General features: G+C 67.3%; 54 protein-coding genes and 1 other RNA gene (1 of these 55 running past the window's edge). 31 read left to right on the plus strand and 24 right to left on the minus strand.

Annotation, left to right across the window (positions count from 1 at the left end; translation table 11 throughout):
* The 11 genes from infB to ACODTA_RS26785 all read left to right on the plus strand — a co-directional run.
* Nucleotides 1-2,354, plus strand: a 2,354-nt coding sequence (gene infB / locus ACODTA_RS26735) for a translation initiation factor IF-2 (RefSeq protein ID WP_489070222.1), incomplete at its 5' end; no start/stop codon positions are given.
* 68 nt (nt 2,355-2,422) lie between these two features.
* Entirely contained in the window at nt 2,423-2,815 is a 393-nt protein-coding gene (gene rbfA / locus ACODTA_RS26740; RefSeq protein ID WP_489070224.1) for a 30S ribosome-binding factor RbfA, read from the plus strand.
* Between the two features lie 227 nt (nt 2,816-3,042).
* A complete protein-coding gene (locus tag ACODTA_RS26745) occupies nt 3,043-3,933 on the plus strand; it encodes an alpha/beta hydrolase (RefSeq protein ID WP_489070226.1) in 891 nt (296 codons plus the stop codon).
* A 4-nt stretch (nt 3,934-3,937) separates the two neighbouring features.
* Nucleotides 3,938-4,513 (plus strand): thymidine kinase, encoded by a 576-nt coding sequence (locus ACODTA_RS26750; protein ID WP_489070228.1) that lies wholly within the window; start codon nt 3,938-3,940, stop codon nt 4,511-4,513.
* On the plus strand, nt 4,510-5,061 hold the full coding sequence (locus tag ACODTA_RS26755; RefSeq protein ID WP_489070230.1) for a GNAT family N-acetyltransferase: 552 nt from the start codon (nt 4,510-4,512) through the stop codon (nt 5,059-5,061). The genes ACODTA_RS26750 and ACODTA_RS26755 overlap by 4 nt, the downstream gene beginning before the upstream one ends.
* A gap of 48 nt (nt 5,062-5,109) precedes the next feature.
* Entirely contained in the window at nt 5,110-5,496 is a 387-nt protein-coding gene (locus ACODTA_RS26760) for a DUF6491 family protein (protein ID WP_489070232.1), read from the plus strand.
* A gap of 1 nt (nt 5,497) precedes the next feature.
* Entirely contained in the window at nt 5,498-5,857 is a 360-nt protein-coding gene (locus tag ACODTA_RS26765; protein WP_489070234.1) for a DUF6491 family protein, read from the plus strand.
* A 31-nt stretch (nt 5,858-5,888) separates the two neighbouring features.
* Entirely contained in the window at nt 5,889-6,785 is an 897-nt protein-coding gene (gene truB / locus ACODTA_RS26770; protein ID WP_489070236.1) for a tRNA pseudouridine(55) synthase TruB, read from the plus strand.
* Between the two features lie 24 nt (nt 6,786-6,809).
* Nucleotides 6,810-7,079, plus strand: coding sequence for a 30S ribosomal protein S15 (rpsO, locus tag ACODTA_RS26775; RefSeq protein WP_222989128.1), 270 nt, complete (start codon nt 6,810-6,812; stop codon nt 7,077-7,079).
* A gap of 168 nt (nt 7,080-7,247) precedes the next feature.
* Nucleotides 7,248-9,587: a polyribonucleotide nucleotidyltransferase gene (pnp, locus tag ACODTA_RS26780; RefSeq protein ID WP_489070238.1), complete on the plus strand. Its 2,340-nt coding sequence runs from the start codon at nt 7,248-7,250 to the stop codon at nt 9,585-9,587.
* Between the two features lie 135 nt (nt 9,588-9,722).
* Nucleotides 9,723-10,727, plus strand: coding sequence for a sensor histidine kinase (locus ACODTA_RS26785; protein WP_489070240.1), 1,005 nt, complete (start codon nt 9,723-9,725; stop codon nt 10,725-10,727).
* A 76-nt stretch (nt 10,728-10,803) separates the two neighbouring features.
* On the opposite strand, the gene ACODTA_RS26790 is transcribed toward ACODTA_RS26785, so the two are convergent.
* The 3 genes from ACODTA_RS26790 to mscL all read right to left on the minus strand — a co-directional run bounded on the left by ACODTA_RS26790 (nt 10,804) and on the right by mscL (nt 12,044).
* Nucleotides 10,804-11,073, minus strand: coding sequence for a hypothetical protein (locus tag ACODTA_RS26790; protein WP_489070242.1), 270 nt, complete (start codon nt 11,071-11,073; stop codon nt 10,804-10,806).
* A 154-nt stretch (nt 11,074-11,227) separates the two neighbouring features.
* Nucleotides 11,228-11,568: a transfer-messenger RNA gene (gene ssrA / locus ACODTA_RS26795) on the minus strand.
* A gap of 53 nt (nt 11,569-11,621) precedes the next feature.
* Nucleotides 11,622-12,044: a large conductance mechanosensitive channel protein MscL gene (mscL, locus tag ACODTA_RS26800; protein ID WP_489070244.1), complete on the minus strand. Its 423-nt coding sequence runs from the start codon at nt 12,042-12,044 to the stop codon at nt 11,622-11,624.
* A gap of 115 nt (nt 12,045-12,159) precedes the next feature.
* Between mscL and ACODTA_RS26805 the strand changes: the two genes are divergently transcribed.
* From ACODTA_RS26805 to ACODTA_RS26820, 4 genes are read left to right on the plus strand one after another with little or no spacing between them, the layout of a single operon-like run.
* Nucleotides 12,160-12,759 (plus strand): LemA family protein, encoded by a 600-nt coding sequence (locus ACODTA_RS26805; protein WP_489070246.1) that lies wholly within the window; start codon nt 12,160-12,162, stop codon nt 12,757-12,759.
* Between the two features lie 10 nt (nt 12,760-12,769).
* Nucleotides 12,770-13,639: a TPM domain-containing protein gene (locus ACODTA_RS26810; protein WP_489070248.1), complete on the plus strand. Its 870-nt coding sequence runs from the start codon at nt 12,770-12,772 to the stop codon at nt 13,637-13,639.
* Nucleotides 13,639-14,322 (plus strand): TPM domain-containing protein, encoded by a 684-nt coding sequence (locus ACODTA_RS26815; protein WP_489070250.1) that lies wholly within the window; start codon nt 13,639-13,641, stop codon nt 14,320-14,322. The genes ACODTA_RS26810 and ACODTA_RS26815 overlap by 1 nt, the downstream gene beginning before the upstream one ends.
* Complete coding sequence (locus ACODTA_RS26820) at nt 14,319-14,852, plus strand: NUDIX hydrolase (RefSeq protein ID WP_489070252.1); 534 nt, start codon at nt 14,319-14,321, stop codon at nt 14,850-14,852. Before ACODTA_RS26815 ends, ACODTA_RS26820 begins: the two co-directional genes overlap by 4 nt.
* Before the next feature lie 206 nt (nt 14,853-15,058).
* On the opposite strand, the gene ACODTA_RS26825 is transcribed toward ACODTA_RS26820, so the two are convergent.
* From ACODTA_RS26825 to ACODTA_RS26840, 4 genes are read right to left on the minus strand one after another with little or no spacing between them, the layout of a single operon-like run.
* A complete protein-coding gene (locus tag ACODTA_RS26825; RefSeq protein ID WP_489070254.1) occupies nt 15,059-15,337 on the minus strand; it encodes an ETC complex I subunit in 279 nt (92 codons plus the stop codon).
* 52 nt (nt 15,338-15,389) lie between these two features.
* Nucleotides 15,390-17,840, minus strand: coding sequence for an ATP-dependent helicase HrpB (hrpB, locus tag ACODTA_RS26830; protein WP_489070256.1), 2,451 nt, complete (start codon nt 17,838-17,840; stop codon nt 15,390-15,392).
* A gap of 8 nt (nt 17,841-17,848) precedes the next feature.
* Nucleotides 17,849-18,241, minus strand: a complete 393-nt coding sequence (locus ACODTA_RS26835) for a DUF1801 domain-containing protein (RefSeq protein WP_489070258.1) — start codon at nt 18,239-18,241, stop codon at nt 17,849-17,851.
* 13 nt (nt 18,242-18,254) lie between these two features.
* Nucleotides 18,255-19,271, minus strand: a complete 1,017-nt coding sequence (locus ACODTA_RS26840) for a polyprenyl synthetase family protein (RefSeq protein ID WP_489070260.1) — start codon at nt 19,269-19,271, stop codon at nt 18,255-18,257.
* A gap of 96 nt (nt 19,272-19,367) precedes the next feature.
* Here ACODTA_RS26840 and ACODTA_RS26845 point away from each other — a divergent pair, with 96 nt between their 5' ends.
* Genes ACODTA_RS26845 through ACODTA_RS26855 form a run of 3 tightly spaced genes read left to right on the plus strand, consistent with a single transcriptional unit; the run spans nt 19,368 to nt 21,372 of the window.
* Nucleotides 19,368-19,649, plus strand: coding sequence for a chorismate mutase (locus tag ACODTA_RS26845; RefSeq protein WP_489070262.1), 282 nt, complete (start codon nt 19,368-19,370; stop codon nt 19,647-19,649).
* A gap of 7 nt (nt 19,650-19,656) precedes the next feature.
* The gene (locus ACODTA_RS26850) at nt 19,657-20,538 is read left to right on the plus strand and encodes an ABC transporter ATP-binding protein (RefSeq protein ID WP_489070264.1); all 882 of its coding nucleotides are present in this window, start codon (nt 19,657-19,659) and stop codon (nt 20,536-20,538) included.
* A 30-nt stretch (nt 20,539-20,568) separates the two neighbouring features.
* On the plus strand, nt 20,569-21,372 hold the full coding sequence (locus ACODTA_RS26855) for a hypothetical protein (protein ID WP_489070266.1): 804 nt from the start codon (nt 20,569-20,571) through the stop codon (nt 21,370-21,372).
* Here the strand turns inward: ACODTA_RS26855 and ACODTA_RS26860 are convergent, their stop codons facing one another.
* The 3 genes from ACODTA_RS26860 to ACODTA_RS26870 all read right to left on the minus strand — a co-directional run bounded on the left by ACODTA_RS26860 (nt 21,373) and on the right by ACODTA_RS26870 (nt 23,851).
* Nucleotides 21,373-22,749 carry a sensor histidine kinase gene (locus ACODTA_RS26860; protein ID WP_489070268.1) on the minus strand — a complete coding sequence of 459 codons (1,377 nt, stop codon included), beginning with the start codon at nt 22,747-22,749 and terminating at the stop codon, nt 21,373-21,375.
* Nucleotides 22,750-22,793: 44 nt separating this feature from the next.
* Nucleotides 22,794-23,459: a response regulator transcription factor gene (locus tag ACODTA_RS26865; RefSeq protein WP_222989114.1), complete on the minus strand. Its 666-nt coding sequence runs from the start codon at nt 23,457-23,459 to the stop codon at nt 22,794-22,796.
* A gap of 74 nt (nt 23,460-23,533) precedes the next feature.
* Entirely contained in the window at nt 23,534-23,851 is a 318-nt protein-coding gene (locus ACODTA_RS26870; RefSeq protein WP_489070270.1) for a hypothetical protein, read from the minus strand.
* A gap of 109 nt (nt 23,852-23,960) precedes the next feature.
* On the opposite strand from ACODTA_RS26870, the gene ACODTA_RS26875 reads away from it, so the two are divergent.
* The 3 genes from ACODTA_RS26875 to ACODTA_RS26885 all read left to right on the plus strand — a co-directional run bounded on the left by ACODTA_RS26875 (nt 23,961) and on the right by ACODTA_RS26885 (nt 30,234).
* Entirely contained in the window at nt 23,961-25,745 is a 1,785-nt protein-coding gene (locus ACODTA_RS26875) for an ABC-F family ATP-binding cassette domain-containing protein (protein WP_489070272.1), read from the plus strand.
* A 279-nt stretch (nt 25,746-26,024) separates the two neighbouring features.
* Nucleotides 26,025-28,385, plus strand: a complete 2,361-nt coding sequence (locus tag ACODTA_RS26880; RefSeq protein WP_489070274.1) for a transketolase — start codon at nt 26,025-26,027, stop codon at nt 28,383-28,385.
* Nucleotides 28,386-28,458: 73 nt separating this feature from the next.
* Entirely contained in the window at nt 28,459-30,234 is a 1,776-nt protein-coding gene (locus ACODTA_RS26885; protein ID WP_489070276.1) for an SLC13 family permease, read from the plus strand.
* 15 nt (nt 30,235-30,249) lie between these two features.
* On the opposite strand, the gene ACODTA_RS26890 is transcribed toward ACODTA_RS26885, so the two are convergent.
* Nucleotides 30,250-32,118, minus strand: a complete 1,869-nt coding sequence (locus ACODTA_RS26890) for an amidase (RefSeq protein WP_489070278.1) — start codon at nt 32,116-32,118, stop codon at nt 30,250-30,252.
* Nucleotides 32,119-32,265: 147 nt separating this feature from the next.
* Here ACODTA_RS26890 and ACODTA_RS26895 point away from each other — a divergent pair, with 147 nt between their 5' ends.
* Nucleotides 32,266-32,658, plus strand: coding sequence for a cupin domain-containing protein (locus ACODTA_RS26895; RefSeq protein WP_489070280.1), 393 nt, complete (start codon nt 32,266-32,268; stop codon nt 32,656-32,658).
* A 56-nt stretch (nt 32,659-32,714) separates the two neighbouring features.
* Here the strand turns inward: ACODTA_RS26895 and ACODTA_RS26900 are convergent, their stop codons facing one another.
* Together ACODTA_RS26900 and ACODTA_RS26905 are read right to left on the minus strand one after the other, a co-directional pair.
* Nucleotides 32,715-33,137 carry a VOC family protein gene (locus tag ACODTA_RS26900; RefSeq protein WP_489070282.1) on the minus strand — a complete coding sequence of 141 codons (423 nt, stop codon included), beginning with the start codon at nt 33,135-33,137 and terminating at the stop codon, nt 32,715-32,717.
* Between the two features lie 231 nt (nt 33,138-33,368).
* Nucleotides 33,369-34,070, minus strand: coding sequence for an arylesterase (locus tag ACODTA_RS26905; RefSeq protein ID WP_489070284.1), 702 nt, complete (start codon nt 34,068-34,070; stop codon nt 33,369-33,371).
* A gap of 17 nt (nt 34,071-34,087) precedes the next feature.
* Between ACODTA_RS26905 and ACODTA_RS26910 the strand changes: the two genes are divergently transcribed.
* Together ACODTA_RS26910 and ACODTA_RS26915 are read left to right on the plus strand one after the other, a co-directional pair.
* On the plus strand, nt 34,088-34,780 hold the full coding sequence (locus ACODTA_RS26910) for an ABC transporter ATP-binding protein (protein WP_489070286.1): 693 nt from the start codon (nt 34,088-34,090) through the stop codon (nt 34,778-34,780).
* Nucleotides 34,777-37,296, plus strand: a complete 2,520-nt coding sequence (locus ACODTA_RS26915) for an ABC transporter permease (protein WP_489070288.1) — start codon at nt 34,777-34,779, stop codon at nt 37,294-37,296. The genes ACODTA_RS26910 and ACODTA_RS26915 overlap by 4 nt, the downstream gene beginning before the upstream one ends.
* A 124-nt stretch (nt 37,297-37,420) precedes the next feature.
* Here the strand turns inward: ACODTA_RS26915 and ACODTA_RS26920 are convergent, their stop codons facing one another.
* The 5 genes from ACODTA_RS26920 to ACODTA_RS26940 are packed head-to-tail and all read right to left on the minus strand — an operon-like array spanning nt 37,421 to nt 41,224.
* Nucleotides 37,421-37,846: an aconitase X swivel domain-containing protein gene (locus ACODTA_RS26920; RefSeq protein ID WP_489070290.1), complete on the minus strand. Its 426-nt coding sequence runs from the start codon at nt 37,844-37,846 to the stop codon at nt 37,421-37,423.
* Nucleotides 37,840-39,078 carry an aconitase X gene (locus ACODTA_RS26925; RefSeq protein WP_489070292.1) on the minus strand — a complete coding sequence of 413 codons (1,239 nt, stop codon included), beginning with the start codon at nt 39,076-39,078 and terminating at the stop codon, nt 37,840-37,842. Before ACODTA_RS26925 ends, ACODTA_RS26920 begins: the two co-directional genes overlap by 7 nt.
* Nucleotides 39,078-39,977, minus strand: a complete 900-nt coding sequence (locus ACODTA_RS26930) for a beta-keto acid cleavage family enzyme (protein WP_489070294.1) — start codon at nt 39,975-39,977, stop codon at nt 39,078-39,080. Before ACODTA_RS26930 ends, ACODTA_RS26925 begins: the two co-directional genes overlap by 1 nt.
* A 2-nt stretch (nt 39,978-39,979) precedes the next feature.
* Nucleotides 39,980-40,738, minus strand: a complete 759-nt coding sequence (locus ACODTA_RS26935) for an SDR family oxidoreductase (RefSeq protein WP_489070296.1) — start codon at nt 40,736-40,738, stop codon at nt 39,980-39,982.
* A 3-nt stretch (nt 40,739-40,741) separates the two neighbouring features.
* Nucleotides 40,742-41,224, minus strand: coding sequence for an acyl-CoA thioesterase (locus ACODTA_RS26940; protein ID WP_489070298.1), 483 nt, complete (start codon nt 41,222-41,224; stop codon nt 40,742-40,744).
* 134 nt (nt 41,225-41,358) lie between these two features.
* Between ACODTA_RS26940 and ACODTA_RS26945 the strand changes: the two genes are divergently transcribed.
* The 3 genes from ACODTA_RS26945 (at nt 41,359) to ACODTA_RS26955 (ending at nt 46,971) form a co-directional block, all read left to right on the plus strand.
* Nucleotides 41,359-43,488 carry a TonB-dependent receptor gene (locus ACODTA_RS26945; RefSeq protein WP_489070300.1) on the plus strand — a complete coding sequence of 710 codons (2,130 nt, stop codon included), beginning with the start codon at nt 41,359-41,361 and terminating at the stop codon, nt 43,486-43,488.
* Between the two features lie 190 nt (nt 43,489-43,678).
* On the plus strand, nt 43,679-45,673 hold the full coding sequence (locus ACODTA_RS26950) for a prolyl oligopeptidase family serine peptidase (protein WP_489070302.1): 1,995 nt from the start codon (nt 43,679-43,681) through the stop codon (nt 45,671-45,673).
* Nucleotides 45,670-46,971: a spinster family MFS transporter gene (locus ACODTA_RS26955; RefSeq protein WP_489070304.1), complete on the plus strand. Its 1,302-nt coding sequence runs from the start codon at nt 45,670-45,672 to the stop codon at nt 46,969-46,971. The genes ACODTA_RS26950 and ACODTA_RS26955 overlap by 4 nt, the downstream gene beginning before the upstream one ends.
* 218 nt (nt 46,972-47,189) lie before the next feature.
* On the opposite strand, the gene ACODTA_RS26960 is transcribed toward ACODTA_RS26955, so the two are convergent.
* Both ACODTA_RS26960 and argE read right to left on the minus strand, forming a co-directional pair.
* A complete protein-coding gene (locus ACODTA_RS26960; protein WP_489070306.1) occupies nt 47,190-47,954 on the minus strand; it encodes a GntR family transcriptional regulator in 765 nt (254 codons plus the stop codon).
* A gap of 16 nt (nt 47,955-47,970) precedes the next feature.
* A complete protein-coding gene (argE, locus tag ACODTA_RS26965) occupies nt 47,971-49,176 on the minus strand; it encodes an acetylornithine deacetylase (RefSeq protein ID WP_489070308.1) in 1,206 nt (401 codons plus the stop codon).
* A 155-nt stretch (nt 49,177-49,331) separates the two neighbouring features.
* Between argE and ACODTA_RS26970 the strand changes: the two genes are divergently transcribed.
* Genes ACODTA_RS26970 through ACODTA_RS26985 form a run of 4 tightly spaced genes read left to right on the plus strand, consistent with a single transcriptional unit; the run spans nt 49,332 to nt 54,352 of the window.
* A complete protein-coding gene (locus ACODTA_RS26970) occupies nt 49,332-50,681 on the plus strand; it encodes a peptide MFS transporter (protein WP_489070310.1) in 1,350 nt (449 codons plus the stop codon).
* Nucleotides 50,678-53,068, plus strand: coding sequence for a penicillin acylase family protein (locus ACODTA_RS26975; protein ID WP_489070312.1), 2,391 nt, complete (start codon nt 50,678-50,680; stop codon nt 53,066-53,068). Before ACODTA_RS26970 ends, ACODTA_RS26975 begins: the two co-directional genes overlap by 4 nt.
* A complete protein-coding gene (locus ACODTA_RS26980) occupies nt 53,065-53,628 on the plus strand; it encodes a GNAT family N-acetyltransferase (protein WP_489070314.1) in 564 nt (187 codons plus the stop codon). The genes ACODTA_RS26975 and ACODTA_RS26980 overlap by 4 nt, the downstream gene beginning before the upstream one ends.
* A 40-nt stretch (nt 53,629-53,668) precedes the next feature.
* Nucleotides 53,669-54,352 carry a Fe2+-dependent dioxygenase gene (locus ACODTA_RS26985; protein ID WP_489070319.1) on the plus strand — a complete coding sequence of 228 codons (684 nt, stop codon included), beginning with the start codon at nt 53,669-53,671 and terminating at the stop codon, nt 54,350-54,352.
* Nucleotides 54,353-54,423: 71 nt separating this feature from the next.
* Here the strand turns inward: ACODTA_RS26985 and ACODTA_RS26990 are convergent, their stop codons facing one another.
* From ACODTA_RS26990 to ACODTA_RS27005, 4 genes are all read right to left on the minus strand, one after another.
* A complete protein-coding gene (locus ACODTA_RS26990) occupies nt 54,424-54,606 on the minus strand; it encodes a hypothetical protein (protein WP_489070321.1) in 183 nt (60 codons plus the stop codon).
* Nucleotides 54,607-54,714: 108 nt separating this feature from the next.
* Complete coding sequence (locus ACODTA_RS26995) at nt 54,715-55,128, minus strand: hypothetical protein (RefSeq protein ID WP_489070323.1); 414 nt, start codon at nt 55,126-55,128, stop codon at nt 54,715-54,717.
* 194 nt (nt 55,129-55,322) lie between these two features.
* The gene (locus tag ACODTA_RS27000) at nt 55,323-55,973 is read right to left on the minus strand and encodes an FABP family protein (protein ID WP_489070333.1); all 651 of its coding nucleotides are present in this window, start codon (nt 55,971-55,973) and stop codon (nt 55,323-55,325) included.
* Between the two features lie 106 nt (nt 55,974-56,079).
* Nucleotides 56,080-56,174: the final stretch of a Vgb family protein gene (locus tag ACODTA_RS27005; RefSeq protein ID WP_489070325.1), read on the minus strand. It continues 538 nt past the right edge of the window; only the last 95 of its 633 coding nucleotides appear in the window; its start codon lies off the right edge, out of view — the gene reads right to left on this strand; the stop codon is at nt 56,080-56,082.

The following is a 56,174-nucleotide window of genomic DNA, read 5'->3' on the forward strand; positions in this document are numbered from 1 at the left end:
GCCCGCCGCCGCCCCCGCCGGTCGCGCCGCGCCAGCAGGACAGCCTGCTCTCGCGACAGGAATTGCAGGCCAAGCTGCTGCGCGAGGCCGAGGAAGCGCGCATGTCCGCGCTGGAGGACGCACGCCGCCGCGAAGAACAGCAGAAGCAGGCCGCGATCGAGGAAGAGAAGCGTCGCGCCGAGCAGAATCGCAAGGCCGAGGAAGAGGCGGCCAACGCTCCGCCGCCGGCACCCGAACCCGAGCCGGTCGCGACACCCGCCCCCGTGACCGCCGCAGCGGCTGCACCGGCGGCGGCGGCGACCGAGGCCCCGGCCGCGGCCCCCGCCGCGCCGGCGACCGCCGCGAAGCCGGAGGACAATCGCCCGGCCCCGCGCAAGTTCACGCCTGTGCCGAGCCCCAAGCGCCCCGAACCGCCGGCGCGTCCGGCGGCGCGTCCGCGCGGCGGCGACGATCGTCGCCAGTCGGGCAAGCTGACCGTCACCAAGGCGCTGGACGATAGCGAGGGCGCACGTGCCCGCAGCCTCGCGGCGCTCAAGCGCGCTCGCGAGAAGGAACGCCGCGCGCACTATACCGGCGGTGGCCAGCCGCAGGCGAAACAGGTCCGCGACGTCGTGGTGCCGGAAGGGATCACCGTCCAGGAACTGGCGAACCGCATGGCTGAAAAGGGCGCCGATCTGGTGAAGGCGCTGTTCAAGATGGGCGTGCCGGTCACCGTCACCCAGACGATCGACCAGGACACCGCGGAACTGCTCGTCACCGAATTCGGTCACAACATCAAGCGCGTGTCCGATTCCGACATCGAGATCGACACCGCGGCCGATATCGACGCGCAGGAGACGCTGAAGCCGCGTCCGCCCGTCGTGACGATCATGGGCCATGTCGATCACGGCAAGACCTCGCTGCTCGACGCGCTGCGCGGCACCGATGTCGTCACGGGCGAAGCCGGTGGCATCACCCAGCATATCGGCGCCTATCAGGTGCAGCTGAAGTCGGGCGACAAGATCACCTTCCTCGACACGCCGGGCCACGAGGCCTTTACCGACATGCGCGCGCGCGGCGCCAACGTGACCGACATCGTCGTGCTCGTGGTCGCGGCCGATGACGGGCTGATGCCGCAGACGATCGAGGCGATCAACCACACCAAGGCGGCCGGCGTGCCGATGATCGTGGCGATCAACAAGATCGACAAGGAAAACGCCAATCCCCAGCGCGTGCGCGAGCGCCTGCTTGAGCATGAGATCGTGGTCGAGGACATGGGCGGCGACGTCCAGGACGTCGAGGTTTCAGCGCTCAAGAAGCTCAACCTGGACGGGCTGATCGACAAGATCCTGCTCCAGGCCGAACTGCTCGAATTGAAGGCCAATCCCGATCGCGCCGCCGAAGGCACGGTGATCGAGGCCAAGCTGGACAAGGGCCGTGGCCCCGTCGCCACCGTTCTGGTCGGCCGCGGCACGCTACGCGTCGGCGACGTCTTCGTCGTCGGCCAGCAGAGCGGCAAGGTGCGCGCGATGGTCAACGACAAGGGCCAGCAGATCAAGGAAGCCGGCCCCTCCATGCCCGTCGAAGTGCTTGGCCTGTCGGGCACGCCGGGCGCCGGTGATCCGCTCTCGGTGGTCGAGAACGAAGCGCGGGCGCGCGAAGTCGCCGCCTATCGCGAACAGCTCGCCACGCAGAAGCGCACCGCGACCGCGCCTGCCTCGCTCGACACGATGTTCTCGTCGTTGCAGGCCAACAAGGCGCTGGAGTATCCGGTGGTCGTGAAGGCCGACGTGCAGGGTTCGACCGAAGCGATCGTCGCCGCGCTCCACAAGATCTCGACCGACGAGATCAAGGTGCGCGTGCTCCATTCGGGCGTCGGCGCCATCACCGAATCGGACGTGACGCTGGCCAGAGCATCAAACGCGCCGATCATCGGCTTCAATGTTCGCCCCAACGCCAAGGCCCGTGAAATCGGCGCACGTGACAAGATCCGTTTCAAATATTTCGACGTGATCTACCACCTGACCGACGACATCCGTTCGGAAATGGCGGGCGAGCTCGGTCCGGAAGCGATCGAGACCGTGGTCGGCCGCGCCGAGATCCGCGAAGTCTTCTCGGCGGGCAAGCACGGCAAGGCGGCCGGTCTGCTCGTCACCGAAGGCGCGATCCGCAAGGCGCTCAAGGCCCGCATCACGCGCGACGACGTCATCATCTACAATGGCGAGATCGCGTCGCTGCGGCGCTTCAAGGACGATGTGGCCGAAGTCCGCGCCGGCCTGGAGTGCGGCGTCACCTTCACGCAGAACTTCACCGACATCCGTTCGGGCGATTATCTCGAAACCTTCGAGGTCGAGATGCGCGATCGGACGCTGTGACGCGAACCTGCGAACATGGGCCGTCGCTTCGGAGATAATCCGGGCGGCGGCCGATTGGTGAACTGAAGATGCGAAACGAAACGCCCGAAACCCGCTCCGTCCGCGTCCTGCGCGTGGGCGAACAGGTGCGCCATGTGCTGAGCGAGATCCTGACGCGCGGCGAGGTGCATGACGATGTGCTCGCCAGCCATCCGGTTTCGGTGACCGAGGTGCGCATGTCGCCCGACCTGCGCCACGCGACGGTGTTCGTGAAGCCGCTGCTGGGCCGCGACGAGGAAGCCGTGATCAAGGCGCTGCGTACCAACACCGCTTATTTCCAGCGAGAGGTCGCCCGTCGCGTGAAGATGAAATATGCCGCCAGGCTGAAGTTCCTGGCGGACGAAAGCTTCGACGAAGGCACGCATATCGATCGGCTGCTGCGCGATCCGAAAGTGGCGCGCGACCTGGAAGCCGACGACTGACCGGATTGGGCCATGACGGCCCTCCCCGTCCATTTTCGAGAAGAGCCGGCTTCCACCTCTTCGCGCGGCGCAAATATCTTCGCTGTCGCGCCGCTGATACGAAGAGCCGGCTTCCACCTCTTCGCGCGGCGCAAATATCTTCATTGTCGCACCGCTGATACGAAGAGCCGGCTTCCACCTCTTCGCGCGGCGCTCTATGAAACCGCGCTTTGGCGGGAGTTTCGAATATGCGGTGCCTGATCTTCGCGCTTGCGGCGCTGTTGCCGGCGGTTCCGGTGCTGGCGAAGGACGAGATCCATCGCGCGGTGATCGCCGATCCGGTGGCCGATGCCGCCGCACCCGCCGGCATGTCGGCCTTCGTGATCCCGTCGGGCGACGGCGCGATGAACGCGGTGATGTACACCGCGTCGGGCAAGGCGCCCCACCCCACGCTGCTGCTGCTGCACGGCTTTCCGGGCAATGAGCAGAATCTGGATCTGGCGCAGGCCGCGCGCCGCGCCGGCTGGAACGTGCTGACCCTGCATTATCGCGGATCCTGGGGCAGCCCCGGTCATTTCTCCTTCGCCCGCTCCGCCGAGGACGCGCATGTCGCGCTCGCCTTTCTCCGCTCGGCGGAGGCGGTCGCCAAATACCGGATCGATCCCAAGCTGATCGCGGTCGCCGGACACAGCATGGGCGGCTTCATGGCCGCCGACGCCGCCGCCGACGATGCCGCCGTGCAGGGCCTGTTCCTGATCGATCCCTGGGACATCGCGGAAACCGCGACGGCGATCGCCTCGCCCCAGGGGCTGGCGGGGTGGAATCGCGGCGCGGCGGGCAATCTGCCCCCGCTTTCCGGCACCAGCGCCGACGCGCTGGCGAAGGAGATGACGGACAATCGCGAGCGCTTCGATCTGGCGCAAAGGCTGATCGCCTATGGCGACCGTCCGCTGACGATCGTCGGCGCCGAACGCGGCGGCGCCGCCACGGCGCGCCGGGTGGGCGGAGACGCCCAGTCGGTCGCGCGCCGCACCCAGATCCAGGTCTGGCCGACCGATCACAGCTTTTCCGACCACCGCGTGGCACTGGCCGACCTGCTCGTCCGCTGGCTGATCCAGATCGCGCCGCCGATCGGCTGATCCGATGGCCAAGCTCTATTTCTACTATGCGTCGATGAACGCGGGCAAATCGACGACCTTGCTGCAGGCGAGCTTCAATTATCGCGAGCGCGGCATGGAGACGATGCTGTTCACCGCCTCGGTCGACGATCGCTATGCGCGCGGCATGATCACGTCGCGCATCGGCCTGGCGGCGCAGGCCGAGCTGTTCGATCGCGCGACCGATCTGCGCGCCGCCGTCGAAGCCGAGCATGGCCGGCGGACGCTTTCCTGCGTGCTCGTCGACGAAGCGCAGTTCCTGACGCGTGACCAGGTGTTCCAGCTTGCTGGCGTGTGCGACGAGATGAATATCCCGGTGCTCGCCTACGGCCTGCGCACCGATTTCAAGGCCAATCTGTTCGAGGGCGCCGCGCATCTGCTGGCGATCGCCGACACGCTGGTCGAGCTGAAGGCGGTCTGCGAATGCGGCCGCAAGGCGACGATGAACCTGCGCGTCGACGCGACCGGCCATGCGGTGCGCGAAGGCGCGCAGACCGAGATCGGCGGAAACGACCGTTATGTCGCGCTGTGCCGCCGCCATTTCATGGAGAAGACCCGATGACCGCCGATGCCGCCGCCCTGTCGACCGTCCTCGCCGATGGCGATCTGGTGCTCGAACCGCTGGCCGAACGCCACCGCGCGGCGCTCAAGGCCGCCTGCGCGGAGGATCTGGCGATCTGGCCGATCTACGGCCTGTCCTATGATCCCGATCATTTCGACGCCAATTTCGAGATATTGGCGGCCGGCGGCGCCAAGCTGGGTTTCGCGATCATGCATGGCGGCGTGCTGGTGGGGATGAGTGCCTATCTGGCGATCGAGGGCCCGCGCGCCGTGGTCGAGATCGGCAATTCCTATATCGTGCCCGGCGCGCGCGGCACCGGCGTCAACCATCGGTTCAAGCGGCTGATGCTCGATCACGCCTTTGCCTGCGGCTTCCGGCGCGTCGAGTTCCGCGTCGATGTGCGCAACGCGCGGTCGATGGCGGCCGTCGAGAAGATCGGCGGCGTGAAGGAGGGCGTGCTGCGCCAGGAACGCATCACCTGGACCGGGCATGTGCGGGATACCGCGCTCTTCTCCGTCCTTGCCGATGAGTGGCATAAAGACGGCTGAACGCTTCCGCTCAGCATGCGTTCAGCGTCGGAAAGGCAGGATAGGCCGATGAAGACATTGCAACTCGCTCTGGCAGCTCTTGCCGCAGCCTCCGTGGCCGGCGGCGCGCTGGCCGCACCGCCGAAACCGCGCCCGATCGGCGTGGAAACCCAGATCCCCTTTGCCGATCATCGCGGCATCCGCGACTTCCAGGCCGATGGCGACAACGCGCTGTGGATCCAGGACCAGGGCCGCAACTGGTATCATGCCACGCTGTTCGGCCCCTGTTTCGGCCTGCCCTATGCGATCGGCATCGGCTTCGTCACCAAGGGGACGAGCGCGCTCGACAAATTCGGCCAGATCGTCGTGGAAGGCCGCACCTGCCAGATCGAGACCTTCGTCACATCCAACCCGCCGCCCAAAAAGGCGGATCGCAAGAAGAGGAAGGAAAGCTGAGATGAAAGCCCTGCTGATCGCGCCGCTGATGCTCGCCGCCGTTCCCGCCCTGGCCGAAGACGCGCCCCCGCGCGTCGGCGAGGAGGCCTCCATCCCCTTCGCCGACCGTGACGGCATCCAGGATTACAAGGCGGATGCCGATCGCGGCCTCTATATCCGCAGCATCACCGGCGAATGGTATTATGCCCGCACCATGGGCAAATGCGCCCGGTTGCAGTCCGCCAACGCCATCGGTTTCGCGACCGCGCCGGGCGGGAAGCTCGATCGCACCGGCGCGCTCGTCGCCCAGGGCTGGCGTTGTCAGCTCGACAGCCTGACCCGTTCGGAGGCGCCGCCCAAAAAGGCGAAGCGCGATAGCTGACTTTTCCGTGCTTCCGATCTAATCGCGGCCGATGCACGGCTGGATCATTCTCGACAAACCCCTGGAACTGGGATCGACGCAGGGCGTCTCCGCGGTGAAGCGCGCGCTGCGCGAGGGCGGCTATCCCAAGATGAAGGTCGGCCATGGCGGCACGCTCGATCCGCTCGCATCGGGCGTCCTGCCCGTGGCGATCGGAGAGGCGACCAAGCTTGCCGGCCGCATGCTCGACGCTTCCAAGATCTATGACTTCACGATCCGCTTCGGCATCCAGACCGATACGCTCGATGCCGAGGGCAAGGCCGTCGCCGAAAGCGACGTGACGCCGACGCGCGCGGCGGTGGACGCGATCCTGCCCGCCTTCACCGGCGCGATCGAGCAGATGCCGCCCGCCTATTCCGCGCTCAAGGTCGATGGCAAGCGCGCCTATGATCTGGCCCGCGCCGGCGAGGAGGTTGTGCTGGCCTCACGGAACGTGACCATCCACAGCCTCGCGCTGGCCGGCGAAACACCGGCGGACGGGCCGGTCGCCGCCGTCACCCTTACCGCCCATGTCTCGAAGGGCACCTATATCCGCAGCCTGGCGCGAGACATCGCGCTGGCGCTGGGCACCGTCGGCCATGTCGCCATGCTGCGCCGCACAAAGGCCGGCCCGTTCACGCTCGATCACGCGATTTCGCTGGACAATCTGGCCGAAGCCGCTAAGGCCCGCCGACTTGAAGACATAACCTTGCCGCTGACGGCGGGGCTGGACGACATCCCGGCTCTATCCGTCACCCCCGATCAGGCAAGGCTGCTCCGCCAGGGGCAGGTCTTGATCGGGATCGCCGCCCAGCAGGGCCTCCACCTCGCAACCCAAGCGGAAACGCCGGTCGCGCTGGTCGAGCTTTCCGGACATGAGCTCCGGGTGGTGCGCGGCTTCAATCTGTGAAGAGATGTCGAAGGAAGAAATGACATGACGATTACCGCAGAGCGCAAGGATGCGCTGATCAAGGAACATGGCCGTGAAGCCGGCGACACCGGCAGCCCAGAGGTCCAGGTCGCGATCCTCACCGAGCGCATCACCAACCTGACCGAGCATTTCAAGACGCACGCCAAGGACAACCACTCGCGCCGCGGCCTGCTGATGCTGGTCAACAAGCGCCGCAGCCTTCTCGACTATCTGAAGAAGAAGGATAGCGGGCGCTACAGCGAAATCATCGCGAAGCTCGGCCTTCGCAAATAATCCGAACGGCCCCGGAGACGGGGCCGTTCGCACATCCGGCCTGGCGCAATCCGGCGCCCTGGCGGGAACAGGCGGGCAGAATACCGGTCCCGTCACAAGCGCGCCAAATCCGGCGCGTACACATGATGCACCGGATCGCATCTGGCGATCCGGACGTAAGGAAAATCAATGTTCAACATGAAAACAGTCGAAATCGAGTGGGGCGGACAAACCCTCAAGCTCGAAACGGGCCGCGTCGCCCGCCAGGCCGACGGCGCGGTGCTCGCGACGTTGGGTGAAACCGTCGTGCTTTGCGCCGTGACGGCCGCGCGTTCGGTGAAGGACGGGCAGGACTTCTTCCCGCTCACCGTCCATTATCAGGAAAAATACTCGGCCGCCGGACGCATTCCGGGCGGCTTCTTCAAGCGCGAACGCGGCGCCACCGAAAAGGAAACGCTGGTTTCCCGCCTGATCGACCGCCCGATCCGCCCGCTGTTCCCGGAGAATTTCTTCAACGAGATCAACGTCATCGCTCAGGTGCTGAGCTATGATGGCGAAAACGAGCCCGACATGCTGGCGATGGTCGCCGCGTCGGCCGCGCTCACCATCTCGGGCGTGCCCTTCATGGGCCCGATCGGCGCCGCGCGCGTCGGCTATGTCGATGGCGAGTACATCCTGAACCCGACCGACGAGCAGGTCGCTGCGGGCGAGCTCGATCTGGTCGTCGCCGGTACGCATGACGCGGTGATGATGGTCGAATCCGAAGCCAAGGAGCTTTCGGAAGAGGTCATGCTGAACGCCGTGATGTTCGCCCACCGTGGCTTCCAGCCGGTGATCCAGGCGATCATCAAGCTGGCCGAGCAGGCCGCCAAGGATCCCTGGGAGATGTCGGCGGAGATCGACCGCAGCGAGACCAAGAAGAAGCTGAAGAGCGCGATCGGCAAGGACCTGACCGCCGCTTACAAGCTGACCGACAAGCAGGCCCGCCAGAACGCGGTGAACGAAGCCCGCGCCAAGGCGCGTGAGCTGTTCGCCGACGCGGAAGCCGGCGAGAAGATCGCCAGCCTGAAGCTCGTCAAGAAGCTGGAGGCGGAGATCGTCCGCCAGGCCATCCTGAAGGACGGCAAGCGCATCGACGGCCGCACCACCACGCAGATCCGCCCGATCGAGGCGATGGTCGGCTTCCTGCCGCGCACGCATGGTTCGGCGCTGTTCACGCGCGGCGAGACGCAGTCGATCTGCACCACCACGCTGGGCACCAAGGACGCCGAGCAGATGATCGATGGCCTGAACGGCCTGCGCTACGAGCATTTCATGCTGCACTACAACTTCCCGCCCTATTCGGTCGGTGAAGTCGGCCGCTTCGGCGCGCCGGGCCGCCGCGAGGTCGGGCACGGCAAGCTGGCATGGCGGGCGCTGCATCCCGTGCTGCCCACCAAGGACGAGTTCCCCTACACGATCCGCGTCCTCTCCGACATCACCGAGTCCAACGGCTCGTCGTCGATGGCGACGGTGTGCGGCGGTTCGCTGTCGATGATGGACGCCGGCGTGCCGCTGAAGCGCCCGGTTTCGGGCATCGCCATGGGCCTGATCCTGGAAGGCAAGGACTTCGCGGTGATCAGCGACATCCTGGGCGACGAGGATCACCTCGGCGACATGGATTTCAAGGTGGCCGGCACCAGCGAGGGCATCACCTCGCTGCAGATGGACATCAAGATCGCGGGCATCACCGAAGAGATCATGAAGCAGGCGCTCGCGCAGGCGAATGAAGGCCGCGCGCACATCCTGGGCGAAATGGCCAAGGCACTCGGCGAAACCCGCACGGAGCTTTCGGCGCACGCCCCGCGCATCGAGACGCTGCAGATCGACAAGTCGAAGATCCGCGAAGTCATCGGCACCGGCGGCAAGGTGATCCGCGAGATCGTCGCCGAGACCGGCGCCAAGGTCGACATCGACGACGAGGGCCTGATCAAGATCAGCTCGTCCGACCTGTCGCAGATCGAAGCCGCCAAGAAATGGATCCTCGGCATCGTCGAGGAAGCCGAGGTCGGCAAGATCTACAACGGCAAGGTCGTCAATCTCGTCGATTTCGGCGCGTTCGTGAACTTCATGGGCGGCAAGGACGGCCTCGTCCACGTTTCCGAGATCAAGAACGAGCGTGTCGAGAAGGTCGCCGACGTCCTGTCCGAAGGGCAGGAAGTGAAGGTGAAGGTGCTCGAGATTGACCAGCGCGGCAAGGTTCGCCTGTCGATGCGCGTCGTCGATCAGGAAACCGGCGCCGAGCTGGAAGACACCCGCCCGCCCCGCGAGCCCCGCGAAGATCGCGGTCCGCGCGGCGACCGTGGCGATCGCGGCCCCCGTCGTGACGGCGACCGCGGACGCGGCGGCCGTGACCGTGACCGTGGCCCGCGCGGCGACCGGGGTGATCGCGGCGATCGCGGTCCCCGCCGTGAACGCAGCGAAGGCGGCAATGACGACGGCCCCGAGCCCGAGTTCGCGCCCGCTTTCCTGAAGCGTGACGACGATTGATCGCATCGCGACACTGACAAAGGGAAAGGGGGCTTCGCGCCCCCTTTTCTTTATCTCCAATAACTTAGCACAGGAATCCGCTGACAAGCCCGGGGGCGCGTGATACGGTGCACCGTCGCAGCCGCCGGGGGGCGCATGTCGGGACGGGTACAGGCCTTTGTCGAGCGTTTGCCGCTGCTGGCGGATCGGCAGCCGCTCGCCATGCTGGCGGCGCTGGTCGCGGCGGGAATCGGCCTGGGGCTGCGGCTGTTATCCGCGCCCTGGATGCCGCCAGGCTATCCCTTCCTCACCTTCTTTCCGATGGTGGTCGCCACCACGCTGCTGTTCGGATGGAAACCCGGCACGCTCTGCGCCGTCGCAAGCGGCGCGCTGGCCTGGTATTTCTTCATCACGCCGACCACGATCTTCGCGTTCGACGCCGGCATCGCGGTCGCGCTGAGCTTTTTCGCGCTGGTTGTCGGCGCGGAGATCGGGCTGATCCACGCACTGCAGACCTTCGTCGCCCGCGCCGCGCGCGAACGTGAGACGAGCCGCATGCTCGCGGAGAATCGCGAACTGCTGTTCCGCGAGCTCCAGCACCGCGTTTCGAACAATCTCCAGGTCGTGGCCGGCCTGCTCACGCTGCAGAAGCGCGGCGTGACCGATACGCGCGCGCGCGACGCGCTGGATGAAGCCGCGCGCCGGCTGACGCTGATCGGCAAGATATCGCGCCAGCTTCACGATACCACGGGTGGCCATGTACCCGTCGGCCCCTTCCTCCATACGCTGTGCGGCGACGTGCTGTCCGCCAGCGGCCGCGACGACGTGGCGCTGGAACTATCGGTGGACGATGACATCGAGATCGGGCCGGACGCCAAGATCCCGATCGCGCTGATCGTCGCCGAATCGATCGCCAACGCGATCGAACACGGCTTCGCCGACGGTTCGGCCGGCAGCATCGGTGTTCGGCTCAACCGGACGTCGTCGGGGCTGTTGCTGGAGGTCAGCGACAATGGGACCGGCCCGCCCGAGGGTTTTCGACTGGAGGACAGCCAGAGCCTGGGCCTGCGCATCGCCCAGATGCTCGCCCGGCAACTGGGCGGATCCTTCACGCTGGTCCGCGAGGAACGCACCCGCGCCCTGCTGGCCATGCCCGGCTGAATGGACCTGAAACGGGAAGGGGCCGGCGCCACGAATGACACCGGCCCCTGGAAGCCGAAACGGGAGACCGCTTCGCCTAGCTTGTCTTCAACTGCTGCGCATTGACGTCCGCATCGTCGATCGCGTCGGCGGCCGCCTCGCCATTCTCGCGCACCGAATCAGCCTGGTTCTCCAGCATGTCCTCGGTCGCCTCGTTGACGGCGTTGTCCGCCTGCGCGTCGAGCGCGTCGGCCACGTTGTCGGCATTCGCCTCGACATTGTCGGCCAATGCATCGTCGCCCTTGCCGCCGCACGCGGCCAGCGCCACCAGGCTCGCCAGAGCGATCGATTTGAAAACTGTCTTCATTTCCTACCCCTGCACAAATGGGGCCGCGCGAACGTGCGCGGCGGAACAGGCACAAATCGCGGGACACCCCAAGGGTTCCGAGATTTGCGACGAACCGATGCAAAAGAAAAAGGCAGGTGGGGAGCTTCTGTTGCTCGGCGCTCCCCGTGCCGCCGGAATCCGATTCTGTTGCCCGGTTCGGCCCGAACCGCGTTCAAGCCTTGTAATCTAAGCCGTTAGGCCGTGATTACGCGGCAATCGCGAGCGCCTCGTTGTCATTGGCACTTGTGGTTTTGAACGGTTTTACGGCGCATTCAGGCCGGGCGAAAACATCGTCTTTGAACACACGTCGATCCTGGTTCGGCCCCGTCAGAAGCCCGCCGAAACGGGTTTTTGGTGGAGCCGCCGGGTACTGCCCCCGGGTCCGCTGCATCTATTCCACGACATCATTCATCGCCATCTCCGGACAAGTCCGGCGCGATCGATATAGGGAGGGGCGCACCAAATTGAAAGGGCGGGATGCCGCCGTCGCGACACCCCGCCCCATTTCATTGCCCGATCGCCCGCGCTTATTTGCTGCGCAGCGCGTCCCTGATCTCGGTGAGCAGTTCCACCTCGGTCGGCCCCGCCGGCGCGTCCTCCGCCTTTTTGTGGAAACGGTTGGCCGCCTTGACCAGCATGAAGATGGCGAAGGCGATGATCACGAAATTGATCACCTGCGTCAGGAAGGCGCCATAGCCGAACAGCGGCACGCCCGCCGCCTTCAGCGCCGCATAATCGGTCAGCGATCCGGTATAGGTGGCCGGCACGTCGCCCAGGATCACGAACAGCGACGAAAAATCGATATTGCCGAAGATCGCGCCGATCACCGGCATGATCAGGTCTTCGGTCAAGGAGGTGACGATCTTGCCGAACGCCGCGCCGATGATCACCGCGACCGCGAGGTCGAGCACGTTGCCGCGCGCGATGAACGCCCTGAATTCCTGGAACATCTGTCACTCCCTGTCTGCCTGCGGACAGATTCGCCCACTCTGCCGGTGAACGCAAGACGATTGCGGTGCGTTCGGCGGGGCTGTATTGCATGTGCAGGACAGTCCGGAGAGATACATGACCAGCGACCGCCTTCGTTTCGCCTTGCTCGCCCCGGCCGCCGTGCTGACGCTTTCGGCCTGCGGCATCAACAGCGTGCCCACGGCCGAAGAGAACGCCAAGGCCAAATGGGCAGACGTGCAGGCCGCCTATCAGCGCCGCGCGGACCTGATTCCCAATCTCCAGGCCGTGGTGAAGGGCGCCGCCGAATCGGAAAAGACGATCCTGACCGACGTGATCGAGGCGCGCGCCAAGGCGACCTCGATCCAGGTGAGTGCGAATGATCTGACCGATCCCGCCAAGGTCGCGCAGTTCCAGCAGGCACAGGCCCAACTCGGCGGCACACTCAGCCGGTTGCTCGCCAATGTCGAGGCCTATCCCGAGCTCAAGAGCCAGGCCAATTTCACGACCTTCATGAGCCAGATCGAAGGCACGGAGAACCGCATCAACATTACCATCCGCGATTATAATGCCGCAGTGCAGAGCTATAACACCACCATCCGCACCTTTCCGGACATGATCGGCGCCAAGATCATCCATGGCGCGAAGCCGATGGTCCCCTTCGAGGCCAAGCCCGGCGCGGATCAGGCTCCCACCGTCGATTTCAGCAAGGGTTGATCGAAACGCGATGAGCCATCCGCGCATCGCATCGCCGGCGATGGCGCATCATATGATGCGCCTGTCCGTGCTGTTCGCGTTACTGCTCGCTTCGTTCATACCGGCGGCACAGGCCCAGATCGTTCCGGCGAGCGCCTTTCCACCGCTGACAGGGCGTGTCGTCGACCAGGCCGAGCTGCTGACGCCGGAGCAGGAACAGCAGATCACGGTGCAATCCGATGCCCTTGAAAAGGCCAGCGGGCGGCAATTCGTCGTCGCGACCATTCCCGATCTCAAGGGTCAGGAAATCCGCGACTACGGCTATCAGCTCGGCCGCCACTGGGGGATCGGCACCAAGGAGAATGACGGCGTTATCCTGCTGGTCGCGCCCAATGAACGCAGGGTCGCGATCGAGGTCGGCTATGGGCTGGAACCGATCCTGACCGACGCGCTGTCGAGCCTGATCATCAACCAGCAGATCGTGCCGCATTTCAAGGCGGGCGACATGCCCGGCGGCATCGTCGCCGGCGCCTATGCGATCATGGAGCAGATCGGCCTGCCGGCGGATCAGGCCGCGACGCGGCAGCAGCAATTGCTGGCGGCGGACAAGGAAGCGCGGCGCGACGGCGGCGGATCGCCGCTGATCCTGCTGTTCTGGATGATCGTGGTCGCGATGATCGTGCTGCCGGCCCTGTTCAACGGCCTGCGCGGCAACCGCTATCGTGGCGGACGGGGGCCGGTGGTGATCTGGGGCCCGTCCTCCGGCGGATGGAGTTCGTCCTCCAGCAGCGATTCCTGGGGCAGCAGCAGTAGCGGCGGATCGTCCTGGGGCGGCGGAGGCGGCGGTTTTTCGGGCGGCGGCGGATCGTTCGGCGGCGGCGGCGCATCGGGGAGCTGGTGATGGCGAAGGTGAACCGGCTGAGCGAGGCCGACCACAAGCTGGTGAGCGACGCCGTGGCGGAGGCCGAACGCGGCACCGATGGGGAGATCGTGACGATCGTCACCGACCTGTCCGACAAATATCACGATGCCGGCCTGCATTGGGCGATCGGCATCATGTTCCTGGCGCTCGCGCTGTTCGCGGTGTTCCCGCAAAAGATCATCGCCATCCTCAGTTGGGCGGCAAATGGCTGGGAGCATGAATTTTCGCTGGGCGAAGTGCTGCCGATCCTTTTCGTCCTGCTTGCCGCCAAGTTCCTGGCGGTGCGCTATATCCTCGCCTGGATGCCGCTGCGGCTGGCGCTGACCCCGCGCGCGACCAAGGTGCGCCGCGTCCACGCACGCGCGATCCAGTATTTCAAGGTCGGCGCCGAAAGCCGCACCGTGAAGAAGACAGGCGTGCTCATCTACCTCTCGATGGGCGAGCATATGGCGGAGATCGTCGCCGACGAGGCGGTGCATCGCGCCGTCCCGTCCGAAAGCTGGGGCGATGCGATGGCCGCGCTGATCGACGAGGTCCGCGCCGGGCGCCCCGGCGAAGGCATGGCGGCGGCCGTGCGCCGGGTCGGCGCGATCCTCGCCGCGCATTTCCCCAAGGATTCCGCAGATCCCAATGAAATTCCCGATCGGCTGATCGAATTGTGAGCGGCGATATCGAACACACGGTCTGGCAGGGCCGCTTCATCACCGCGAAGACGCGCGGCAAATGGGAATATGTCTCACGCACGCGCGGGATCGAAGCAGCGGTGATCCTGGCCATCGATTCGGGTGCGGACGGCGACCATGTGCTGCTCGTCGAGCAATATCGCGTGCCGCTGGGTGCGCATTGCCTGGAACTGCCGGCTGGCCTTGTCGGCGACGAGGATGAAGGCGAGGCGATCGAGCTCGCCGCCGGCCGCGAGCTGGAGGAGGAGACCGGCTATCGCGCCGCCCGCATCGAGACGATCGGCCGCTTCGCCTCCTCGCCCGGCATGGTCTCCGAAACCTTCACGCTGGTGCGCGCGCACGGTTTGGAAAAGGTGAGCGAGGGCGGCGGCGTCGAAGGCGAGAACATCACGGTCCACCGCGTGAAGCTGGCGGACATCGCGGACTTCATCGCCGAAAAACGGCGGGGCGGCAGGGTGATGGACGTGAAGCTGCTGACATTGCTCGGGCCGGAGCTGCTGGGGCGCTGATCACGCCGTGCAATCCGGAACGGCGCGATTTTCCCTTTCCCTGATGTCACCCCGGCGAAAGCCGGGGTCCATGCGATGTCTCGCATCGGCGCGGTGGACGGACTGTATGGGCTCCAGCTTCCGCTGGAGCGACGATCGGGGAAGATCCTGCCTTTTCTTGCCCGATCGGCGACAAACCGGTCAGGCACATCATCAAACCGAACCGATTACCGGAAATTATCCGCGTAAGCCTGGATCTTCAGCGTCCGTTCCGGCGCGGCCACGATATGGCAGGCGATGCCCTCGCGATCGGCATAGGCCTTGGCGGCCTCCGCGCTCGGGAAGCTCAGCTTCACCTGCTCGCGCGTGTCGCCCGAGCCGGCCCAGCCCATCAGCGGATCGGGGCGCTTGCGCTCGGCGGGCTCGAATTCGAGCACCCAGCGGTGCGTGCGCGCCTTGCCCGACTGCATCGCGTTCTTGGGGGTCTGGTAGATTCGTGCGGCCATCTGTCTGCCCTCTTGTCCTTGCCGAGCCCCATACACGCGGCATCGCGCGGCTTCAACGCCGCGCGTCCGCCTTCTTCGTCCGAAGCGTCGCATTGGCGGCGGCCGGATCGTCGGGCCAGGGGTGGCGGGGATAGCGGCCGCGCATTTCCTTGGCGACCGCGTGCCAGCTCCCCGCCCAGAAACCCGGCAGGTCGCGCGTCGTCTGGATCGGCCGGCCGGCCGGCGATGTCAGGCTCAGCACCAGCGGCACACCGGCGACCATCGGATGCGTCGCCAGCCCGAACAGCGCCTGGACGCGTACCGTGACGGTCGGCCCCGCATCAGCCTCGTAATCGATCGCGTGATGGCTGCCGGCGGGGCTCGCGAAATCGGCGGGCGCCAGCGAATCGACCCGCTTGCGGCCCTCCCAGCCGAGCAGCGCGTCGAGCGTGCCCGAAAGCGCGGCGCCCTCCACGTCCGACAGCCGGCGCTTGCCCGCCACCAGCGGCGGCAACCACTGATCGAGCGTCGCCGCCAGCGCCTCGTCTGACAGATCGGGCAGTTCCGGGGCGGACAGGCGAGCAAAGCCGGCGCGACGGCGCAGCGACCGGGCATTCTCGCTCCATGGCAGCAGATCGACGCCGTGGAGCCGGACGCCCTCGACCAGCGCGGCGGCGATCGCCTGCGGATCGGCCTTCGCATCCTGCCCCTTGGCGAGCTGGATCGCGCCCAGCCAGCGCCCCTGCATCGCCCGCACGCCGCGCGTCGCCGGATCGAAACTCACATGCGCGCCGCTTTCGATCCGGTCGCCGAACAGCGCCTCCACCGTCGCGAAGTCGATCGCGGCGGCGGAGAGGATACGCGCGCCCTGCGCCACGCCCTGGATCTCCGCAACCGCCAGCCAGTCCGCGCGCGCGAGGGGCGACGTCGGATCGAGCCGGAAGCCGCGCCCGCCGACCGAAATCCAGTCCGCGCCATCATTGCCGCGCCGCCGCGACAGGCGATCGGGAAAGGCGAGCGCCACGCAGGCGCCGATCTCCGCATCGCCGCCCATATCGCCCGCGCCACCGCCGACCAGCTTCGCCCAGCGTTCGGCGAGCCGCCGCCCCGATTCGGCGCGTTGCCCGCGTTCGCCCCGCCAGCGCCGCAGCCGCAGTTCGAGATCGGCATCCTGTCCGCCAAGCCCGCGCTCGGACAATAGCACCGCGACCTGCGCGGCCAGCCGCCCCCAGCCGCGTCCGCTCGCCTCCACCAGCATATGGGCGAGGCGCGGCGGCATGGGCAGCTTCGCCAGTTGGGCGCCATGGCGGGTCGGGCGGCTATCGCCGTCGATCGCACCCAATGTCACCAACCGCCTGCGCGCTTCGGAAATGGCGGCGTCGGGCGGCGGATCGAGCCAGGCGAGGCTGCGTGGATCGCTCACCCCCCAAAGTGCGCAATCGAGCATCAGCGGCGACAGATCGGCTTCGAGAATCTCGGGCGGATCGAAACGCGGCAGCCCGGCCGTCGCCGCTTCCTCCCACAGCCGGATCGCGACCCCCGGCCCCTGCCGCGCCGCGCGGCCCGCGCGTTGCGTCACCGACGCCTGGCTGGCGCGTTCGGTGACGAGGCGCGTCATCCCCGCCGCGCGATCATAGCGCGGGCGCCGCGCCAGCCCCGAATCGACGACCACGCGCACGCCGTCGAGCGTCAGGCTGGTCTCCGCGATGCTGGTGGCCAGCACCAGCTTGCGCCGCCCCGCCGGCCCGGCCGCGATCGCCGCGCGCTGCGCGCCGGGATCGAGCGTGCCGTGCAGCCGGTGGAGATCGACATCGGCGGGCAGGCCGGTCAGCCGCTCGGCGGTACGCTCGATCTCCGCGACGCCGGGCAGGAAGGCGAGCACCCCGCCCGCCTCCTCCGCCAGCGCGCGGCGGATCGCCGCGGCCATCTCGTCCTCGATCCGCGCCTCCGCGCGGCGGCCGATATGGCGCAAGGTCAGCGGATAACTCCGCCCCTCGCTCTCCACCACCGGCGCGCCACCCATCAGCGCGGCGAAGCGCCCACCGTCGAGCGTGGCGGACATCGCGACCAGCCGCAGATCGGGCCGCAGCCCGCCCTGCGCATCGAGCGCGAGCGCAAGCCCGAAATCGCTGTCGAGGCTGCGTTCATGCACCTCGTCGAACAGCACGGCGGACACACCCGGCAATTCGGGATCGGCCTGGATGCGGTTGCGAAAAATCCCTTCGGTCAGCACCAGCACGCGTGTCGCCGCGGACTGGCGGCTGTCCATGCGCGTCGCATAGCCGATCGTGCCGCCGACGGGCTCGCCGGCAAGCTGCGCCATCCGCTCGGCGGCGGCGCGCGCGGCGAGGCGGCGTGGCGAGAGCAGCAGGATCTGGCCGGTGCACCAGGCTTCGCCCAGCAGCGCGGGCGCGACCGCCGTGGTCTTGCCCGCGCCCGGCGGCGCCACGAGCACGGCGTTTGGAGCCTCGCGCAAGGCGGCGAGCAGCGCGGGCAGGACGGCGTGGATCGGCAAATCGGCCATGGCCGTACTCAATCGCCCTTCGTCATCCGTGTCGGATCGCCAAGCTCGGCATTGAGCGCGGCGGCCGCGGCGGCGAGCCGGGAAACCAGGGTGGGATCGACCGGGGTCTCCTCGGCCATGACGAGATTGGCGAGCTCATATTTGCCGCTCGGCTTGATGCGGGGATCATATGCGGTCAGCCGCTTGCCCCGCCAGAAGCCGAGCAGCACGCGATGCGCCTCCGCCCGGATCAGCATGCACAGGCCGTTGGAGAGGAAGACGAGATTGCCCCATTTGATGATCTCGTCGAAGGGCGCGCCCGCCTGGATCGCCGCGCGCAGCATCTCGACGCGTTCGCGCTGCCAGCCGGTGAGTGTTGCGACATAGGCATCGGGGCTTGCCGCCGGCGCCATGCCACGCATCACCCGCCCGCCCTCAATAGGCGCGCGCGATCGCGAATTCGACCGCTTCGACCAGCGCCGCCTTGGCCTGGCTCGCGGGGAAGAGGCCGAGCGCGTCGATCGCGCGCTGGCCGTAATGGCGTGCGCGCTGCAGCGTGTCGGCGATCGCGCCGGTGCTGTTCAAAAGGGCGGTGGCATGCGCCAGGTCGGCATCGCTGATGCGGTGACCATGCATGGCGTCGCGCCAGAATTTGCGATCCTCGTCGCTGCCGCGCGCATGGGCGAGGATGACGGGCAGCGTCACCTTGCCGTCGCGGAAATCGTCGCCGACGCCCTTGCCCATCGTCTCCTCGTCCGAGGAATAGTCGATCGCGTCGTCGACAAGCTGGAAGGCGATGCCGAGATTGCGGCCATAGGCGTCGAGCGCCAGTTCCTCCGCCTCGCTGCGTTCGCCCACCACCGCCGCGATCCGGCAGGCGGCGGCGAACAGCGCGGCGGTCTTGGCGCCGATAATCTCGAGATAGCGATCCTCGCCCGTCTCCACCTGGCGCTGCGCGGTCAACTGGTTCACCTCGCCCTCGGCGATCACCGCCGATGCGTTGGACAGGATGCGCAGCACCTTCAGGCTGCCATCCTCCACCATCAGCTCGAACGAACGGCTGAACAGGAAATCGCCGACCAGCACGCTCGCCGGATTGCCCCAGATCATGTTGGCGGTGCGCCGGCCCCGGCGCAGATCCGATCCGTCGACGACATCGTCGTGCAGCAGCGTCGCGGTGTGGATGAATTCGACACAGGCGGCCAGCTTGTGCTGGCGCGTGCCCGCATAATCGAGCAGCCGCGCGCAGGCGAGCGTCAGCATCGGGCGCATGCGCTTGCCGCCGCCCGCGATCAGATGGCCGGCCAGTTCGGGGATCAGCGGAATATCCGACTGCATCCGCGCCAGGATCACGCTGTTGACCTGATTGAGATCGCCGGCGACCAGCGCCATCATCGGTTCGAGCGAAGGAACGCGCCCTGCGGGCGCGAGGCGGTGGATGGTCGCTGACATGGCGGCGCCTTGGCCCGGACGGCGGCGATATGCAAGCAATATGGCCTTGCTTTCGCGCGCCGCTCCCCCGAAAAGCCACGGCGACAGGGAGGCTCCATGACCGACGACCGGCTGACGCGCTATCGCGAGAGCATCGACAATATCGACGCGGCGCTGGTGTTCATGCTGGCGGAGCGTTTCAAGATCACCCAGGCGGTTGGCCAGCACAAGGCCGAAACCGGCCTGCCCCCCGCCGATCCGGGGCGCGAGGAGCGCCAGATCACGCGCCTGCGCGCGCTGGCGCAACAGGCGAATCTCGATCCGGACTTCACCGAGAAATTCCTGCGCTTCATCATCGATGAGGTGATCCGCCACCATCAGGGCATGCAGGCCGGCTGACGGGCGCATGACCGGCGCGGTCATCGAGGCACGCTCGGTCGCCAAGCGCTATGGCGCGGTGGCGGCGCTCGCGGGGCTCGACCTGGCCGTGCCCCAAGGTGGCGTGTTCGGGCTGCTCGGTCCCAATGGCGCCGGCAAATCGACCTTTTTGCGGATCGTGCTCGATCTGGTGCGGCCGAGTTCGGGCGAGGTACTGCTGTTCGGCGCGCCGGTCGATGCCCGCGTCCTGCGCCGGGTCGGCGGTTTCATAGAGGCGCCGCGCTTCCATCCCTATCTGACCGCCATGCAGACGCTGCGAAGCGTGGCGCTGACCGCCGGCATCGCCGATGCCGACGCGGAGGGCCTGCTCGATCGGGTCGGGCTGAGCGAGGCGGCGAATCGGCGGGTCGACGGCTTCTCGCTGGGCATGAAGCAGCGGCTGGGCATCGCCTGCGCGCTGATCGGCGCGCCGGAACTGGTGATCCTCGACGAACCGACCAACGGCATGGACCCCGCCGGCATCCAGGATATCCGCCGGCTCGTCCGCGACATCGCCGATCGCGACGGCGCGACGGTGCTGCTCTCCAGCCATCTGCTCGACGAGGTCCAGCGCATCTGCGACCATGTCGCCATCCTCGATCATGGCCGGCTGGTGACGAGCGGCCCGATCGCGGACCTGCTGGGATCGGGCGACCGCCTGCGGATCACCGCCACCCCGATCGCGCGGGCGATCGGGATCGCGGGCGCGGATGCACGCGCCGATCGCGAGGATGCGATGCTGGTGCCGATCGCACGAGCCGAAGCCCCCGCCCTGATCGCCGCACTGGTCGGCGCGGGCATCGCCGTCAGCGAGGCGCGCTGGGTGCGCGGCGACCTGGAAAGGCTGTTCTTCGAAAGGACGGGCCAATGATGGGAACTGGCCAATGACCGGAACCGGCCGATGATGCTGGCTCAGGCGATCTCGGGCGAAGCCTATCGCGCGCTGCGCAATCCGCGCGCGCTGTTCTGGGCCTATGCGCTGGTGCCGCTGTTCATCCTGATCTTCGGGCTGGGCATCGAGCTTGCGGTCAAATTCGATTCGAAGATGGTGCCGCCGACGATCGAGCCGCTCCGCCTCGCGATCCGTTCGCTCGGCGCCGGCGGCAACCCGATCGCGCAGCTTTTCTACGCGATCGGCGGCGCCGCGCTGGTCGCCAACGAATATCGCTGGGAAAGCTGGCGGCTGATCGGCCCGCGCAACCGGCGGCTCAACCTGATCATCGCCAAATTCATGGTCTATCTGGCCTTTGCCGCCCTGAGCCTCGCCGCGATCGTCGGTGTCGAGTTCTTCTCGGCGCTGGTCGCCGGGCTGGCGAAGGGCGCGCCGGTCGCCTGGACCGTGGATGGCGGGCCGGGCTGGGCTGCTTTGGCAATGGCCTGGGCGGCGTCGCTCGCCGAACTCGCGGCGCTGGGGGCGCTCGCCATGGCAGGGGCGGTCGCGACGCGGTCACTGCTCGGCGGCGCGATGCCCGCTTTCCTGTTCGCGCTCGGCCAGTCGCTGCTGCTCGCCTTCGCGCAGCCGCCCGCCGGCATCAACCGCGCGATCCTGCTGCCCGTCCATGCCGGAGACATGGCGCGCGGCTGGGCGCAGGGCGGATCGGGCGGCGATGCGCTGGCGGGCGCGGCGATGCTGGCCTGCTGGGCCCTCGCGCTGCTCTCGGCCGCGATCATCCTGTTTTCGCGACAGGATCTTTCGCGGGAGTGATCACGCCGCGGCGGGCAGCCTCAGCCGCACCATCAGCCCGCCCAGATCCTCGCTTTCCTCCAGCGTGACCGTGCCGCCATAGATTTCGGCGACGTCGCGGACGATGGCGAGGCCAAGGCCCGTGCCGGGCTTGCCGGTGTCGAGCCGGACGCCGCGATCGAAGATGCGCTGCCGCTCCTCCTCCGGAATGCCGGGGCCATCATCCTCGACCAGGCATTCGACGAAACCGCCGCTTTGCTGGACGGTGACGAACACGCTGCCGCCGCCATATTTCGCGGCATTCTCGATCAGATTGCCCAGCATCTCGTCCAGATCCTGGCGTTCGGTGTGCACGGCCAGGTCGCGCGGGCCGTCCATGTCGAAACGGACATGGGCGTAGAGCCGGCCCACGGCGCGCTCCACCGCCTCCAGGCTCTGCCACACGACGGCGCGGCTATGGGCATGGCCGCGCCGGCCGACCGCGCGCGCGCGCGCCAGATGATGGTCGACCTGCCGCCGCATCGTCGCGGCTTCGCGGATCACGGTTTCGGGCAGGTCGGCCGCATGCGCGGTCGCGGCGTTCATGATCACGGTGAGCGGCGTCTTCAGCGCATGCGCGAGATTGCCCGCATGTTCGCGCGCCTCCTCCGCCTGTTTCTCGTTATGCGCGAGCAGCGCGTTCAGTTCCTGGATCAGCGGCTGGACCTCGTCGGGCATCGCTTCCTCCACCCGATTCGTCCGCCCCGCGCGCATCGCGCCGATCGCCTCGCGCAGCTTCTTGAGCGGCCAGAGCCCATAAAAGGTCTGGAGCGCGGCCATCACGATCAGGCCAAGGCCAAGCAAGGCGAAGCTGCGCACCAATGTGCGGCGCAATGTCTGGATCTGATCGTCCAGCCCGTCGCGGCTCTGCGCGATCTGGAAGCGCCAGATCGTCGGCGAATCGGGGAGCTGGATGTCGCGCTCCATCACGCGCAGCTTCTGATCCTGGAATTCGCTGCTGTCATAGGTGTGGATCGCCGAATCGCGATGCGCGGCGCCCGTGCGCAGCCGCCGGTCCCACAAGGATCGCGACGGGAAAGGCTCCACGCCCTTCCCGGTCACCTGCCAGTACAGGCCCGAATTGGGTTCCAGGAAACGCTGGTCGGCAAGCGGCCGGCTGAAACGCACCTCGCCCACCGGCCCGATCTCCGCCGACGCGATCATCGAATTGAGCACATATTCCATGCCCGCATCGAAATTGCGCGTGATCGCGGTGGTCAGCACGCGATCGAGCGCGAGCCCGCCGCCGACCAGCAGCACCAGGATCCACAGGGCCGCAACGCCGATCATGCGCCGGCTGAGCGATCCGGTGTTGCGCTGCTTCGGCAGCTTGAGAGCGGCGGGCGCGGGTTCAGTCATCGGCGTCGGCGTGGCCCCGCATCGTCTTCAGCACGAAGGCGCGATCACGCCTCCGGATCCTCCAGGCTGTAACCCAGGCCACGGATGGTGGTGATCACGTCCGGCCCCAGCTTCTTGCGGATCCGCGTGACGAACACTTCGATCGTGTTCGAATCGCGGTCGAAATCCTGATCGTAGATATGTTCGATCAGCTCGGTGCGGCTGACCACCTTGCCCTTGTGATGGAGCAGATAGCTCAGCAGCTTGTATTCCTGCGCGGTCAGCTTCACCGGCGATCCCGCGAGCGTGACCTTGCCCGATCGCGTATCCAGCCGGACGTCGCCCGCCACCAGTTCGGACGAGGCATTGCCCGATGCGCGACGAATCAGCGCGCGCAGGCGGGCGATCAGTTCCTCCGACTGGAAGGGCTTGGCCAGATAATCGTCGGCGCCCGCGTCGAGCCCGGCCACCTTGTCGGACCAGCTATCGCGCGCCGTCAGCACCAGCACGGGCATCGCCTTGCCCTCGCGGCGCCAGCGATCGAGCACCGTCAGCCCGTCGATCTCGGGCAGGCCGAGGTCGAGCACGACCGCGTCGTAGCTTTCGGTCGATCCCAGGAAATGGCCGTCCTCGCCATCGGTGGCGAGATCCACCGCATAGCCCGCGCCCTCCAAGGTGCTGCGGAGCTGCTGGCCGAGGCTCGGCTCGTCCTCAACGATCAAAACGCGCATCTCTTCCCCTTTTTGAAACGGGTATTCGCCGCAACCCTACACCGGGGACGCGGGACTTGTCGAAGGTCTAGAAGCTAGCGCCCCGAACGGCCGACCTCGCGGCCGTTGCGTGCATCCACCTCAACCCAGAACACCTTGTAGTCGCGCTGGAACTTGAGGCGATAGATGGCGCGTTCCTCGTCATATTCCGGGCTCGCGCGCAGATAGGACGCACCGCTCGCCTCATAGCGCGGCACCACCATCGCCTCGATCCGGTGCAGCGGCATCACATGGCCCTTGCGGCTCGCGTCATAGGCCGAATCCTGTTCGTCGCGGCGGGATTGTGCCTCTGCCGCGACGGGCGGAAGCGCGGCCGAAAGCGCGAGTCCGAGGGATACAAGAAGACGAGTCATTGCGTTCATGGGCTTGTGGCATAGGGGGAAAGCGTTGAATAGGCCATGAATAGCCGGTTCATCGAACCGCGATCCGGCGCCCCCAAGTTCAGGACAATCAGAGCGTTCCATGTCAGCCCCCGTCCTTGCCTATGAAGATCTCGGCCTGATCCAGGGTTCGGGATGGCTGTTCCGCCACCTCGACCTGTTCGTCGGCCCGCGCGACCGGCTGGCGCTGATCGGCCGCAACGGCGCGGGCAAGACGACCCTGCTCAAGCTGATCGCCGGTGCGATCGATTGCGACGAGGGGCGGCGCACGATCGTGCCCGGCACCAAGGTCATCCTGCTCGAACAGGAACCCGCGATGGCGGGCCATGCGACGCTGATGGAGTATGCGCTGTCGGGCAGCGATGCGCCGGAAGCCCATGAGGTCGCCGCGATCGCCGATCAGCTCGGCATCGACATGGACCGGCCGGCGGCCACCGCCTCGGGCGGCGAAAGGCGCCGCGCCGCCATCGCGCGCGCGCTGGCGCTCGATCCGGACGTGCTGCTGCTGGACGAGCCGACCAACCATCTCGACATCGGCGCGATCGACTGGCTGGAGGACTGGCTGGGCCGCTATCGCGGCGCCTTCATCGCGATCTCGCACGATCGCACCTTCCTGACGCGGCTGACGCGCCAGAGCCTGTGGCTCGATCGCGGCACGCTGCGCCGCCACGAGATCGGTTTCGGCGGTTTCGATGCCTGGACCGAAAAGGTCTATGAGGAGGAAGAACGCAACGCCCAGCGGCTGGACGCGAAGCTGAAGATCGAGGAGCACTGGCTCCAGCGCGGCGTCACCGGCCGGCGGCGGCGCAACCAGGGCCGGCTGGCGAAACTGAAGGAAATGCGCGCCACCCGCGCCGCGATGCTCGGCCCGGCGGGCACCGCCGCGCTTTCGATCGGCACCGACGATGTCCGCACCAAGACGGTGATCGACGCGGTCGGCGTCACCAAGCGCTTCGGCGAACGCGCGGTGATCAAGGACTTCAGCTTCCGCATCCAGCGCGGCGACCGGATCGGCATCGTCGGCAGCAACGGCGCGGGCAAGACGACCTTGCTGAAGCTGCTGACCGGCGAGATCGAACCCGACGAAGGCAGCATCAAACTGGCCAAGACGCTCGACGGCGTGATCATCGACCAGCAGCGCAGCCTGATGGCGCCGGAAAAGACGGTGCGCGACGTGCTGGCCGATGGCGGCGACTGGATCGAGGTGCTCGGCGCGAAGAAGCACATCATCGGCTATCTGAAGGAATTCCTGTTCGAACCCGGCCTGGCCGATGCCAAGGTGGGCTCGCTTTCCGGCGGCGAGCGCTCGCGCCTGCTGCTCGCGCGCGAATTCGCGCGGCGCAGCAACCTGCTGGTGCTCGACGAGCCGACCAACGATCTCGACCTGGAAACGCTCGACCTGCTCCAGGAAGTGATCGCCGATTATGAAGGCACGGTGCTGATCGTCAGCCACGACCGCGACTTTCTCGACCGGACGGTAACGGTCACGCTCGGCCTCGACGGATCGGGCCATGTCGATATCGTGGCGGGCGGCTATGAGGATTGGGAACGCCAGCGCAAGGCGCGCCTGCAACCCGCGCGCGCCACCGCGAAGGCGGCGCCACCGCCACCCCCGCCGCCCGCTAAGGCGCGGACCAAGCTCAGCTACAAGGACCAGCGCGACCTGGACCTGCTGCCCGGCCGGATCGAGGAAATCGAGGCCGCGATCGCGCGCGACGAGGCGGCGCTCGCGGATCCGGACCTCTATACGCGCGATCCTGGGCGCTTCGCCGCGCTCACCAGGGCGATCGACGATGCGCGCGCGGAGCGCGACGCGGCCGAACTGCGCTGGCTCGAACTGGCGGAGATGGCGGAAGCGCTCGATTGAGCCGCCACGCCTTTCCGGCGCCAGCCGCAACGCGCCAGATCCCGACATCCCGTTCGGGCTGAGCCTGTCGAAGCCCCGTCTTTCCTTGGCATCGAAACAGAAGGACAGGGCTTCGGCAGGCTCAGCCCGAACGGCGTGAAGGCCGGCGCGTCAGCCTGACGCCAGGCGCCAGAGAACAGGCGTCCGCGCATTCCACACCACCGAAATGACGATTCAAGTTGCTGCCTTCGAGTTCCACGGATTAGGACAGGTTTAGCGTCCTTTTCACGGAACCCGATCATGGCCCCTTCGAAGACCCGTATCGACAGCATCGCGGCGCGCGCAGAGCGCAAGCGGCGGGTCACCTATCTCGAATGGATCGACGCGCGGCTGCGCTGGCTATCGGCCTGGACCATCCACAACGCCAATCATCTGCGCGACAGCCGCGACGGGCTGAAGGTCGGCGGGCATCAGGCGAGCTGCGCATCGATGTCGACGATCATGTCGACGCTGTATTTCCATGCGCTCGGCCCCAACGACAAGGTCGCGGTGAAGCCCCATGCCGGGCCGCTGCTCCACGCGATCCATTATATGCTGGGCAACCAGAGCCTGGACCAGCTCCAGCGCTTTCGCGGGCTTGGCGGCGCGCAAAGCTATCCCAGCCGCACCAAGGACCGGATCCCCGTCGATTTCTCGACCGGCTCGGTGGGCCTGGGCGTCGGCATCACCGCCTTCGCCAGCCTGGTGCAGGATTATCTGATCGCGCATGGCCGCCTCGCCCCCGAAAAGGCGGGCCGCATGATCGCGCTGATGGGCGATGCCGAACTCGACGAGGGCAATATCTACGAATGCCTGATCGAAGGGTATAAGCACGACATCCGCAATTGCTGGTGGATCATCGACTATAACCGCCAGTCGCTCGACGCGACGACGGCGGACCGCATGTTCCGCCGCTTCGACGACATCTTCGAAACCTGCGGCTGGCGCGTCGTCACGCTGAAATACGGCAAGCTGCAGCAGGCGGCGTTCGCGCGGCCCGGCGGCAAGGCGATCGAGCAATGGATCGATACCTGCCCCAATGCCGAATATGCCGCGCTCACCTATCAGGGTGGCGCTGCGTGGCGCGAGCGGCTGATGCGCGACATCGGCGCCGACAAACGCGTGGCCACGCTGATCGCGAGCTATGACGATGCGGCGCTGTCGCAGCTCATGACCAATCTGGGCGGCCATTGCGCCGAATCGCTGGCGGAGGCGTTCGACGCCGCGCAGGACGACCGGCCGACGGTGTTCATCGCCTATACCGTCAAGGGCTATGGCCTGCCCTTCGCCGGCCACAAGGACAATCATGCCGGGCTGATGAACCCGAATCAGGTGGAGGCGCTGCGCCAGGGGCTGGGCATCGCCGAGGGTGACGAATGGGCACCCTATGCCGGGCTTGGCGACAATGCCGCCGCCGAGCTGAAGGCGTTCGTCGACGCCTCTCCGCTGGGTGCGGGCAATCGCGAGACCGCGGCGCCGGCGGTTGCCGTGCCGGCGATCCCGGTTCCCGAGGGCGCCGAGCAATCGACGCAGGCGGCGTTCGGGCGCATCCTGCTCGACCTGTCCAAATCGGGCCATCCGATCGCCGACCATATCGTCACGACCTCGCCCGACGTCACCGTTTCCACCAATCTGGGCGCCTGGGTGAACCAGCGCGGCCTGTTCCGCCGGCAGGAACTGAAGGACGTCTTCCAGCTCGCGCGCATCCCCTCCGCGCAGAAATGGATCGGCCATGGCGCGGGCCAGCACGTCGAACTGGGCATCGCCGAACAGAATCTGTTCCTGACGCTGGCCGCGCTCGGCCTGGCCGCGCCGCTGTTCGGCACGCGGCTGCTGCCGATCGGCACGGTCTATGATCCGTTCATCTCGCGCGGCCTCGATGTGCTCAACTATGGCTGCTACCAGGATGCGCGCTTCCTGCTCGTCGCCACCCCGTCGGGCCTGACGCTCGGGCCGGAGGGCGGCGCGCACCAGTCGATCAACACGCCGCTGATCGGCATCGGCCAGCCCGGCCTCACCTATTTCGAGCCCGCCTATGCCGACGAGCTCGCCGCGATGATGGAATGGGCGTTCGACCATATGCAGGCCGATGGCGGCGGTTCGGTCTATCTGCGCCTCACCACCCGCACGCTCGATCAGGTGGAACGCGCCGGCACCGCATGGCGCGACGACGCGCTCAAGGGCGGATACTGGCTGAAGGAACCCGGCGAGGGCGCGGCGCACGCGATCGTCGCGACGGGCGCGATCATGCCCGAGGCGCTGGCCGCCTGGGAACAGCTCAGCGAGGATCTGCCGGGCATCGGCCTGCTCAACGTCACCTCGCCCGACCTGCTGCAACGCGGCTGGTCCGCCCAGCGCGCCAATCGCTGGACGAAGGGAGAGGCCGGCGCGTCGCATGCCGATGCGCTGCTCGGTCGGCTGGCGCGCAACGCGTCGCTGGTGACGGTGATCGACGGCAGCCCGACCTCGCTCGCCTGGCTGGGCGGCGTGCGCGGCCACCGGGTCAGCCCGCTCGGCCTCGACCGCTTCGGCCAGACCGGCGACCTGCCGGACCTGTACCGCACCTATCGCCTCGACGCCGATGCGATCGTCGATGCCATGGCGGAACTCATTCTGGATTAAGGACCAATTTCCCGTCCGGGGCGTTTAGCTTCGGGCGGGGCCGTCCGGTCGCGCTTGCCCGTCCGGAGCCGCGATGACCCAACCCCAGATGCTCGCATTCGCAATTCTTGCGGGCATGATGCTGCTCTTCATCTGGGGACGGCTGCGCTACGACCTCGTCGCCATCCTCGCGCTGCTCGCATCGGTCGCGGCGGGCACGGTGCCCGCGAAACAGGCATTTTCGGGTTTCAGCGACGATATCGTCATCATCGTCGGCAGCGCGCTGGTCGTCAGCGCCGCGGTCGCGCGATCCGGCCTGGTGGAACGGGCGCTCGACCGGCTGACCGCCGGCATGTCGCGCGTGCGCTGGCAACTCACCATCCTGGTCTCGTCGGTCACCTTCCTCTCCGCGCTGGTCAAGAATATCGGTGCGCTCGCGATCCTGATGCCCGCCGCCTTCCGCATGGCGAAGCGATCGGACGCCTCGCCATCGGTCTTCCTGATGCCGATGGCGTTCGGATCACTGCTCGGCGGCCTCATCACATTGGTCGGCACCTCACCCAACATCATCGTGTCGCGCGTGCGCGAACAGATGACGGGCGAGCCCTTCGCGATGTTCGATTATGCGCCGGTCGGGCTCGGCCTTTCGCTGGTCGGCATCGTCTTCCTGCGCTTCGGCTATCGCCTGTTGCCGCGCGACCGCCGCGCCGCGCCGACGATGGGCGAAGCGCTCGACATCCAGGACTACACGACCGAGGCGGAGATCCCCGAAAGCGCCCCGATCGTGGGCCAGACGATCGCCGCCTTCCGGCAAAAACTGGGCGAGGTCGAACTGACGGGCCTGCAACGCGGCGACGGCAAGCGGCGGAAACCGTCCGGACGGATGGTGCTGAAGGCGGACGACACGCTGGTGATGAAGGGCGAACCCGATGCACTGGAACGCGCGATCGCGGAGAACGGCCTGGCGCTCGCCGGACAGGATCGCGCGCTGGTGACCGAAACCGCCGCCGAGAATGTCGGCGTGATCGAAGCGGTGATCGGCGCCGATTCGGTGCTGATCGGGCGCGCCGCCGAAAAGGTGGCGCTGCACGATCGCTATGGCGTCAACCTGCTCGCCATCTCGCGATCCGGGGACCGGCTGTTGCGCGGCCTCGGCAATACGACGCTGCGCGCGGGCGACGTCATCGTGCTGCAGGGGACGCTCGACACATTGCCCGAACAGCTTCGCGCGCTCGGCTGCCTGCCGCTCGCCGAACGGCCGCTGCGGCTGGGCAGCCCGCAGCAGCGCATCCTGCCCGTCGCCATCCTCGGCGCGGCGATGGCGGCGACCGCGCTCGGGCTGGTGCCGGTGGCGGTCGCCTTTTTCGCCGCCGCCGCGCTCGTCATGCTGACCGGGGCGCTGCCGGTGCGCGAGGCCTATGCCCATGTCGAATGGCCGATCCTGATCATGCTGGGCGCGCTGATTCCGGTGAGCGGCGCCCTGCAGACGACGGGCGGGACCGACCTGATCGCCAACTGGCTGTCCGCAACCGCCGCGACATTGCCGCCCTGGGGCGCGGTGGCGCTGATCCTGGTCGCGGCGATGGCGGTGACGCCCTTCCTCAACAACGCCGCGACCGTGCTGGTGATGGCGCCGATCGCCGCCAGCTTCGCGCAGGACCTGCACATGCGCCCGGACGCCTTCCTGATGGCGGTCGCTGTCGGCGCGGGCTGCGACTTCCTCACGCCGATCGGCCACCAGTGCAACACGCTGGTGATGGGGCCGGGCGGCTATCGGTTCGGCGACTATGCCCGGCTGGGCGCGCCGCTCAGCCTGATCGTGCTGATCGTCGGCGTGCCGCTGATCCTGGCCTTCTGGCCGGTGCGCTGAACGCGGCAGCCCCGGTTACTTGCCCGCCGGCACCCGGACCGCCGCCTTCGCCGCCCCCAATGGCGCGGCGCGCGTGTAGAGCGCGGTGTAGAATCCGCCGGAGAGCAGCGCGGCGCGATCCGGGGCGGACAGCATCAATCGCGTGGCGCCGCTCAGCCCGCCATGCAGGATCAGCGGCGCCAGGATCGGGCCGGGGCCGCCGTCCCGCGCGCGCTGGAGCGTCAGCGCGATCATCTGGTCCACGGCGATGCCCGTCACCCTGGCGCGGATGTCGAGCGCCGCCGTCGTCGGATCGTAGCGGAAATCGACCTTCGCGGCGGCGCCCCCGGCCGCGCGCATCGTGGTGGCGAAGGTGATCGGCGCGGGGGCCTTGCCCCCGATCAGCGGGGGGGTGCTGAAGGGCGCCCGGCGCGGCCGCGCCGTCTGTTCCCAGCCATAAGCGAGCCGGATCAGCGTCGGTTCGGCAAAGGTCGTGCCGAGCAGTTCCAGCCCGATCGGAAAGCCCCGATCGGTGAAGCCGGCGGGAATGGCGATCGCCGGCAGGCCCGCGGTCGCGCTGAACTGGCAGGTCGGCGCGACCATCGCATCGTCCGCCCCGATCAGCGGCGGACGGCGCAGCGAGGTGGGATAGAGCAGCGCGTCGAGCTTCTGTTCGGCCATCACCCGCAGCACCAGCGCATTGAGCGCGCGGCGCTTGGCCAGCACCGCCGCATAGGCAGCCTCGTCGCGAGACGCCCCCGCATCGCGGAGCCGGAACCGCGCGTCGAGCGCGTCGTGATCGAGGCCGAGCGCGATGATCCGCGACAGCGATGTCACCGGCGCGCCCGGATGCGCGGCGAGATAGGCGGCGAAATCATATTTGAATTCATGCGGGGTGATGCTGCTGTCCTTGAGCAGCTCCTCCACGCCGGGCAGGGTCACGTCGGCCAGCACCGCTCCCGCCGCACGCATCCGGGCCATCGCGGCGTCGGCGACGTCCTGCCCTTCCTTGTCCTCGGGCGCGGTGCCGAACATGCCGCGGATCACGCCGATCCGGGCGCCCTTCAGCCCGTCGGCGCGCAGCATCGGGCGGTAGGATCGCGGCGTGCCGTCCGCGTCGGGCTCGACGGTCGCCTCCAGCATGATGGCGAGGTCGCCGACCGAGCGCGCGAGCGGCCCGCCGATATCCTGGGTGGAGGACAGCGGCATGATGCCCTTGCCGCTCGACAGGCCCGCCGTGCCGCGCAGGCCGAACAGATTCTGATAGGCCGAAGGTACGCGGATCGATCCGCAGGTGTCGCTGCCCATGCCCGCCGCCGCGAAGCTGGCGGCGACCGCGGCGGCGGTGCCCCCGCTCGACCCGCCGGGCGAACGCGCGGGATCATAGGGATTGCGGCTATAGCCGGTATAGGACGACACCGTCGTCACCCCGGACGCGAGTTCGTGCAGCGTCGTCTTGCCGAGGATGATCGCCCCCGCCGCGCGCAGCTTCGCGATCTGCACGGCGTCGGCCGAGGGCCGCAACGTCGCGAGCGCCAGCGTGCCGCCGCTCGTCGGCATGTCCGCCGTGTCGAAATTGTCCTTGATCAGGATGGGCACGCCGTGGAGCGGTCCGCGTGGCCCCTTCGCCTTTCGCTCCGCGTCGAGCGCGTCGGCCTGCGCCAGCGCGGCCTGGTTCAGCGTGACGATCGCGTTGAGCGCCGGCCCCGCCTGATCATAGGCGGCGATCCGCGCCAGATAGGCCTCGACAAGCTGCCGCGATGTCACCCTGCCCGACGCCAGCGCCGCATCGATATCGGCGATCGACGCCTCGACCACATCGAATGGCGGCGCGGGCGCGGCGCCCGTCAACGCCAGCGCGGCGGCACCGAGCATCATGACCTTGCAACCCGACCAGAACCGCATCCATCGCCCCCGCCTCGCCCGCGCCCGACCCTATCACGGCATGGCGGGCGCGCAACGCGTCGCCGCCGTCGATTTCCATGGGATTTCACCTTTCCCCGCACGGCGACCGTGATAGCTTGGCCGCGCAACTTTTCCGGGGGATGGACGATGAACCGAAAGACGGGACTGACAGTGGCGATGCTGGCGATGGCGGTATCGGCCGTGTCGGCGGGCGCAGGCTATGCCGCTGGCGTCGCGGCGGCGCCGCAAACAGGCCGCGAGCCCCTGTTCCAGAATCCGCAGGCACGGGTGTGGAAATCGGTGATCACCCCCAACACGCCGCTGCCCTTCCACCGGCATGAGCACCCCCGCGCGCTCATCGCGCTCAAGGGCGGCACGATGAAGATCCTGGAGCAGGACGGCACCAGCGAGATCCATGAATGGCAGTCGGGCAAGGCCTATTGGCTGCCCGCCAACACGCCCGGCACCCAGCATCAGGACGTGAATGTCGGGCCCGAGCCGATCGAGGTGATCGTCGTGGAACTGTCGAAGGAGCATTGAGGATCGGTTTGCGGGGAGCACGCCGCCCCCCGCAGATCTTTCAGCCTTGGGGCCGGTCAAAGGCCGAACGTCACCCTGCCCTCCGCATCGATCGTCCAGGACGGATTCCAGGCGATTTCCCAGCAATGATCGTCGGGATCGGAGACATAGCCGCGAAAGCCGCCATGCGGCGGCGCGTCGCCGTCGCGCAGGATCGTGCCGCCCGCATCCGCCAGCCGATCGATCAGGGACTGCACGTCCCCCGCCGCCGCGACATTGTGCGCCAGCGCGAAGGCGCCGGGGCAGGCAAGGCCGCTCCGCCGCATATCCGTTTCCAGCGCGCCCTGTGGCCAGGTGCCGAGCATCAGGCCGTTCATCTGGTAGAAGATGATCTCCTCATTCTCGAACACCGGGCTCCAGCCGAAGCCGTCGACATAGAAACGGCGCGATCGCGCGAGATCGGCAATGCCCAGGGTGATGACGGAAATCTGCTGTTGCATCGTCCACGCTCCTTTTCTCGCCTGCGCACCATGCGCTGGCGTTCAAGGCCGCGGGACTCGTCGCGTCGGCGACGGACAGACCCGTTCCAGCTTGTCGTGGTTCCCGAGCCGGCAGGTGTTGCCACCTGCCTCGGAACCACTCTGGAACGCGGGCCGGGCTAACCACACCGGCCTGCCTTTTTCGACGCGGGTAGCGTAGCATGGCATGCCCACGAACAAAACCGCGCCGGCTCAGTCCCCCAGCGCACCCGCGACGACCGGCGCCACTTTCCCGACGATGCGATCGATGCCCTGGGGATTGGGGTGGATATGATCGGGCAGCATCAGCGCGGGCGTGCCGACCACCCCGTCGAGGAAGAAGGGATAGAGCGTCGCGCCATAGCGCTTGGCGAGATCGGCGTAGATCGGGTTGAAACGCCCGGCATAGTCCGCCCCCATATTGGGCGCGGCGAGCATGCCGGTGAGCATGATCGGGATGCCGCGTTTCTTCAGTTCCTCGCAGATCGCGGTCAGGTTCGCGCGCGTCTGCTCGGGATCGATGCCGCGCAGCATGTCGTTGCCGCCGAGCCCCACGATCACCAGATCGGGCTTGCGCGGCAGCCCGTCGAGCGTGAAGGCCAGCCGGGCGAGCCCGGCCGCGCTGGTATCGCCCGAGACGCCGGCATTGTGGACGGTCGCCGCGATTCCGTCGGCCGCCAGCGCCTTTTGCAGGTCGGCGGGAAAGCTTTCCTGCGGCAGCACGCCATAACCGGCATAGAGGCTGTCGCCAAAGGCGACGACCAGCTTGCCGCTGTCTTCCGCCGCATTCGACGCCGGTGCCGTTGCATTGGCGTCGGCAGTCACCAAATTGCCTGCCGGCGGTTCGGATGTGCAGGCCACGAGCGAGTGGACGAGCAAAGCTGCGACCGCATAGTGGGGAAACTTCAACGACAAGGGCGCGCGCTCCGGCAATGACCAATGATACCGATATCGCAATCCGCGCGCGCAATGTCACGCTGACGCTGGGATCGAAGGAAACCCCCGTCGAAATCCTCAAGGGGATCGACCTGGATATCGCGCGCGGGCAGAGCGTCGCGATCCTGGGGCCATCGGGATCGGGCAAATCCTCGCTGATGGCGATCCTTTCCGGGCTGGAGCGGGCCAGCGACGGCGAAGTCACCGTGGCGGGGATCGGCTATCGCGCGCTGGACGAGGATGCGCTGGCGCGGGCGCGGCGCGGGCGCGTCGGCATCGTCCTGCAATCCTTCCACCTGCTGCCGACGATGACGGCGCTCGAGAATGTCGCGGTGCCGCTGGAACTCGCCGGTGCCGACGACGCCTTCGCGCGTGCGGCGGCAGAGCTCGAAGCGGTCGGCCTCGGCCACCGGATCGGCCATTATCCGGCCCAGCTTTCGGGCGGCGAGCAGCAGCGCGTGGCGATCGCGCGCGCCGTCGCCCCCAAGCCGACGATCATCTTCGCCGACGAACCCACCGGCAATCTCGACGGGCATACGAGCGACGCGATCGTCGACCTGCTGTTCGCGCGGCAGGCGGCGGCGGGCGCGACATTGGTGATCATCACGCATGATCCCGCGCTCGCCACGCGCTGCGATCGCGTGCTCGAGATGCGCGACGGGCTGATCGTCGCGGACCGCACGGCATGACGCCGCTCGGCTGGGCCGCCTGTTGGCGGATCGCACGTCGCGATCTCCATGCCGGCTTTCGCGGGCTCCGGCTGCTGTTCGTCTGCCTGCTGCTCGGCGTCACCACCCTGGCGGCGATCGGCAGCCTGACCGCGTCGATCACCGCCGAACTCGCCGCGCGCGGTCGCGTCATCCTGGGCGGCGACATCGAGATCGCGATGACCCAGCGCGAGGCGAGCGCGGCGGAAAAGGCGGAGTTGGGCAAATTGGGCCGGCTCAGCGACACCATCCGCACGCGCGCGATGGCGCGCGGCCCCGGCACGGGCGGGGCACCCCCGGCGGTCCTCACCGAGCTCAAGGGCGTCGATACCACCTATCCGCTCTACGGCACGCTGCGGCTGGCGGGCGGCACGGCCTACAGGCCGCTCGCGCCCGACGAGATCCTGATCGACCAGGCGCTTGCCGATCGGCTGCTCGTCCGCCCCGGCGGCACGTTGCGCTATGGCGAGGCCGATTTCCGCATTCGCGGGCTGATCGCCGAGGAGCCCGATCGGGTCGGCGAGGGGTTCACGCTCGGCCCCGTCGCCATCGTCTCGCTGGAGGGGCTTCGCCGCACCCAATTGCTCCAGCCCGGCAGCCTGTTCGAAAGCAAATACCGGCTGCGCCTGTCCGCCGGTCGCGACCCGGCCGAGACGGTCGAGGCGTTGCAGGCGCGCCATCCCTCCGCCGGATGGGAGTATAAGGATCGCGACCGCGCCGCGCCGGGCGCGAGCCGCTTCTTCGAACGGATGGGCCAGTTCCTGTCGCTCATCGGCCTCGCCGCGCTCGTCATCGCGGGGATAGGCGTCAGCAATGGCGTCGCATCCTATCTGACGCTCAAGCGCGGCGGCATCGCCACGCTCAAGATCCTGGGCGCGACATCGGCGGATATCGCGCGCATCTATCTGATGCAGATCGGCGCGGTGGCGCTGCTCGCGATCGGCTGCGGCCTCGTGCTCGGCGCGGTCCTGCCGATCGCGATCGTCACGCTCGCGCAGGATCTGCTGCCCGTCCGGCCCGGTATCGCGGTCTATCCGCTGCCGCTCGCGACCAGCGCCGCCTATGGCGCGCTGATCGCGCTCGCCTTCGCACTGCCGCCGCTCGCCCGCGCGCGGACATTGCCCGCCGCCGCCCTGTTCCGCGCCGCCGTGGACGATGCCGCCGGGATCGATCGCCGCACCCTGGGCTGGGTCGCCCTGCTCGCCGCGCTCGTCGTCGCGCTGGCCACGGGCACCGCGCGCGAGCCGCTGTTCGCGGCGGTCGTGCTCGCCTCGGTCGGCGCGGTGCTGGTGCTGCTGCTCGGCATCGGCTGGGCGATCCGCCGCGTGTCTCAACGCCTGCCGCGCCCGAAACGGCCGCTGCTGCGGCTGGCGCTCGCCAATCTCCATCGCCCCGGCGCGCAGACCGTCGCCCTGGTCATCGCGCTCGGCCTGGCGCTCACCTTGTTCGTCACGCTCGCCGGCATCGAGACCAGCCTGAATGCCGAGATCACCCGCACCGTGCCGGAAAAGGCGCCCAACCAGTTCGTGCTCGATATCCCGTCGGGCGAGCGCGCGCGCTTCGAGGGGGTGATCAAGCGCGAGGCGCCGGAGGCCGAGATGAACATCGTGCCGTCGATGCGCGGCACGATCGTCGCCTATGGCGGCCAGCGCGTCGCCGATCTCGCCGAACTGCCCGAGGGCGCGTGGTTCCTGCGCGGCGAACGCGGCGTGACCTATAGCGACAGCCTGCCGCAGGGCAGCGAGCTGGTCGAGGGCCGCTGGTGGCCGAAGGGTTATGCCGGGCCACCGCTCGTCTCGCTCGACCGCGAGGCCGCCGCCATCATGAAGGTTGGCGTCGGCGACACCTTGATCGTGAGCGTGCTCGGCCGCGAGATCGAGGCGCGGATCGCCTCGCTGCGCGAAGTCCATTGGGACACGATGGGCTTCAACTATATCCTCGTCTTCTCGCCCAGCGCGCTCGCCGGCGCGCCGCACAGCCTGACCGCGACGATCAGCATGGACAAAAGCCATGACGGCCCGGTCTCGCGCGCGCTGCTCGCCGCCTTCCCCTCCGCCTCGATCATCGCGGTGAGCGAGGTGATCGGGCAGGTCCGCACCATCCTGGACCAGATGGCGACCGCGATCCTGCTTTCGGCCTCGGTCGCGATCCTGGCGGGGATCGCGGTGCTGGTCGGCGCGATCGCCGCCTCGCGCCAGGCGCGCAGCTATGACAGCGTCATCCTGAAGACGCTGGGCGCGACGCGCGGGCAGATCCTGGCGGCGCAGGCGATGGAATATGGCCTGCTCGCGGCGCTGCTCGCCTCGGTCTCGCTCGGGCTGGGCATCGCCGCCGCCTGGTATGTGATCGTGCGCGTGTTCGAATTCGGCTGGGCGCCGGACTGGTGGGTCGTGCTCGGCACGCTTGGCGCGGGCGCGGTGCTGACGCTCGGCATCGGCCTGCTCGGATCGCTGCCGCTGATGTCGGTGCGCCCGGCGCAGGCGCTGCGGCGGCTGTAGCGTCAGGATAGCACGCTATCCCCTTCACCGTTCGGGCTGAGCCTGTCGAAGCCCTGCCTTTCCTTGGTATCGAAGTGGAAGGACAGGGCTTCGACAAGCTCAGCCCGAACGGGGGTGTGGACGGCTAGACTGGATCGATCGTGATCCGGGCCTGATTGCCTTCCGTCTCGATCACCAGCTTGACCTCGTTCACGAGCGCGGGCCAGGCCCCCTCCTCGACCACGATCAACGGAATCTCGATGCCATAAAGATCCGCCGCGACGAGCGCGCCGATCGTCAGGATCGGATCGTGCAGCCCCAGGATCAGCGCGGCGGGCGCGACGCCGGCGCGCGCGGCCTCGACCAGCGCGCTCGACGAGGACGAGGATCCCCGCGCACTGCGCATCGCGACGATGCGGCCCGCGATCACCACCCCGCATTGCGGGTGCGTCCGGTCGATGATCGCACCCGTTCGCAGGTCGAGCCCGCCCCACAGGCTGAGCGGCTCGCTCAGCAGCAACAGCGGCCCGGCGGCGCGGCCCGGCGTCAGCGCCTGTCCTGCGATCAGCATGGCGGCGCGACCCGGCCGAGTTCGGCCGAACGGATGCAGCGTTCGAGCGTCATCAGGCCCACCCGTCGCTGCAAATTACCGGGGCCGTAATGCGCATATTTGGCGGATGTCGTCAGGATCGCGCCCTGGGTGTTTCGGACGACCGGCGCCAGATAGGTGCAGGTATCGACGACGATGCGGGCATCGAAACGGCGCAACGGCGCGAAGGCCGGATCCTTCTCCACCACCGCCGCGATCTCGCGCGAGGTGGAGACGTAAAGCGCGACGCCCCCGGCCGGGCCACGTCCGTCGAGCGCGGCGTTCAGGATCCGGAATTCGTCGAGCGAATAATGCGGCGTGCCCAGGCAGACCGCCGCAACCGCGTCCCCCTCCGCCACCGGGCACAGCCGGGAAACGGCCTCGTGCAGCTCGGCGGCAGCGACCTCGATCGCGGGCAACCCCACGGCATGTCCGGCCGCCCATCCGGCCTCGGGCGTCACCCCTTCGGCATGGAACAGCGCGAGTGAGCCGGACGAGGCGCCCGCCGCGCCCAACGCCTTCAGCTCGTCCTCCGAAGCATCGCGCGGAACGCCGGTCACGAACGGCACCAGGCCGGGCGCCCGCTGGCCGATCACATAGCCGATCGCCGCGAAATACAGGTCGCGCGGCAGCCCGGCCGCCTCCAGCTCCGGAAGCCTGACGATTCGTTGCGGCCGGCGGTTCTCGTCGCGATGAAGTCCGGCGAGCGGCACCCTTCCGGTCAGCGCGGCGCACAGATCGGTGAAGTCGCCATAGCGATCGGTCCGTGCGCCGAGCACCGAGTTCACGAAGACGATCGCGTTGGATTCCGCCCAGGCGACATGTTCGCCCGGCCGGGGACGGACCATGCGCTGATAGGGCGCGCAGGTCAGCGTCGCCACGCAGCCGAGCCGTTCGTGCAGTTCGGTCAGTTCCCGTTGCGCGTCGAGCAGTTCGGGCGGGCCGCAATGCCAGCCGGGGTGGACGACATCGACCGCGGCGACGTTCAGCGTCGTCGGCACGCGCACCCGCCCGCCGAGATCGACGAAGCGGCGCGCGAAATCGATGCTCGACGGACCATGATACAGGCAGCCGTCGATATGCGCGGATTCGACCGACACGAAGCGCTCCGCTCCACCCGCTTCGCCATAGCGGACCAGCATCGCCATCGCGCGCGCCGCCGCCGCGCCGTGATCGCCGGCAAGCAGGGCGCGGTCGATCGCCTCCAGCTCCATCAGCCAGGTTGCCGCAATTGCAGGATCTCGCGCGTTTCGGCGGGCGTCGCCACGCTATAGCCGCCGATCGCGTTGACGATCGAATAGGCGCGCTCGACCAACTGGCCGTTCGTCGCCCACACGCCGCGCGACATATAGAGATTGTCCTCCAGCCCGACGCGGATATTGCCGCCCAGCAGCAATGTCTGCGCCAGCATCGGCATCTGTTCGCGGCCGATGCCGAACGCGCCCCAATGCGTGCCCGGCGTCATCAGGCCGCGCTGGTACAGGATGGTGTCCACGCCATGCGGTGCCGCCCATTGCACGCCCAGCACCATCTGCATCATCGGCGGCCCGTCGATCAGCCCCTCCTCGACCAGCTTGTTGCCGAACAGGATATCGCCCGCGCCGAAGACTTCCAGTTCGGGTTTCACGCCCGCCGCCTGGAAACGCTTCGCCATCGCGCGCAGCGTGTGGGTGGGGCTGAAATAGATATAGTCGGTCGGCCCCTCGACCTGGTTGTTGGTGACGATATCGAGCGTCGCGATCTCGGGCAGCAGTTCCTCGACATGCGCGACGCGTTCATCGACGCCGACCACGTCGCTGCCCGGCAGCATATGCCCTTCCCGCTCCGGATCGGGCAGGAAATAGGCGCCCATGCCGCAGGTCAGGTTGAGCACGATATCGGTGCCGGTCTGGCGCACGCGATCCACGACCTCGCGGAAATGCGCACGATCGCGATTGCCCTGGCCGGTTTCCGGATCGCGGACATGGATATGGACGATGCTGGCCCCGGCGGAGGCCGCCTCGATGCACGCATCGGCGATCTGCTTCGGCGTGATCGGCATCGAAGGATGCCTGGGGTTGAAGGGCGCGCCACCGGTGACCGCGCAGGTGAGGATCGTCTTGTTGCCGCTCATGCTTATTCTTCCCATTCCATGTTGCCGCTGACGGCGATCGTCTCGCCGGTGATCTTCCGGCCCGCGTCCGATGTGATGAACTCGACCATGTCGGCGAACTCGCTCAGCTCGACCTTGGTGCGCAGCGAGACATATTTGAGATAGTCGTTCTCGATGTCCTCGAAGCTGCGCCCCGTCGCATCGACATTGCGCTGGACGATGAAGCGGAACCGATCATTGTTGATGATGCCGGGCAGGATCGCGTTGCAGCGGATGCCGAACGGCCCGAGTTCGCGGGCGCTGTTCTTGGTCAGCCCCTCCACCCCCGCCTTGGACGCGATATAGGGCGCGCGATGGGGGATGCCGGTGCGTGTCGAGCAAGTCGAGAAATTGACGATCGACCCGCCGCCATTCGCCTTCAGCATCGGCACCGCGCGCTTCATGCAATAGAACATGCCGGACAGGTTGACGGCGATGGTCTTGTCCCACTCGTCCTCGTCGATCTCCTCGATCGCGGCGCGCGGCCCCGCCATGCCGACGACATTGACGAGGATCGACAGGTCGCCGACCGAGGCACGGACATCGTCGAACAGCCGGTCGACATCGGCGCGGACGCCGACATCGACGGCGCTGCCACTCATGCCCGGATTGGCATCGAGCGTCGCCTGCACCGCATCGGCGCGGATGTCGCAGATGTGAACCTTGTATCCCTTGCCGAGGAACCGTTCGGCGATGGCGCGGCCGACACTGTCGCCCGCCCCGGTCACGAGGACTCGTTCCATGATTTATGCTCCCAATGAAGATTGATCGGATGCGGCGGTGATCAGCAGCGTCCCGGCGATGGCGCGCACCGGATCGGACAAGGGGATCGACCGCCGCGCATCGAGGTCGAAGCGCACGGTGACGCCCTCGAGCACGGTGCAGATACGGTCGTCGGACCGCCGCATCATGATCGTGCGATGACGAAGAGAAGAGCGGCCGATCGACAGGATGCCCGAACGCAGGATCAGAAGGTCACCCGCGACCAGTTCGTGCAGATAGCGGATCTCGTGCGACACATCGGCCCAGCCGAGGCGATGCCCGTCCTCCATCGCGGTCGTCGGCGCCAGCGTGCCAAGCAGATGATAGGCCGCATTGTCGAGCAGCGGCATCTGATGCTGCACCGACATGTGCCCCATCGAGTCGCAATGCCAGGGGAATACGACGCCCCGAAACGTCTCGATCCCGTCTCCTGACGCGGTTTCCACCACGCCTTCCGGCCCAGCCATGCCCTCAAATCCCTCTCTAAACCGCCGATAAACGCTGGGTTAGAGCGACGCGCTTGACTTGTCTACACAGATTATACAAATTGTGTTCACGAGAAATTCAACACTGACGAACCGAAAAGGTGCAGGGGGATATGATGCGGAAGAAGCTGTCGACGGGATTGCGGTGTGGTGTGGCATTGGCGCTGCTGCCGCTGGCCTGGGCGGCGCCCGCCGGCGCGCAGACCGCCGACGCGGCGGAGGACACGACCGACGAGATCGTCGTGACCGCACAGAAGCGCGAGGAACGGCTGCAGGACGTGCCGATCTCGGTCGCCGTACTCGGCGGCGCGCAGCTCGACGGCCAGACCACGGGCGGCGTCACCGATGCGCTGCGCAACGTCGCGGGCGTTTCGATCACCAGCACCGCGCAGGGCGGCGCCACCCAGCTCACCATTCGCGGCGTCGCCGCCAATGGCGCGACGCTCTCCGGATCGAGCACCGCCGCCTATTATATCGACTCGGTGCCCTTCGGCCTGGTGAAGTCGGCGATCCTGCCCGACACCAATGGTTTCGACATGCAGCGGATCGAGGTGCTGCGCGGGCCGCAGGGCACGCTCTATGGCGCCAACGCGCTGAACGGCGTTGTCCGCCTGCTGACCAACGACGCCAATCTCGACAAGTTCGAACTGAAGACGCGCGCGGGCATCTCCTCGACGCAGGACGGCGACGAAAGCTATCGCGGCGATATCGCGGTCAACATCCCGCTGGTCGAAGGCAAGCTGGCGGTGCGCCTGGTCGCGGGCTTCGAGAATGCCGGCGGCTGGATCGAGCAGCCGGCGCAGGGCATCAAGAACGCCAACGACACGCAATCGCGCAACGTCCGGCTGAAGATCAATGCGCAGCCGACCGAAGAACTCAGCATCGGCCTGTCGGCCTGGATCTCGCGGATCGATCAGGACGCGCCCAGCTATGCCAATGCCGCCGGCATCCAGCTCGCGCCGGTGCCGATCCCGCAAAAGCTGAACTATGACGCATTCAGCGCGAAGATCGGCTATGACCTGCCCGGCGTCGCCATCACCAGCGCGACCAGCTATCTGAAATTCGTCAATCGCGGCCTGCGGGACTACAACACGCTCGGCCCCAGGCAGACGCTCTATTCGAACATCGAGTCCGAGGTCTTCACCGAGGAACTGCTGCTCAATTCGAAGAGCGAGGGAAGCTGGCGCTGGTCCGCCGGCGCCTTCTATCGCGACGCGACCGACCTTTTGTACCAGACGCTGTTCGTGCTGCCCGCGCCGATCAACACCAACGACAAGTCGCGCTCATATGCGGTGTTCGGCCAGCTCACCAAGACCTTCCTCGACGATACGCTCGAGCTGACCGGCGGTCTGCGCTATTTCAACGACCGCGTTTCGCAGATCGAACGGACGCCGACGACGGGCAACCCCGCCCAGCCGCTCGCGCACCGCACCGAGACGTTCGACGCGGTCACGCCGCGCGTGGTGCTGACCTGGCTGCCCTCGCGCAGCTTCACGGCCTATGCATCCTATTCGCAGGGTTTCCGCAGCGGCTTCAACCAGAGCCCGACGGTGATCCGCACGGCGCCGACGCTGCCGCCCGTCCGCGCGGACAAGCTTTCGAACTATGAGATCGGCGCCAAGGGCAGCCTGCTGGACGGCGCGCTGAGCTTCGACGCCGCGCTTTATTATATCGACTGGAAGGACATTCAGCAGAATGTGAACCTGAACTTCATGGGCGCGCCGATCGCGGCGAGCGTCAACGGTTCGTCGGCCAGCGGCTTCGGCGTCGACCTGAGCGCGACGGTCCGTCCGGTCAGGGGGCTCGATTTCGGCGGCACCTTTAGCTGGAACGGGCTGAACCTAGACGCGGCGATCATCACCCAGACGGCCGCCGGCCCGGTGGTGCTGTTCCAGAAGGGCGAGCGGCTGGCCTTTTCGCCCGAATATACCGCCAGCGCCTTCGCCGAATATGAATTCCCGATCGGCGGTGCGGGCCTGGAAGGGCAGTTCACGGGATCGGTGAACTATCGGTCCAAGATCCCCGGCCGCCTGCTTTCGGGCGGCGTGTCACGGCTGTTCATCAGCGACGCACCCCTCACCGCACGTGCCGGCTTCGCGCTGAAATCGCCCGACAACTGGACCGCGACATTGTTCGTGGAGAATATCACCAACTGGAACGGCCGCCTGCAGCCGCCCAGCGATGTCAGCCTGGAATTCCGGACCCGGCCGCGCACCGTCGGCCTCCAGTTCGAATTCCATCTTTGATCCTGTCGAGCGGCGGGCCTGCCGGTCCGCCGCTCGATGCGATATGGACGTGTGTGCGTAATACCAGATCTCGATGAGTTCGACGCATGGAGATCTGGTATCAGCCCGCGCGGCGCTTGAGCGAACCGATCGAGGATGCTTCAGCATCTTCGAGATCGCGTATAAGAACGATCGAAAGACCTGGACCGGCATGATTGAAAACGATGAACTCGCCGCGATCCAGACGCGCGTCGCCGACTATTTCGAAAAACTCTATCGGCCCGGCACCGGGCAATTCCATGCGATCGTCCACGCCGTCGAAAATCCAGTGACCGGCGTGATCGCCTTTTCCGGACCGGTCTATGAAGCCAGTGGCGGCTTTCCGGTCACGCGGCTGGCGCTGCTCGGCACCGACGGCACCGTATCTCTGCTGGGTAGTGAAGGCACCAACGATACCGATCCCAAATGGTCGCCCGACGGCACCCAGCTCGCCTTTCTCTCCGATCGCGGTCGCGGCGGCGGCAACTTCCAGCTTTTCCTGGCAGACGCCGACACGCCTGAGGTTCAGATCGCCGGCCCCGTGCTGGACGGAGAAGCGGTCGAGAGCTTCGCCTGGTCCGCCAATGGCCGGCGCATCCTGATCCAGAGCGCCGATGCCGGCGCGGACGCCGCCGGATCGGCGAGCACCGCGCGCATCGGCAGCGCGGATGTCGCGCGCCCATCCTGGATGCCGACGGTCGAAACCGGATCGCACGACAATCTCTGGCGGCGCGCCCGGGTCTGGGACATCGCCTCGAACCGGCTGACCGCGATCGGCACCGCCGGCCAGGCCGTCTGGGAAGCCGATTGGTGCGGCAGCGACGAAATCGTCGCGATCCTCTCCTCCAGCCCCACCGAGGGCGGTTGGTACCAGACCGAAATCGGCATAGCCCCGGCAAGCGGCGGCGCGTTCGCGCGTTTCGCGCGACCCGATGTCGAGCTCGCCAAGGTCTGCGGGTCGCCTGACGGGCGCACGATCGCCATCGTCGAGGGGCGCTTCCACCGCACCGTCGCGCTCGGCACGCTGACGCTCTACGATCGCGAGACGGGCGAGCGGCGCCAGCCCGCGATCGGCGCCGAGGTCTCGGCGCTGGCATGGCGGGACAGCGCGCGCCTGTTCTTCGCGGGTTTCGCGGCGCCCGGAAGCGTCGCGGGCACGCACCATCTCACCACCGGCGAAACCGCGATCGAGTGGCGATCGCCGGGCACCGGCGGCCGCAAGGTTCCCGCCGCGACACCCAGCGGCCGCACCGGCGCGATCGTGCCGGGCCATGCATTCGACCGTTACGCCCATATCTTCCGCGTCGATAACGATGGCGGGGAACGGGTGGTGCTCGATCTGGCGCATGACGGCGCACGCGCGATCCTGGATGCGATGCGGCCCGCCCAGGCGATCCGCTGGCAAGGGCGCGACGGGCTGGAAATCATGGGCTATCTCGCCCTGCCCGCTGGCGTCGAACGGCCGCCGCTGGTCGTCTTCATCCATGGCGGGCCGTCGCACCTGTTCCGCGATTCCTGGAGTTTCGACAATCCGCTCGCGGCCCTGCTCGTCAGTTCGGGCTATGCGGTGCTTTTCCCCAATCCGCGTGGCAGTTCGGGGCGTGGGCTCGATTTCGCGTCGCGCGTGATCGACGACATGGCCGGCGAGGACGCCCACGACATCCTCGCGGGACTGGACCATGTCATCGCCAATCACGATGTCGATCCGACCCGGCTGTTCGTCACCGGCGGCAGCTATGGCGGCTTCATGACCTGCTGGCTGGTCGGCCAGACCGACCGGTTCAAGGCCGCCTGCGCGATCGCGCCACTCACCGACATGCGCAGCCAGTTCTTCACCGCGCACCACCCCGAATTCCTGTCGCTCTATTCAGGCGGCGATCCCTATGATGTCGGCGGCGTGTTCGACCAACGCAGCCCATTGGCGCGTGCGAACACGGTGGTGACGCCGACAATGCTGATCGCGGGCGAGCAGGACAAGACGACGCCATCGAGCCAGGCGGTGCAGTATCACCATGCGCTGATATTGAACGGCGTGCCGAGCGAACTGGTGCTCTATCCCGAGGAAGGCCACGCCGCCGCCCGCTTCGAGGCGCAGATCGACCAGGGCATCCGCGTGCTGCGCTGGTTCCGCACCTGGGAGGGGCGCAACATCGGGCCGCGCCCGTGACGCCGGGTAGCGCCGTTCCGGACCAGGCCGCGACGACCGGATCGTCGCATCTCTATTCGCCGGCGCGGCGCTGGTTCTTCCTGGCGATCCTGTTCCTGGTCGGCACGTCGAGTTCGATCGACCGTGTGGTGATCTCGGTCCTGCTCGAACCGATCAAGCAGGAATTCGGGGTCTCCGACACGCAATTGGGGCTGCTCAGCGGCCTCTCCTTCGCGCTGCTTTATTCGATGTTGGGCCTGCCGATCGCGCGCTGGGCGGATCGCGGCGATCGCACGCTGCTGATCACCGTCGCGATCAGCATCTGGAGCGCGATGACGATGCTGTGCGCGGTCGCCGGCAGTTTCTGGCAATTGCTGCTCGCGCGGATCGGCGTGGGCGTGGGGGAAGCGGGCGCGACGCCGCCCGCCCAGGCGCTGATCGTCGATTATTTCCCGCCATCCTCGCGCGCACGCGCGATCGGCATCTTCGCGACATCCGGCACGGCGGGCTATCTGATCGGCCTTTCGATCGGATCGCAGATCGTCACCGCCTATGGCTGGCGCGCGACGCTGATGGCGTTCGGGCTGCCCGGCCTGCTGATCGCGGCGATCGTCTATTTCCTGCTCGACGAGCCCCGCCGGTCGGTCGCGCCCTCGGCGACGCGTGGGGCGACCGAAGCCTTCGGCGCCTCGATCCGCCGCCTCGCCGCCAAACGATCCTTCGTGCGGCTGCTGATCGGCTTCACCTTCTATAATTTCGCGGCCTATGGCTCGCTGGTCTTTGTGCCGTCCTATCTGATCCGCGTCGTCGGCAGCCCCATCGCCGATGCCGGGCTTTATTACGGCCTGTCCTCGGGCGTCGCCGTGCTGATCGGCAGTCTCGCGGGCGGCATGGCGTGCGACATGCTGGTGCGGCGCGACAAGAGGTGGATCGCCTGGTTCCCGGCGCTGGGCTTCGGCCTCGCAGCGCTGCCCAACACGCTGATGTTCCTGATCGACGATCTCGGCTGGTTCCTGGTGGTCAGCACGCTCGGCGGCATCCTGCTCTACGCGTCGCTGCCCGCGGCCTTCGCGGCGGTCCATGCCGTTTGCGGCAGCGCGCGCCGCGCGACCGCGATCGCGCTGCTGCTGTTCTTCGGAAACCTGCTGGGCTTCGGCCTGGGGCCGGTGGTGACGGGCGCGCTCAGCGACATGTTCAGCGCGTCGGTGGGGCCCACCGGCCTACGCTACGCATTGCTGATCGTGATGGCGCTGACCGTGCCGACCGCGATCCTGATGTTCAGCGCGGCCGGCGCGGTGCCGGGCGATCTGGAGGATTGAGGCCGGAGTCTGCCGTCTTGCATCGCGGCCACCAATAGGCCCGTTCGGGCTGAGCCTGTCGAAGCCCTGCCTTTCCTTGACACTGAAGTAGAAGGACAGGGCTTCGACAGGCTCAGCCCGAACGGTGAACGGGATACAAGTATCCTGACGCCCCCTCGCGCCAGGCATTCCCTTTTACCGGTCCCCTTCAAGGCGTGCGGGATGACGGATAGGTGCTCTTACCCCCTGCGCCCGACCAGCGAGAAATCCGCCGTCGACGTGCCCGCGACGAAGGTTTTCATCCGGTCCCGGAACTCGTCCGAATGCTGATAGACCAGTTCTTCCGCCAGATCGGCATTGCCGCTGCGGATCGCCTCGATCATCTCGCGATGCTGCTCGATCACGTCGTAGCTGGAAAGCTGCGCATCGCTCTGCCGGAAGGCGAGCAGCGACAGGCGCATCACGCCGCGCAGCATCTTCGAGCAGTCGGCCGCCAGATATTTGTTGCCGCAGGCCTGGTTGATCGCGTCGTGGAACGCCCAGTTCGCCTCGACGATGACGCGCGGATCCTCGGTTTCACAGGCGGTGGCGAACTCGCGGTTGCGCTGTTCCAGCAGCGCGAGATGCACCGGCTGGCGGCGCAGCGCCGCCCAGCGCGTCGTCGCGCGTTCATAGAGTTCGAGCGCTTCGAGCACCTGCGGCACCTGATCGAGATCGAGCGGCGCCACGCGCGCGCCGCGATTGGGCGCGAGGACGACGAGGCTGTCCGAGGCCAGGCGGATCAGCGCCTCGCGGATCGGCGTGCGCGAAAAACCGAGTTCACGGCTGAACTGGACCTCGTCCAGCTCGGTATTGGGCGCGAGTTGCAGGCTCAGTATCTGTTCGCGCAGCAGCGTATAGACTTTCTGCCCCGAAGACTGACGCACGCCATCGTCGGATCCGCTCTCGTCCGGCCCGCTCTCATCCGGAACGTTCACGGCCTTGGCGGTCGTCTTGCTACCCATGCTGCCTGCCTTTCCCTCAACCCATGCGGACGAACGCGACGAGCCGGGCGATGAAGCGGGCGCCCGCTTCGATCTGGCTCAGTTCGACGAATTCGTCCGGCCGGTGCGCCTGAGATATCGATCCCGGGCCGCAGATGACAGTGGAAAGACCGGCGGCCTGGAACTGCCCCGCCTCCGCGCCATAGGAAACCGCGGTCCCCGGCTCGTTCGCGCCGCTCAGCATCGCCGACAATTGCTCGGCCGCCCCGCTCTGTTCGCGGCGCAGCGCAGGCACCTGCGCCAGCCGGTTGATGACGACACCGGTGCCGTCGCCTTCCGCCGCGAGCCGCGCCTGCGCCCGCTCCACCGCGCGCCAGAAGGGTTCGAGCACCGTTTCCGCCTCGCGATCGGGAATGCAGCGCAGATCGAAGGTGAAGCGGCATTCGCGCGCCAGGATGTTGGGCGCGGTGCCGCCCTGGATCGTGCCCACCGTCAGCGTCGACCATTGCGGCTCGAAACGCGGATCGCGATGGTCACGCTGTTCGGCCTCGGCGACCTCGACCAGCGTGGCGAGCAATTCGATCGCGACCATGTTCGCCGACACACCTTCATGCACCAGGCTCGAATGCGCCTCGCGGCCGATCACCACCACTTCGTACAGATGGATGCTCTTGTGGCTGTTGACGATCGTCATGCCCGTCGGCTCGCCGATGATCGCGGCCATCGGGCTATAGCCGTCGTCAACGATGTTGCGGATCAGGTCGGGCGCGCCGAGGCAGCCGATCTCCTCGTCATAGGAGAAAGCGAGGTGCACGGGCCGCGCGAGCGGTGTCCGCGCGAGCAGCGGCACCGCGGCGAGGGCGAGCGCGAGGAAGCTCTTCATGTCGCTGGTGCCGCGCCCATAGAGCCTGTCGCCCCGCCGGGTGAGCACGAACGGATCGGAGGTCCAGGGCTGGTCCTTCACCGGCACCACGTCGGTATGGCCCGACAGGACGATGCCGCCCGCCATCCCATCGCCGATCGTGGCGAGCAGATTGGCCTTGGACCCGTCGGCATTGGCGATGCGGCGCGACGTCACGCCATGTTCGGCAAGATACGCCTCGACATAGGCGATCAGCGCCAGATTCGATTCGGACGATGTCGTGTCGAACGAGACCAGCCGGCCGAGGATATCGATCGCCTCGCGAGCGATCTCTGGCTCCGCCTGCGTGTCGGCCCTGGGATCGATGATTACCGACGGCATTGTGCGGCACCCCCGCCGGTGCTTGATAACGACATGAAACCCCTGTTCCGACGCTGAGGCGCGTGCATTCAAAAATCTGTATACACATTGTATTTTTGAGGTACACAGTCAATAGATATTCGTCGCATCGAACGACAGGGCGCTTTGGGGAAAGCATGGAACGCAGCGGGGATACTGCCTTTTTCGGCCATCCGAAGGGCCTGGCCTATCTCGCCTTCACCGAGGTGTGGGAGGGCTTCTCCTACTACGGCATGCAGGCGCTGCTGATGCTCTACATGGTCGGCCAGTTGCTGCGGCCGGGGCATTTCGAAAATGTCGGCGGGCTCGATCATCTGCGCGGCGGGCTGGAATCGATCGGCGGGCCGATGACCACCATCGCGCTCGCATCGCAGATTTTCGGCCTCTATGTCGGGCTGGTCAACACGACGCCGCTGCTCGGCGGCTGGCTGGGCGATCGCGTGCTCGGGCAGACGCGCACGATCGTGCTGGGCGCAGTGCTGATGACGCTCGGCCATTTGTGCATGACGTCGGAGCGGCTGTTCCTCCTCGCCCTGCTCCTGCTCGTGCTCGGCGCCGGTTTCATCAAGGGCAACATGGCCGTCCAGATCGGCCGCCTCTATGGCGCCGACGATCCGCGCCGCTCGCGCGGGTTCGGCATCTACATGCTCGTCCGCAATATCGGCGCGCTGTCCGCGCCGCTCGTCTGCGGCACGCTGGGCGAGACGCTGGGCTGGCATTACGGTTTCGGCGTCGCCGCGATCGCGATGGTCGCGGCGTTGATCATCTATCTGGCGGGCCGTCGCCATTTGCCGCCCGAACCGCCCGTGGTCCGCCTGAGCGTCGCGCAGGCGCCGCTCACCCGCGACGACTGGCGCGCGATCCTGGGGCTGCTGCTGGCGTTCGTCCCCTTCGTGCTGATGTTCAGCGCGGTCTATCAGGCCTATACGCTGTTTCCGGTGTGGGCGACCGACCATGTCGACCGCCAGGCCTGGGGCCTGACCATCCCGGTCACCTGGATCTTCACCTTCGACGGCATCGCCACCATGGCCGGCATCCTTGTCGGCGTCCGGCTGTGGCGGGCGCTGGACGCGCGCGGCCGCGAGCCGGACGATATCGGCAAGATCGCGATCGGCTGCACCATGGCGGGCACGGCCTTCGCGATCCTCGCGCTTGGAGCGGCGACCGCGACCGGGCCGGTGCCGCTCGCCTGGGTGCTCGCCTTCTTCCTGTTGCTCGATTTCAGCTTCATCTGGGGGGAACCGCCGCTCAAGGCCTTCGTATCGCGCCACGCGCCGCCCGCCAAGGCGACGATCATGATGAGCCTCGCGATCATGTCGATCGCACTTGCCAATTTCACCGTCGGCTGGCTTGGTCGCTTCTACGAAAGGATGGGGGCGCCTGAATTCTGGCTGCTGCATGCCGGCATCGCCCTGACGGGCCTGACCGCCGCGCTGCTGCTGCGCCCGATCATCCATGAACTGGTCGAGAGGAGAGTGCCCGGATGATGTTTGCCTTGCCCCGGATCGGATCGGTCGCGCTGGCCGCAATTGCCCTCCCCTCCATCGCCACCGCATCGGAGGTGAAGCGCGAGGCATGGGACGTACCGGGCCTTACCCAGCCTGCCGAGATCGTCGTCGACCGCTGGGGCCTGGCGCACATCTATGCGAAGACCGAGCGCGACGCCTATTTCCTCCAGGGCTACAACGCCGCGCGCGACCGGCTGTGGCAGATCGACCTGTGGCGCAAGCGCGGGCTCGGCCGGCTCTCCGCCAATTTCGGCCCGGCTTATGTGAAGCAGGACCGCGCCGCACGGCTGTTCCTCTATCGCGGGGACATGGCGGCGGAATGGGCGCGCTACGCGCCCGGCAGCCGCGATCGCTATGTCGCGTTCGCCGCCGGGGTGAACGCCTATGTCGATCAGGTGCTGGCCGGAACAAGGCCGCTGCCGCCCGAATTTGTGCTGACGCAAAGCCGGCCCGAACGCTGGAGCGCGGAGGAGATCGTCCGCATCCGCAGCCATGCGCTGGTTTCCAACGCCAAGCAGGAAGTGACGCGCGCCCGCGTCGCCTGCGCGGCCGGCCTCGATATCGACCGGCTGCGCGCGAAGCTGTCACCCGATCATGTTCCCGTGAAGCCGGAGGGGCTGGCCCCCTGCGCGATCACGCCCGAGGTGATGGACGATTATCTGCTCGCCACCGCCGATGTGGCATTTCCGCCCGCGCCCTCCTCCGCCCCCGCGCGGCTTGCGGATGCGTCCGACCCGAACACCGTCGACGGATCGAACAACTGGGTGATCGCACCCTCGCATTCGGCGACGGGCCGGCCGATCCTCGCCAATGATCCGCATCGCGCCTTCGGCGTGCCCAGCCTGCGCTATGTCGTCCATCTCGACGCGCCGGGGGTTTCGCTGATCGGCGCGGGCGAGCCCGCCGTTCCCGGCGTCTCGCTCGGCCATAACGGCAAGGCGGCGTTCGGCCTGACCATCTTCGGCACCGACCAGGAGGATCTCTACGTCTACGAGACCAAGGCCGGCGATCCCGATTCCTATCGCTATCGCGGCCGTTGGGAGAAGATGAAGCGGGTGCGCGAAACCATCCCCGTGAAGGGCGGCGCGCCGGTCGCGGTCGAGCTTCGCTACACGCGCCACGGGCCGGTGCTGCGCCAGGACGCGAAACAGGATCGCGCCTTTGCCATCAGGACGACATGGTCCGAGCCGGGGGCGTCGGGCTATGCCGCCGCGTCCTGGCTGGCGAACGCCGCGAACTGGAACGATTTCCGCAAGGCCGCCGATCATTGGGGCACGCCGCCGCTCAACCTGATCTGGGCCGACCTGAGCGGTACGACGGGCTGGTCCGCCGCGGGCTTCGCGCCGATCCGCCCCAATTGGGACGGGCTGATGCCGGTGCCCGGCGATGGCCGCTACGAATGGCAAGGCGTCCGCCGGCCCGCCGATCTCCCCCAGATCAAGAATCCCGAAAAGGGCTGGTTCGCCAGCGCCAACGAGATGAACTTCCCCAAGGGCTTCACGCCCAGCGCGCCGATCAGCTTCGAATGGAGCGATCGCAGCCGCATCGATCGCATCTCGCAGGTGATGGCCGCCAAGCCGCGCCTGTCGGTCGCCGACGCGATGGCGCTGCAGATGGACACGGGCAGCGGCATGGTGCAGCGCATGATCGCGCTGGCCGCCCCGCTCGACGGCAATACACCGGATGCGCGCCAGGCGCTGGCGCTGATCAAGACATGGGACGGCAATGTCGCCGCAGAGAGCGTGCCGGCGGCGATCTACGAAACCTGGCTGACCCAGCATCTCGGCCGCGTGATGGTCGATCGGATCGCCCCCGCGCCCGCGCGCCCGATCCTCGAGCGCGGATCGCCCGACGCGCTGCTCTCCCTGCTGGAAACGCGCGACGCGTTGCTGGGCGCCGATCCGGCGGCGGCGGCGAAATCGATGCTGCTCGACAGCCTGGAGGCGACGCTCGCCGATCTCCGGCAGAAGCTGGGGCCGGACATGACGACATGGCAATGGGGCCGGCTTCACACGCTCACGCTGAAGCCCGCCGTCGCGGTGCTCGCCGATCCGGCGCTCCAGCAGTCGATGACGGTCGGGCCGGTGCCGGTGGGCGGCTCGTCCTCCACGCCGGCGATGACCGCTTATCGCGGCAGCAGCTTCGCCGCCGTCCACGGCCCCTCGGTCCGGCTGGTGATGGATGTGGGCGACTGGGACAAGTCGATGTTCCTCAACATGCCCGGCCAGTCGGGCGACCCGGGCGATCCGCACTACCGCGATCTGCTGCCGGCCTGGAAGGAGGGGCGCTATGCGCCGCTTTCGTTCAGCCGCGCGGCGGTCGACCAGGCGGCCGAACGCGTGATCACGCTCAAACCGGCGCCGTGATCCTCGGCCCCGTACCCGATACGCTGTCGTCGCCGCGCCTGACGCTCAGCCGTCCGGTCGCGGCCGATTTCGCGGATATCCTCACGCTCTGGTCCGATGCCGAGCTGCTGCGCTTCATCGGCAAGCCATGCACGCGCGAGGAGGGTTGGGCACGGCTGCTCAAATATGCCGGCCACTGGTCGCTGTTCGGCTTCGGCTACTGGATGCTGCGAGAGACGGAAACCGGCGGCTTCGTTGGAGAGATCGCGCTCGCCTATCAACAGCGCGTGGGCGTGCCGATGTCGGGCGAGCAGCCGGAGACCGGCTGGATGCTCGCCTCGGGCGCGCAGGGACGCGGGTTCGCGGGAGAGGCGCTGACGGCGGTGCTCGACTGGGCCGACGCGCACCTGCCCGCCCGCTGCACCACCTGCCTGATCGATCCGGCCAACACTCCATCGATCCGGCTGGCAACCACGCGCGGCTATCGCCGGATCGGCGAGGTCCGGCTGAACGACACGCAGACCGACATGTTCGAACGCCCCGGGATGGTCACGAACCAAGATAAGAACGCATCGCAATAGCATTGACGGCGACGCGCCATGGCAATAGCGCGATGGTGTCATGATGATCGCGATCCCCGAGATTCTCGATGCAGCCGCCCTCGCCGAGGTGCGCGGCCTGATCGACGCCGCGGACTGGATCGACGGCAACGCCACGTCCGGCCATCAATCGGCGCTGGCCAAGCGCAATATGCAACTGCCCGAGGACAGCGCCGCCGCGAAACAGGCGGGCGCGCTCATCCTCGACGCGCTCGGCCGGTCGCCGCTGTTCATCGCGGCGGCGCTGCCGCTCAAGATCTTTCCGCCGCTGTTCAACGCCTATTCGGGCGGCCAGGCGTTCGACCTGCATGTCGACAATGCGATCCGCATCCGGCGCGGCAGCGATTTCCGCATCCGCAGCGACCTGTCCGCCACGCTCTTCCTGGAAGATCCCGACGCCTATGACGGCGGCGAACTGATCGTGGAGGACCAGTTCGGCGCGCAGGCGGTGAAGCTGCCCGCCGGCCATATGCTGCTTTATCCGGCATCCAGCCTGCACCGTGTCGAGCCCGTCACGCGCGGTCGCCGCATCGCCAGCTTCTTCTGGATCCAGTCGATGATCCGCGACACCGATGCGCGGCGGACGATGTTCGAGCTCGACACCGCGATCCAGACCATCGCGCAGGATCGCGGACAGGACGATCGCGCGATCATCCAGCTCACCGGCGTCTACCACAATCTGCTGCGCCGCTGGGCCGACGCCTGAGGCTTGATGTCAAGGTGCAGGATGCCGGCGCATCCGCACCTTGAGCCGCTCAAGCGCCGCGCGGGCTGATATCAGGCTTTCCGCAGCGACGGTTTCCTGATGTCGCCGATGGTCAGGCCGGACAGGCGGCGCTCATAGCTGCGCGCCAGTTCGATATGGGCGCGATATCCCGCCGGATCGGGCGCGCGTTCGGCGCGGATGCGCTCCATCCGCGCACGCCAGCCCAGATAGCCGCGTTCATTGTCGAGGATCATGGTTCCTCCTTCGAACACCCCCGCGCTCGCCGGCATGATATCATGGCCGGCAGGCGATTCGGAAGGGCATCCAACGCGAAGATCGAACCCGTCGGCGCGGCGTCCGTTTCAGATTGCCCGGGGCTTGGCAGGCTTCGCATAGGGCACGAAATCGCCGAGCCCGACCCAGCCCATCTCCATCCGCGACCCATTGTCGTAGAGCCGGACGGTATCGATGCTGCAAAGCTGCGACGAACGCGTATCGGTGACCATCACGCGGCCGTCGCGCAACGACGAGGCGCCCGAGCGCGGCGTGTTGACATAGATCTTCCCGCCGCCCGTCTCGTACAGGATGGCGGTATTGTCGATGATCCGCGTCGAGCGGATGTCGCGCAGATTCAGGCACGTGACGGGCTTGCCGGCGACGCGGCCGTCAAGCGCCTTGGCAAGCTTCGCCTGTGGGCCATGGTCGGTCGCGGCCTGAGCCAGACCGCCGGATATCATCATCATCGCGCCAGCAAGCAGCGCTGTCAAAATGCGCATGTTCTTATCTCCATTTCCATCGAAAGCGCCGCGCACTTATCGTAACGCAGGTGAACCGAGCATGATCGCTCCGGTTATCCGGTGTTCAGGAAATCGACAGCTATGCTCAACCTTCAGGATTGATTATTCGAACATGGTGATCGTTGACTGCCCTTGCCATGCGGCACCAATCGCCGATTCTTGATCTAAACCTTTCAACCACCCGGCGCATTTCGCTCTATCCGCGCCCAGGGATTGAGGTCGGGCTCGCCCACTTTCGTCAGCATGTTGCGGTCCCGGTGCAGGAAGGGCGCATCCTGACCATGCACCTGCAACATCGTGTCGGAGATGTAGCTCCACGATCCGTCATCGTGGAAATCGACCTGGATGGTGTAGGAATCGGTGCGAAAGGCGGCTTCGAGGAAGCTGGTCGAACAGATGCCATAGTCGGTCTGCCCGCGCTCCGCCTTCAGCACGAGTTGCTTCGCATCGGGCGCGGCGTGGCCCGCCGCGATCGCGATCTGCCCGCGCGGGATCGCCAGCGTCTGCAGGATCAGCCCGGTCGCCGGCTCCCACAGCCAATAGCCGACCTGATCGTGAAAGGTGATCGCCTCTTCGCGCGTGTTGATATGCACATGATAGCGCAGGCCGTAGAAAAGCTGCGGCCCGTTCGCCTGCGGATCGATCGGCTGCATTTCGATGCGTTCATAATAATCGCGCTGCTCCGGCCCGTCGGCCTTGGGGTTGATGTCGACGCCGCGCTGCCCTTCCCATATGCCGGCCAGGCGGCGCAGCGGCCCCAGATTGGCGAGCGTTTCCGGATCGACATCCTCGGGTTCGGTAAAGATGTCGTCTGGAATATCCATGCCCTGCCCTCCGCCATTGCCCGCCGCGATCCGCGTCGGCGATGACAGGGACATTATGGCAAGATCGGCCGCGCGGCAGCCAAAATCGTGACGGCGGCGTTCCGCTTCAGCGGAGCCGCCGCACGGCGCGCAACCGGCCGCTATCACCGCCGCCGCAGAAGAAGCGATCACCGCCATCGGATTCGAGCCCCGAAACCCCCA

The organism is Sphingomonas sp. FG14, from assembly GCF_057809675.1.

Bases quoted from the DNA above. Each gene is read 5' to 3' on its own strand.
- rbfA (WP_489070224.1), top strand. From the start codon at position 2,423: ATGCGAAACGAAACGCCCGAAACCCGCTCCGTCCGCGTCCTGCGCGTG.
- ACODTA_RS26745 (WP_489070226.1), top strand. From the start codon at position 3,043: ATGCGGTGCCTGATCTTCGCGCTTGCGGCGCTGTTGCCGGCGGTTCCG.
- ACODTA_RS26750 (WP_489070228.1), top strand. From the start codon at position 3,938: ATGGCCAAGCTCTATTTCTACTATGCGTCGATGAACGCGGGCAAATCG.
- ACODTA_RS26755 (WP_489070230.1), top strand. From the start codon at position 4,510: ATGACCGCCGATGCCGCCGCCCTGTCGACCGTCCTCGCCGATGGCGAT.
- ACODTA_RS26760 (WP_489070232.1), top strand. From the start codon at position 5,110: ATGAAGACATTGCAACTCGCTCTGGCAGCTCTTGCCGCAGCCTCCGTG.
- ACODTA_RS26765 (WP_489070234.1), top strand. From the start codon at position 5,498: ATGAAAGCCCTGCTGATCGCGCCGCTGATGCTCGCCGCCGTTCCCGCC.
- truB (WP_489070236.1), top strand. From the start codon at position 5,889: ATGCACGGCTGGATCATTCTCGACAAACCCCTGGAACTGGGATCGACG.
- rpsO (WP_222989128.1), top strand. From the start codon at position 6,810: ATGACGATTACCGCAGAGCGCAAGGATGCGCTGATCAAGGAACATGGC.
- pnp (WP_489070238.1), top strand. From the start codon at position 7,248: ATGTTCAACATGAAAACAGTCGAAATCGAGTGGGGCGGACAAACCCTC.
- ACODTA_RS26785 (WP_489070240.1), top strand. From the start codon at position 9,723: ATGTCGGGACGGGTACAGGCCTTTGTCGAGCGTTTGCCGCTGCTGGCG.
- ACODTA_RS26790 (WP_489070242.1), bottom strand. From the start codon at position 11,073: ATGAAGACAGTTTTCAAATCGATCGCTCTGGCGAGCCTGGTGGCGCTG.
- mscL (WP_489070244.1), bottom strand. From the start codon at position 12,044: ATGTTCCAGGAATTCAGGGCGTTCATCGCGCGCGGCAACGTGCTCGAC.
- ACODTA_RS26805 (WP_489070246.1), top strand. From the start codon at position 12,160: ATGACCAGCGACCGCCTTCGTTTCGCCTTGCTCGCCCCGGCCGCCGTG.
- ACODTA_RS26810 (WP_489070248.1), top strand. From the start codon at position 12,770: ATGAGCCATCCGCGCATCGCATCGCCGGCGATGGCGCATCATATGATG.
- ACODTA_RS26815 (WP_489070250.1), top strand. From the start codon at position 13,639: ATGGCGAAGGTGAACCGGCTGAGCGAGGCCGACCACAAGCTGGTGAGC.
- ACODTA_RS26825 (WP_489070254.1), bottom strand. From the start codon at position 15,337: ATGGCCGCACGAATCTACCAGACCCCCAAGAACGCGATGCAGTCGGGC.
- hrpB (WP_489070256.1), bottom strand. From the start codon at position 17,840: ATGGCCGATTTGCCGATCCACGCCGTCCTGCCCGCGCTGCTCGCCGCC.
- ACODTA_RS26835 (WP_489070258.1), bottom strand. From the start codon at position 18,241: ATGCGTGGCATGGCGCCGGCGGCAAGCCCCGATGCCTATGTCGCAACA.
- ACODTA_RS26840 (WP_489070260.1), bottom strand. From the start codon at position 19,271: ATGTCAGCGACCATCCACCGCCTCGCGCCCGCAGGGCGCGTTCCTTCG.
- ACODTA_RS26845 (WP_489070262.1), top strand. From the start codon at position 19,368: ATGACCGACGACCGGCTGACGCGCTATCGCGAGAGCATCGACAATATC.
- ACODTA_RS26850 (WP_489070264.1), top strand. From the start codon at position 19,657: ATGACCGGCGCGGTCATCGAGGCACGCTCGGTCGCCAAGCGCTATGGC.
- ACODTA_RS26855 (WP_489070266.1), top strand. From the start codon at position 20,569: ATGATGCTGGCTCAGGCGATCTCGGGCGAAGCCTATCGCGCGCTGCGC.
- ACODTA_RS26860 (WP_489070268.1), bottom strand. From the start codon at position 22,749: ATGACTGAACCCGCGCCCGCCGCTCTCAAGCTGCCGAAGCAGCGCAAC.
- ACODTA_RS26865 (WP_222989114.1), bottom strand. From the start codon at position 23,459: ATGCGCGTTTTGATCGTTGAGGACGAGCCGAGCCTCGGCCAGCAGCTC.
- ACODTA_RS26870 (WP_489070270.1), bottom strand. From the start codon at position 23,851: ATGACTCGTCTTCTTGTATCCCTCGGACTCGCGCTTTCGGCCGCGCTT.
- ACODTA_RS26875 (WP_489070272.1), top strand. From the start codon at position 23,961: ATGTCAGCCCCCGTCCTTGCCTATGAAGATCTCGGCCTGATCCAGGGT.
- ACODTA_RS26880 (WP_489070274.1), top strand. From the start codon at position 26,025: ATGGCCCCTTCGAAGACCCGTATCGACAGCATCGCGGCGCGCGCAGAG.
- ACODTA_RS26885 (WP_489070276.1), top strand. From the start codon at position 28,459: ATGACCCAACCCCAGATGCTCGCATTCGCAATTCTTGCGGGCATGATG.
- ACODTA_RS26890 (WP_489070278.1), bottom strand. From the start codon at position 32,118: ATGCGGTTCTGGTCGGGTTGCAAGGTCATGATGCTCGGTGCCGCCGCG.
- ACODTA_RS26895 (WP_489070280.1), top strand. From the start codon at position 32,266: ATGAACCGAAAGACGGGACTGACAGTGGCGATGCTGGCGATGGCGGTA.
- ACODTA_RS26900 (WP_489070282.1), bottom strand. From the start codon at position 33,137: ATGCAACAGCAGATTTCCGTCATCACCCTGGGCATTGCCGATCTCGCG.
- ACODTA_RS26910 (WP_489070286.1), top strand. From the start codon at position 34,088: ATGACCAATGATACCGATATCGCAATCCGCGCGCGCAATGTCACGCTG.
- ACODTA_RS26915 (WP_489070288.1), top strand. From the start codon at position 34,777: ATGACGCCGCTCGGCTGGGCCGCCTGTTGGCGGATCGCACGTCGCGAT.
- ACODTA_RS26920 (WP_489070290.1), bottom strand. From the start codon at position 37,846: ATGCTGATCGCAGGACAGGCGCTGACGCCGGGCCGCGCCGCCGGGCCG.
- ACODTA_RS26925 (WP_489070292.1), bottom strand. From the start codon at position 39,078: ATGGAGCTGGAGGCGATCGACCGCGCCCTGCTTGCCGGCGATCACGGC.
- ACODTA_RS26930 (WP_489070294.1), bottom strand. From the start codon at position 39,977: ATGAGCGGCAACAAGACGATCCTCACCTGCGCGGTCACCGGTGGCGCG.
- ACODTA_RS26935 (WP_489070296.1), bottom strand. From the start codon at position 40,738: ATGGAACGAGTCCTCGTGACCGGGGCGGGCGACAGTGTCGGCCGCGCC.
- ACODTA_RS26940 (WP_489070298.1), bottom strand. From the start codon at position 41,224: ATGGCTGGGCCGGAAGGCGTGGTGGAAACCGCGTCAGGAGACGGGATC.
- ACODTA_RS26945 (WP_489070300.1), top strand. From the start codon at position 41,359: ATGCGGAAGAAGCTGTCGACGGGATTGCGGTGTGGTGTGGCATTGGCG.
- ACODTA_RS26950 (WP_489070302.1), top strand. From the start codon at position 43,679: ATGATTGAAAACGATGAACTCGCCGCGATCCAGACGCGCGTCGCCGAC.
- ACODTA_RS26960 (WP_489070306.1), bottom strand. From the start codon at position 47,954: ATGGGTAGCAAGACGACCGCCAAGGCCGTGAACGTTCCGGATGAGAGC.
- argE (WP_489070308.1), bottom strand. From the start codon at position 49,176: ATGCCGTCGGTAATCATCGATCCCAGGGCCGACACGCAGGCGGAGCCA.
- ACODTA_RS26970 (WP_489070310.1), top strand. From the start codon at position 49,332: ATGGAACGCAGCGGGGATACTGCCTTTTTCGGCCATCCGAAGGGCCTG.
- ACODTA_RS26975 (WP_489070312.1), top strand. From the start codon at position 50,678: ATGATGTTTGCCTTGCCCCGGATCGGATCGGTCGCGCTGGCCGCAATT.
- ACODTA_RS26985 (WP_489070319.1), top strand. From the start codon at position 53,669: ATGATGATCGCGATCCCCGAGATTCTCGATGCAGCCGCCCTCGCCGAG.
- ACODTA_RS26990 (WP_489070321.1), bottom strand. From the start codon at position 54,606: ATGATCCTCGACAATGAACGCGGCTATCTGGGCTGGCGTGCGCGGATG.
- ACODTA_RS26995 (WP_489070323.1), bottom strand. From the start codon at position 55,128: ATGCGCATTTTGACAGCGCTGCTTGCTGGCGCGATGATGATGATATCC.
- ACODTA_RS27000 (WP_489070333.1), bottom strand. From the start codon at position 55,973: ATGGATATTCCAGACGACATCTTTACCGAACCCGAGGATGTCGATCCG.